This window comes from Chitinophaga sp. HK235 (assembly GCF_018255755.1).
Taxonomy (GTDB): Bacteria; Bacteroidota; Bacteroidia; order Chitinophagales; family Chitinophagaceae; genus Chitinophaga.
Genome location: NZ_CP073766.1, coordinates 4,635,515 through 4,693,185 on the forward strand (window position 1 = coordinate 4,635,515; position 57,671 = coordinate 4,693,185).

48 protein-coding genes (2 of these 48 running past the window's edge) are annotated in these 57,671 nt (G+C 48.1%); 23 read left to right on the top strand and 25 right to left on the bottom strand.

Going from position 1 to position 57,671, the window contains the following annotated elements; genetic code table 11:
* Positions 1–19, top strand: partial view of an RNA polymerase sigma factor gene (locus tag KD145_RS16970; protein WP_374223483.1) — the 3' portion only. 563 nt of this gene lie to the left of the window's left edge; only the last 19 of its 582 coding nucleotides appear in the window; its start codon lies beyond the left edge, outside the window; the stop codon is at positions 17–19.
* A 74-nt stretch (positions 20–93) separates the two neighbouring features.
* Here the strand turns inward: KD145_RS16970 and KD145_RS16975 are convergent, their stop codons facing one another.
* A complete protein-coding gene (locus KD145_RS16975) occupies positions 94–1,290 on the bottom strand; it encodes an acetyl-CoA C-acyltransferase (protein WP_212000125.1) in 1,197 nt (398 codons plus the stop codon).
* 300 nt (positions 1,291–1,590) lie between these two features.
* Between KD145_RS16975 and rlmN the strand changes: the two genes are divergently transcribed.
* From rlmN to KD145_RS16990, 3 genes are read left to right on the top strand one after another with little or no spacing between them, the layout of a single operon-like run.
* Positions 1,591–2,634, top strand: a complete 1,044-nt coding sequence (gene rlmN / locus KD145_RS16980) for a 23S rRNA (adenine(2503)-C(2))-methyltransferase RlmN (protein ID WP_212000129.1) — start codon at positions 1,591–1,593, stop codon at positions 2,632–2,634.
* A 60-nt stretch (positions 2,635–2,694) separates the two neighbouring features.
* The gene (locus tag KD145_RS16985; protein ID WP_212000131.1) at positions 2,695–4,212 is read left to right on the top strand and encodes a pseudouridine synthase; all 1,518 of its coding nucleotides are present in this window, start codon (positions 2,695–2,697) and stop codon (positions 4,210–4,212) included.
* A 6-nt stretch (positions 4,213–4,218) separates the two neighbouring features.
* Entirely contained in the window at positions 4,219–4,941 is a 723-nt protein-coding gene (locus KD145_RS16990; RefSeq protein ID WP_212000132.1) for an RluA family pseudouridine synthase, read from the top strand.
* Positions 4,942–5,121: 180 nt separating this feature from the next.
* Here KD145_RS16990 and KD145_RS16995 read toward each other — a convergent pair whose 3' ends face one another.
* Positions 5,122–5,757 carry a peroxiredoxin gene (locus tag KD145_RS16995; RefSeq protein WP_212000133.1) on the bottom strand — a complete coding sequence of 212 codons (636 nt, stop codon included), beginning with the start codon at positions 5,755–5,757 and terminating at the stop codon, positions 5,122–5,124.
* A 564-nt stretch (positions 5,758–6,321) separates the two neighbouring features.
* A complete protein-coding gene (locus KD145_RS17000; RefSeq protein ID WP_212000134.1) occupies positions 6,322–6,918 on the bottom strand; it encodes a hypothetical protein in 597 nt (198 codons plus the stop codon).
* Positions 6,919–7,063: 145 nt separating this feature from the next.
* Between KD145_RS17000 and KD145_RS17005 the strand changes: the two genes are divergently transcribed.
* Positions 7,064–8,068, top strand: coding sequence for a YafY family protein (locus tag KD145_RS17005; RefSeq protein ID WP_212000136.1), 1,005 nt, complete (start codon positions 7,064–7,066; stop codon positions 8,066–8,068).
* A gap of 37 nt (positions 8,069–8,105) precedes the next feature.
* On the opposite strand, the gene KD145_RS17010 is transcribed toward KD145_RS17005, so the two are convergent.
* Positions 8,106–8,834, bottom strand: coding sequence for a hypothetical protein (locus KD145_RS17010; protein ID WP_212000138.1), 729 nt, complete (start codon positions 8,832–8,834; stop codon positions 8,106–8,108).
* Between the two features lie 100 nt (positions 8,835–8,934).
* Here KD145_RS17010 and ade point away from each other — a divergent pair, with 100 nt between their 5' ends.
* Positions 8,935–10,578: an adenine deaminase gene (gene ade, locus KD145_RS17015; protein ID WP_212000139.1), complete on the top strand. Its 1,644-nt coding sequence runs from the start codon at positions 8,935–8,937 to the stop codon at positions 10,576–10,578.
* Between the two features lie 81 nt (positions 10,579–10,659).
* Here ade and KD145_RS17020 read toward each other — a convergent pair whose 3' ends face one another.
* The gene (locus KD145_RS17020) at positions 10,660–11,751 is read right to left on the bottom strand and encodes an anhydro-N-acetylmuramic acid kinase (RefSeq protein WP_212000140.1); all 1,092 of its coding nucleotides are present in this window, start codon (positions 11,749–11,751) and stop codon (positions 10,660–10,662) included.
* 108 nt (positions 11,752–11,859) lie between these two features.
* On the opposite strand from KD145_RS17020, the gene KD145_RS17025 reads away from it, so the two are divergent.
* The 5 genes from KD145_RS17025 to KD145_RS17045 all read left to right on the top strand — a co-directional run bounded on the left by KD145_RS17025 (position 11,860) and on the right by KD145_RS17045 (position 17,379).
* Positions 11,860–13,755 (top strand): von Willebrand factor type A domain-containing protein, encoded by a 1,896-nt coding sequence (locus KD145_RS17025; protein WP_212000142.1) that lies wholly within the window; start codon positions 11,860–11,862, stop codon positions 13,753–13,755.
* Positions 13,756–13,803: 48 nt separating this feature from the next.
* Positions 13,804–14,457 (top strand): uracil phosphoribosyltransferase, encoded by a 654-nt coding sequence (upp, locus tag KD145_RS17030; protein WP_212000144.1) that lies wholly within the window; start codon positions 13,804–13,806, stop codon positions 14,455–14,457.
* A 243-nt stretch (positions 14,458–14,700) separates the two neighbouring features.
* Positions 14,701–15,714, top strand: coding sequence for a PorP/SprF family type IX secretion system membrane protein (locus tag KD145_RS17035; RefSeq protein WP_212000146.1), 1,014 nt, complete (start codon positions 14,701–14,703; stop codon positions 15,712–15,714).
* 208 nt (positions 15,715–15,922) lie between these two features.
* A complete protein-coding gene (locus KD145_RS17040; RefSeq protein WP_256441317.1) occupies positions 15,923–16,666 on the top strand; it encodes an EI24 domain-containing protein in 744 nt (247 codons plus the stop codon).
* Positions 16,666–17,379: an SAM-dependent methyltransferase gene (locus KD145_RS17045; protein ID WP_212000148.1), complete on the top strand. Its 714-nt coding sequence runs from the start codon at positions 16,666–16,668 to the stop codon at positions 17,377–17,379. The genes KD145_RS17040 and KD145_RS17045 overlap by 1 nt, the downstream gene beginning before the upstream one ends.
* Before the next feature lie 73 nt (positions 17,380–17,452).
* On the opposite strand, the gene KD145_RS17050 is transcribed toward KD145_RS17045, so the two are convergent.
* Positions 17,453–17,842, bottom strand: a complete 390-nt coding sequence (locus KD145_RS17050; RefSeq protein ID WP_212000149.1) for a hypothetical protein — start codon at positions 17,840–17,842, stop codon at positions 17,453–17,455.
* A gap of 25 nt (positions 17,843–17,867) precedes the next feature.
* On the bottom strand, positions 17,868–19,241 hold the full coding sequence (locus KD145_RS17055) for a M20/M25/M40 family metallo-hydrolase (protein WP_212000150.1): 1,374 nt from the start codon (positions 19,239–19,241) through the stop codon (positions 17,868–17,870).
* A gap of 190 nt (positions 19,242–19,431) precedes the next feature.
* Between KD145_RS17055 and bshA the strand changes: the two genes are divergently transcribed.
* Positions 19,432–20,583 (top strand): N-acetyl-alpha-D-glucosaminyl L-malate synthase BshA, encoded by a 1,152-nt coding sequence (gene bshA, locus KD145_RS17060; RefSeq protein ID WP_212000152.1) that lies wholly within the window; start codon positions 19,432–19,434, stop codon positions 20,581–20,583.
* Here bshA and KD145_RS17065 read toward each other — a convergent pair.
* The 8 genes from KD145_RS17065 to porU all read right to left on the bottom strand — a co-directional run bounded on the left by KD145_RS17065 (position 20,580) and on the right by porU (position 31,970).
* The gene (locus tag KD145_RS17065; RefSeq protein WP_212000154.1) at positions 20,580–21,962 is read right to left on the bottom strand and encodes a murein hydrolase activator EnvC; all 1,383 of its coding nucleotides are present in this window, start codon (positions 21,960–21,962) and stop codon (positions 20,580–20,582) included. The genes bshA and KD145_RS17065 overlap by 4 nt on opposite strands.
* A gap of 32 nt (positions 21,963–21,994) precedes the next feature.
* A complete protein-coding gene (locus tag KD145_RS17070; protein ID WP_212000156.1) occupies positions 21,995–23,452 on the bottom strand; it encodes a murein hydrolase activator EnvC in 1,458 nt (485 codons plus the stop codon).
* 112 nt (positions 23,453–23,564) lie between these two features.
* Positions 23,565–24,395: a DUF4292 domain-containing protein gene (locus KD145_RS17075; protein ID WP_212000158.1), complete on the bottom strand. Its 831-nt coding sequence runs from the start codon at positions 24,393–24,395 to the stop codon at positions 23,565–23,567.
* A 72-nt stretch (positions 24,396–24,467) separates the two neighbouring features.
* Positions 24,468–26,201, bottom strand: coding sequence for a tetratricopeptide repeat protein (locus KD145_RS17080; RefSeq protein WP_212000160.1), 1,734 nt, complete (start codon positions 26,199–26,201; stop codon positions 24,468–24,470).
* Positions 26,202–26,204: 3 nt separating this feature from the next.
* On the bottom strand, positions 26,205–26,648 hold the full coding sequence (dut, locus tag KD145_RS17085) for a dUTP diphosphatase (protein ID WP_212000162.1): 444 nt from the start codon (positions 26,646–26,648) through the stop codon (positions 26,205–26,207).
* Between the two features lie 20 nt (positions 26,649–26,668).
* Positions 26,669–27,157 carry a 2-C-methyl-D-erythritol 2,4-cyclodiphosphate synthase gene (ispF, locus tag KD145_RS17090; RefSeq protein ID WP_113616479.1) on the bottom strand — a complete coding sequence of 163 codons (489 nt, stop codon included), beginning with the start codon at positions 27,155–27,157 and terminating at the stop codon, positions 26,669–26,671.
* Between the two features lie 120 nt (positions 27,158–27,277).
* Positions 27,278–28,453 carry a type IX secretion system outer membrane channel protein PorV gene (porV, locus tag KD145_RS17095; RefSeq protein ID WP_212000167.1) on the bottom strand — a complete coding sequence of 392 codons (1,176 nt, stop codon included), beginning with the start codon at positions 28,451–28,453 and terminating at the stop codon, positions 27,278–27,280.
* Positions 28,454–28,562: 109 nt separating this feature from the next.
* The gene (gene porU, locus KD145_RS17100; RefSeq protein ID WP_212000169.1) at positions 28,563–31,970 is read right to left on the bottom strand and encodes a type IX secretion system sortase PorU; all 3,408 of its coding nucleotides are present in this window, start codon (positions 31,968–31,970) and stop codon (positions 28,563–28,565) included.
* A 226-nt stretch (positions 31,971–32,196) separates the two neighbouring features.
* Here porU and KD145_RS17105 point away from each other — a divergent pair, with 226 nt between their 5' ends.
* Entirely contained in the window at positions 32,197–33,747 is a 1,551-nt protein-coding gene (locus tag KD145_RS17105) for an SUMF1/EgtB/PvdO family nonheme iron enzyme (protein ID WP_212000170.1), read from the top strand.
* Between the two features lie 82 nt (positions 33,748–33,829).
* Here KD145_RS17105 and bcp read toward each other — a convergent pair whose 3' ends face one another.
* Together bcp and KD145_RS17115 are read right to left on the bottom strand one after the other, a co-directional pair.
* A complete protein-coding gene (gene bcp, locus KD145_RS17110) occupies positions 33,830–34,291 on the bottom strand; it encodes a thioredoxin-dependent thiol peroxidase (RefSeq protein WP_212000171.1) in 462 nt (153 codons plus the stop codon).
* A gap of 41 nt (positions 34,292–34,332) precedes the next feature.
* The gene (locus KD145_RS17115) at positions 34,333–36,027 is read right to left on the bottom strand and encodes a peptidoglycan DD-metalloendopeptidase family protein (RefSeq protein WP_212000173.1); all 1,695 of its coding nucleotides are present in this window, start codon (positions 36,025–36,027) and stop codon (positions 34,333–34,335) included.
* A gap of 168 nt (positions 36,028–36,195) precedes the next feature.
* On the opposite strand from KD145_RS17115, the gene gldA reads away from it, so the two are divergent.
* From gldA to KD145_RS17155, 8 genes are all read left to right on the top strand, one after another.
* Positions 36,196–37,110, top strand: a complete 915-nt coding sequence (gldA, locus tag KD145_RS17120; protein WP_212000175.1) for a gliding motility-associated ABC transporter ATP-binding subunit GldA — start codon at positions 36,196–36,198, stop codon at positions 37,108–37,110.
* A 72-nt stretch (positions 37,111–37,182) separates the two neighbouring features.
* The gene (gene eno, locus KD145_RS17125; protein WP_212000177.1) at positions 37,183–38,472 is read left to right on the top strand and encodes a phosphopyruvate hydratase; all 1,290 of its coding nucleotides are present in this window, start codon (positions 37,183–37,185) and stop codon (positions 38,470–38,472) included.
* 133 nt (positions 38,473–38,605) lie between these two features.
* Positions 38,606–38,917 carry a septum formation initiator family protein gene (locus tag KD145_RS17130; protein ID WP_212000179.1) on the top strand — a complete coding sequence of 104 codons (312 nt, stop codon included), beginning with the start codon at positions 38,606–38,608 and terminating at the stop codon, positions 38,915–38,917.
* 110 nt (positions 38,918–39,027) lie between these two features.
* The gene (locus KD145_RS17135) at positions 39,028–39,240 is read left to right on the top strand and encodes a hypothetical protein (RefSeq protein WP_113616470.1); all 213 of its coding nucleotides are present in this window, start codon (positions 39,028–39,030) and stop codon (positions 39,238–39,240) included.
* Between the two features lie 92 nt (positions 39,241–39,332).
* A complete protein-coding gene (gene nth / locus KD145_RS17140; RefSeq protein WP_212000181.1) occupies positions 39,333–39,980 on the top strand; it encodes an endonuclease III in 648 nt (215 codons plus the stop codon).
* 54 nt (positions 39,981–40,034) lie between these two features.
* The gene (locus KD145_RS17145; protein WP_212000183.1) at positions 40,035–40,754 is read left to right on the top strand and encodes a YqjF family protein; all 720 of its coding nucleotides are present in this window, start codon (positions 40,035–40,037) and stop codon (positions 40,752–40,754) included.
* A 115-nt stretch (positions 40,755–40,869) separates the two neighbouring features.
* A complete protein-coding gene (locus KD145_RS17150; RefSeq protein ID WP_212000185.1) occupies positions 40,870–42,108 on the top strand; it encodes a nucleoside permease in 1,239 nt (412 codons plus the stop codon).
* A 100-nt stretch (positions 42,109–42,208) separates the two neighbouring features.
* Positions 42,209–43,402 (top strand): Gfo/Idh/MocA family protein, encoded by a 1,194-nt coding sequence (locus KD145_RS17155; RefSeq protein ID WP_212000187.1) that lies wholly within the window; start codon positions 42,209–42,211, stop codon positions 43,400–43,402.
* 70 nt (positions 43,403–43,472) lie between these two features.
* On the opposite strand, the gene KD145_RS17160 is transcribed toward KD145_RS17155, so the two are convergent.
* Both KD145_RS17160 and KD145_RS17165 read right to left on the bottom strand, forming a co-directional pair.
* The gene (locus KD145_RS17160; RefSeq protein ID WP_212000189.1) at positions 43,473–44,063 is read right to left on the bottom strand and encodes a DUF6134 family protein; all 591 of its coding nucleotides are present in this window, start codon (positions 44,061–44,063) and stop codon (positions 43,473–43,475) included.
* Between the two features lie 238 nt (positions 44,064–44,301).
* Entirely contained in the window at positions 44,302–46,149 is a 1,848-nt protein-coding gene (locus KD145_RS17165) for a 2-oxoacid:acceptor oxidoreductase subunit alpha (protein ID WP_212000191.1), read from the bottom strand.
* Between the two features lie 297 nt (positions 46,150–46,446).
* Between KD145_RS17165 and KD145_RS17170 the strand changes: the two genes are divergently transcribed.
* Both KD145_RS17170 and KD145_RS17175 read left to right on the top strand, forming a co-directional pair.
* Positions 46,447–47,187, top strand: coding sequence for a Bax inhibitor-1/YccA family protein (locus tag KD145_RS17170; RefSeq protein WP_212000193.1), 741 nt, complete (start codon positions 46,447–46,449; stop codon positions 47,185–47,187).
* Between the two features lie 381 nt (positions 47,188–47,568).
* Positions 47,569–48,318, top strand: coding sequence for a head GIN domain-containing protein (locus KD145_RS17175; RefSeq protein WP_212000194.1), 750 nt, complete (start codon positions 47,569–47,571; stop codon positions 48,316–48,318).
* 109 nt (positions 48,319–48,427) lie between these two features.
* On the opposite strand, the gene KD145_RS32310 is transcribed toward KD145_RS17175, so the two are convergent.
* The 6 genes from KD145_RS32310 to KD145_RS17205 all read right to left on the bottom strand — a co-directional run.
* Positions 48,428–49,822: a 2'-5' RNA ligase family protein gene (locus tag KD145_RS32310; RefSeq protein ID WP_249219411.1), complete on the bottom strand. Its 1,395-nt coding sequence runs from the start codon at positions 49,820–49,822 to the stop codon at positions 48,428–48,430.
* A 9-nt stretch (positions 49,823–49,831) separates the two neighbouring features.
* Positions 49,832–51,100 carry a kynureninase gene (gene kynU / locus KD145_RS17185; protein WP_212000196.1) on the bottom strand — a complete coding sequence of 423 codons (1,269 nt, stop codon included), beginning with the start codon at positions 51,098–51,100 and terminating at the stop codon, positions 49,832–49,834.
* Between the two features lie 380 nt (positions 51,101–51,480).
* Complete coding sequence (locus KD145_RS17190; RefSeq protein ID WP_212000198.1) at positions 51,481–55,041, bottom strand: efflux RND transporter permease subunit; 3,561 nt, start codon at positions 55,039–55,041, stop codon at positions 51,481–51,483.
* Between the two features lie 30 nt (positions 55,042–55,071).
* Entirely contained in the window at positions 55,072–56,181 is a 1,110-nt protein-coding gene (locus KD145_RS17195) for an efflux RND transporter periplasmic adaptor subunit (RefSeq protein ID WP_212000207.1), read from the bottom strand.
* A gap of 38 nt (positions 56,182–56,219) precedes the next feature.
* Positions 56,220–57,575, bottom strand: coding sequence for a TolC family protein (locus tag KD145_RS17200; RefSeq protein ID WP_212000210.1), 1,356 nt, complete (start codon positions 57,573–57,575; stop codon positions 56,220–56,222).
* A gap of 4 nt (positions 57,576–57,579) precedes the next feature.
* On the bottom strand, positions 57,580–57,671 hold the final stretch of the coding sequence (locus tag KD145_RS17205) for a TetR/AcrR family transcriptional regulator (RefSeq protein ID WP_212000212.1). It continues 520 nt past the right edge of the window; only the last 92 of its 612 coding nucleotides appear in the window; its start codon lies off the right edge, out of view; the stop codon is at positions 57,580–57,582.

Below are 57,671 nucleotides of genomic sequence, written 5' to 3' on the forward strand. Positions count from 1 at the left end.
GAAGCAAATTTGTCTATGAACGACCCTTTTTTGCTTGCCAGCAGCGGGCGGCCGGATGTAATGTCCGACCGCTCGTTATTTTTAGGCCAGTCCTCAGCATTTTTCAAAAACCATCGCAGCCCCCTGCCCTACGCCAATACACATGGTAGCAAGGCCATACCGCGCTTCCGGACGGCGTTTCATCTCATGCAGCAAGGTAGCGGTGATACGTGCGCCACTACAGCCCAGCGGGTGCCCTATCGCAATAGCACCACCGTTTACATTCACTATATCAGGATTAACAGACAGATCACGCATACACGCCAGCACCTGTACAGCAAAGGCTTCGTTGAATTCAGCCAGGTGTAACTGATCTATTGTGAGGCCAGCCCTTTGCAATGCCTTCCTGGTGGCAGGTATAGGACCTACTCCCATGATGGAAGGATCTACGCCCGCCACCCCGATAGCACGCACCATGGCCAGCGGCTTCAGATTAAACCGCTGCAGCGCCTTCTCAGAAACAATCATCACGGCAGCCGCGCCATCATTGATACCGGAGGAATTCCCCGCCGTCACCGAACCATCTTTAGCGAAAGCCGGGCGCAGCGACGCCAGCTTCTCCAGGGTTGTTTCCCGCGGATGCTCATCCCTGGAAATCACCTGCTCCTCTTTGTTGAGCGTAATGGTAACCGGTATTATTTCATCAGTCCAGCGGCCTGCCTGCTGCGCTGCTGCATAACGCTGCTGGCTGCGCAGGGCAAACAGGTCCTGTTCCTCCCTTCCTATCTTCCATTGCTGTGCTACATTTTCGGCCGTTTCTCCCATGGAGTAAGGATGATAGAGATCGGCCAGGGCTTTATTCGTAAAACGCCAGCCGAGGGTAGTATCGAACATCTCCGATTTACGGCTGAAAGGCCCGTCTGCCTTACCCATTACAAAAGGCGCACGGGTCATGCTTTCCACGCCACCAGCCAGATACACCTCACCTTCTCCGCACATCACAGCACGGGCAGCATCCATAATGGCCTGCATACCGGAAGCGCATAAACGGTTTACGGTATTGCCCGCCACCGTTACCGGCAGTCCTGCCAGCAAAGCGGACATACGGGCCACATTACGATTGTCTTCCCCCGCCTGGTTGGCAGCACCGGCAATTACGTCTTCAATGGCGGCCGGATCTACAGAAGGATTACGGCTCATCAGTGCTTTCAGCACATGGGCCAGCATATCATCCGGGCGAACAGTGCTCAGCACACCGCCATACCGGCCTATAGGTGTACGTACCGCATCTACAATGTAGGCAACTTGCATGTTGATCAATTGGTTTACTTGCAATATAAACTCTTTTTCCCTTCAGGCAGGGTCTGCAGAAAAGGTGGCACCGGAAGGCTTCATTTACCTGGCACAGCCGGCAATCCTGCACAAATCTAAGCTGTCTCAACCAGCTATCAGCGGTCTGTATTATCCACCAAATCTTATCTAATTTATTCATTTTGAACAATTTAGCAATCAATTATGGTAAACCCAACGGGGCTAACAGCTATTTTATATATCTTTGCAGATGCTTTCCGACTGCCGTAAGGCAGCCATTTGCTCATATAACAGTCAATAATGAAGTCTGACAAAAAAAATATCCGGCATTTAAGCCTACCAGCATTACAGGAATATTTCGGGTCTATTGGTGAAAAGGCCTTTCGTGCCAAACAGGTGTACGAATGGATCTGGCTCCGTCATGCAGGCAGCTTTGAGGCTATGACCAACCTGTCGAAAGACCTGCGTCATAAGCTGGAGGAGAACTTTACCCTCCCGGCCGTAAAAGTGGATGCTACTCAGCATAGCAACGATGGTACTATTAAAAGCCGTTTCCGTTTGCACGATAATCACCTGGTAGAAGGGGTACTGATCCCTACCGACACCCGGCAGACCGCTTGTGTGTCTTCGCAGGTAGGCTGCAGCCTCAGCTGTAAGTTCTGTGCTACCGGTTATATGGATCGCAAACGTAACCTGGATTACGATGAAATATATGATGAAGTGGCCCTGATCAACCAGCAGGCCATGGAGCATAACGGAAAGAAACTTACCAACATCGTATTTATGGGCATGGGAGAACCCCTGCTCAACTATAAAAACGTATTGCATGCCATCGAAAGGATCACTGCTCCTGATGGTTTAGGCATGTCCCCAAAACGAATCACCGTTTCCACGGCAGGTGTCGCTAAAATGATCCGCCAGCTGGGCGATGACAAAGTTCGTTTTAACCTGGCCCTGTCTTTACACGCCGCCAACGATAAAAAGCGCAGCGAAATCATGCCCATCAACGATTCCAACAGCCTGAAGGAACTGGTTGATGCCCTGAATTATTTTTATAAAGCCACAGAAAACGAGATATCATTTGAATATATCCTTTTCAAGGACTTCAATGACTCCAAACAGGACGCCGACGAGCTGATTAAAATCTATCGTCAGGTACCTGCCGACCTGGTAAACATTATCGAATACAATCCGATTGATAATGCCCGTTTCCAGAAACCAGACTCACAGACCGCTGAGGAGTTTATGGAATATCTCGGCAAACATCGTGTGAATGCAAGATTACGCCGGAGCCGTGGTAAAGATATCGATGCCGCCTGCGGACAACTGGCCAACAAAGGTTAAATCAGAACAATAAAAATTTCTATGGGTCATGCCAGCATGACCATCAATTAATAATAATTTATGAAGAAGAAACAACCTGCTAAGAAGGGTCCCGCTCCTTTTAAAGGAAGAAAAACGGACAGCACCGGTAAACCGGCAGCAGGCAATCGCAACCGCTCCTCCTTTGATGGTGAAAGACCTGGAAGAGCATCTGCAAAAGATAACACTGGTGAGGGAAAGCCCGCTTTCCGTAAACGTACCTACGGCAGCGACAAAGAAGGTAACACCGGCGACTTCCGCAAACGTTCCTTCGATGGTGAAGACAAACCACAACGCAAACGCAGCTTCAGCAAAGACAGCGACGAAGCTAAACCTGCGTTCCGCAAACGTACTTCCGGCTTCGAGGCGGAAGACAAACCACAACGTAAACGCAGTTTCAGCAAAGACAGCGACGAAGCTAAACCTGCGTTCCGCAAACGCACTTCCGGCTTCGAAGCGGAAGACAAACCCACTTCCCACAAGCGTTCTTTCGGCGATGGTAAAAAACCTGTTCGCAAAAGCTTCAGAGAAGACAATACCGCAGATGAGTCTGCCACTCCGCGTAAACGGACTTACGGCGACAAAAAGACTTTTGGTAAAAAACCTGCTGACAACTACTCCCGTAAAGAAGAAAGCTCTTTCCACGGAGATGCCAGCGAAGGTACCGGCGCACGTCATAAAGAAACACCCAGCGGCTTTAACCGTAAAAAATTCTTTGACCGTGTCAACGACCGCTTTACCGACAAAAAAGAAAGACGCGTAGCCACCAAAAGTACTGGTAAAAGCAACCGCGACTTCTCCAAAACCAGTAGGGAATCCAAAGAAAGCACTTTCGCTCCTGGCGAAATGCCGTTGAATAAATACATCGCGCACTGTGGGCTTTGTTCCCGCAGAAAAGCAGTAGACTTCATCAAGGAAGGTAAGGTGACCGTCAACGGACAAACCATCACAGAACCCGCTACCAAAGTAACCGGCGCTGATGTGGTGACGCTCTCCGAGAAAAAGATCAACCTGACCAAGAACCTGGTGTACATCCTTTTAAACAAACCCAAAGGCTTTATCACCACCACCGACGATCCGGAAGGACGTAAAACCGTGATGGACCTGGTTAAGGATGCTGCCGGCGACGAAAGGGTATATCCTGTTGGCCGCCTGGACCGCAACACCTCCGGACTGCTGTTGCTCACCAATGACGGCGAACTGGCGCAAACACTGGCTCATCCCAAACATAATATCAAAAAGATCTACCAGGTAGAACTGGACAAACCGCTTACCAAAGCCGATTTCGAAAAGATCGTGGAGGGCCTCACCCTGGAAGATGGCGTTGCCTACGTGGATGCACTGGGATATGTAGATCCGAAAGATAAAAAGCAAATCGGTATCGAGATCCACAGCGGTAAAAACCGTATCGTACGCCGTATTTTCGAGCACCTTTCCTATTCAGTAGAAAAGCTGGACCGTGTGATGTACGCCGGGCTGACCAAAAAAACACTGAATCGTGGCCAGTGGCGCTATCTCAACGAAAAAGAAGTGATCCTGCTGAAACATTTTAAAAAATAACTGCTGGTGCGATTAGAAGAGCATATTTTACTGGAAACACCTGATTTTGTAGTCGTTAACAAGCCATCCGGCATGCTGACACTGCCCGACAGGCACGACAACGAACTCACTTCCCTGATTGCCATCATGAAAAAGGCGTACGGGGAAATATTCACCGTACACCGTCTGGACCGCGACACCAGCGGTATTATCCTGTTTGCCCGGAATGAGGCCGCCCACAAATATTTCTCCCAGCTGTTTGAAAGCAGGGATGTACAGAAATATTACCTGGGACTGGTACATGGAGAGCCTACACCAGCAAAAGGCTCTATCAGCGAAGGCATCATGGAGCATCCGGTACAGAAAGGCAAAATGGTTACCAACCGTAAAGGGAAGGCTTCTTTGACTGATTATGAGGTGTTGGAGACATTTGGTCTCTACAGTCTGGTGAAATGGCAGATCCACACGGGCCGTACCCACCAGATCAGGGTACATATGAAATATCTGGGGCATCCTATTGCCGTAGATGAATTGTATGGCAGTCCGCAGCCGGTGTTATTGTCTGCCATCAAGAAAAAATTTAAGCTTGGCAAACATACAGAAGAGGAACGTCCACTACTGAGCAGACTGGCTTTACATGCCGCCATGCTGGTGTTTAAAGATCCATCCGGTAAGGAATATACGATAGAAGCTCCACTCCCGAAAGATATCAGTGCGGTGCTGAACCAACTGAGAAAACACCGGAATTAAGATATAGTGTCTGGTTTAATACTGGCCCGTTGGCATCATTGCCGGCGGGCTTTTTTTATGGGCAAAAAAAAACGGGGAAAAATCCCCGCTTCGTAAAAATCAAAAACCAACCATTAAAAACTCTTATAATAATAAGCCGCTACCTGGTTGATAGTAAATCGGCTTTGTTGAATTCGCTTTTTATTTGTTAGGCTGTGGTGTTGTTCTCAGATAAGGCTTAATGATTTTATGGCCTTTCGGAAAACGCTCCGGAATTTCTGCGGTGGGCACTGCCGCCGTAACAATCACATCTTCTCCGTCTTTCCAGTCTGCCGGTGTTGCTACGCTGTAGTTAGCAGTCAGCTGCAGGGAGTCGATAACGCGTAAAACCTCGTTAAAGTTCCTTCCGGTAGAGGCCGGATAGGTAATTGTCAGTTTTACTTTTTTGTCAGGACCGATAACAAAAAGGGACCTTACAGTAAAGGTTTCTGAAGCGTTCGGGTGGATCATACCGTAGAGGTTGGCCACTGTCTTGTCTTCATCTGCAATAATAGGAAAAGTTACGTCACAATGTTGCGTTTCGTTAATATCTCCTATCCAGCTAATATGTTTATCCAGAGGATCTACGCTGAGTGCCAGCACTTTAACGTTCCTTTTGGCAAACTCGCCATTTAAAAGCGCTGTTTTACCCAGTTCTGTCGTACAAACCGGTGTAAAGTCTGCAGGGTGGGAAAATAATACGCCCCAGCTGTCTCCGAGGTAGTCGTAAAAATCAATTTCCCCTATTGTGGTCTTAGCTTTGAAATTGGGAGCAGTATCGCCCAGTCTTAAACTCATAATTTCACAATTTACTTGTCCAAAAATAGCATTTTCCTACAAAAATTATAGACTTTAAAGGAACTTTTTCTCATTTTGGACGCTTTTTTTTAAGAAAGCTCTCCTGTAAGGTTTTTCAGGGTCAACAATCAGATGAACAGGTTTGATGCTTTTTCTTTTGCCTCCTCCGGCTCTTCGGGAAAATATTCCCGAAGAGCACGTCAGATACATGTTTGAAAGACCAGGTAAACTTTCCGGACTGGAGGCCGTGATATCAGACAATCACTGAGGGGGATGAATGTCTTTATGCCGGAGGCACTCCTTTGGAATGCGTTTTACCTGACTTCTCCCGGCAATGGCTTTTTCAATAAAGATGCTGGTCATCTTGAATAGGTCACTTTCATTTTTGCATCTATGGGGTTAAATGGTAACAAATAGGGTTATTGGGGTTAACAAACGGGCAAACAAACAGGATTCAATCGGGATTTTAAAAAAGTGGTTAACAAACGATTATGGATTTCAAGGGTTAAGGGACAATGGACAAGAGGTTTTACAAACGTTTGGATGATATGGGGTTTCAAATCATCATGGATGAGAAGATTGTAACTGCCAGGCATAATAAGCCATGCTGAAGCTGAGATCATCGGCCAGGCCGGCTTTTATTCGGGCTGCTTCATCTTCCAGTTCTATTTCAATAAATCCAAGGTACAAGTCATAATTGTTGCGCAGTGTTTGCAGGCACTGCTCCATTTTTTCAGTCAGGTCAGCACGAGCCGGAGGAGGTGGAGGTACCACCGGCATAGCCACTACCTTCTGGATGAAATAACAGGCATCTTCCGCACAGATCTCCCATTCATGGTGTTCAGGCCTGCTCAAATAAAAAAGCATGTTATCAAACACCACAGCATTGCCCAGTTCTGCTTCCAGATCAATGATTTCCGGGATGTGACGCATATCTTCCAGCTTCTTTACAATGGTCATTTGTACGGCATCATTTTTTTCATGGCTGTACCTTAACATTGTATTCATTACTTCATAAGTAGTTACAAGATCACAAGGATACCACACGCCATCCTGCTGCACATGACCCCATAATGTCAGATAGTTGGAATCGTCCATAATGATCTGGCCTATTGAAACGGCCTGCATTTGCATAGTTGCTGTTGTATGTGTTTGACTCATAACTGTCAGCTTTTTGATAACGATACAAAACTACCGGCTCTGCACGCAAGGGATTTGCGTAGTGACAATATCCTGTGAAATTTTTTCCCTGCTACCCCCCTAAAGCCCGGAATTGCTTATTTTTAAGCACAAAAAATTAATTCTTGTGCCAAAAAACAAGGACGCAGTTTCGCGCTATCGCTGGATAGATGAGCGTTTACGCAATAAAAGGCTGCCAAAACCCACTCTCGATAACCTGATTGAGTACGTATCTGAAAAAATGGATGCTGCCATCTCCACCCGCACCATTCAGAAAGATATACAGGATATGCGCCAGGACCCTGAACTCAACTACATGGCGCCCATCGTATACGACCGTAGCAGCCGCACTTATCGTTATGACGATGAATCCTTCTCTATCAGTAACATTCCCATTGAAGAAGCAGACCTCCAGGGCCTGGAAATCGCTATCGGCATACTCGAACAATTTCGCAGCCTGCCCGTAGTACAGCAGTTTGAAGACGCTATCCTCAAAATAGCCGCCAGCCTGAAAATGAACCGGGAAGCCCTTCAACATAAAGGCCTGATCAAATTTGCACGTGCCTCCCAGTACAAAGGCGCCGAACATATCCCCGAAATAGTAGACGCCATCAAAAACCTGGAGGTGATCCGCATCGCCTACCAGAGCTTTGACCGCAACGAGCCCAAGGAACATTGGGTAGAACCCTACCACCTCCGGGAATACCAACACCGCTTTTACCTGATCGGCAAAAGCCAGCAGACCCGCGGCGGCGCTGTCATCACCTTCGCACTCGACAGAGTGGTGGCGCTATGGCCTACCATGAACCATTTTGATGAAAAAAACTTCGATGACGCCAGCTATTTCAAACATGCCATCGGCATCACCGTACATGATGGAGAACCGGAAAATGTAGTGCTGTCCTTCTCCCCCAAACAGGGAAAATATATCAAATCACAACCCATACATGCCTCCCAGCAAGTGCTGGCAGACAACAGCAAGGAATGCCGCATCTCCCTCAATGTGGTTATTAATCCCGAACTCACCATGACACTGCTCAGCTATGGTGCCCAGGTAAAAGTGCTGCAGCCGCAACACCTGGCCGATAAAGTGGCTGAAGAAGCCAAAGAAATGATGAAGCTGTACAAATAAAAAATACTGCCGGGGCATCTCTACCCCGGCTGCCGCGTTATTTCACCGCCGGCTTCTCAAACAGTGAATCAGCTGCCGGCCGATTCACTTCCAGATGATTGATCCGTATCTTTGCCCCCACCGGTGACTGTTCGGTCATACCCGGATAAACATATCCATCCACGGTTTTGCGGTAATCCGACAAACGCGTTACCAGCTCTGCCTTCCGACCATTGATATCAATTTCATTGGTGGCCTTCACCAGGTAAAAACTTGTGGCATCCAGGTAGGCAAACCCTATAAAACCTTCTGCAGTCGTCACTTTCAGCTTGTACACCGACATACCATCCAGCGTGTCTTTGCCCAGCAGTTCCACCTTCTTGCCCTTTGCTGCAATATCAAACAACTCACCGGTTACATCCAGCTGCGGCAGCATCAGTCTGCGCACTACCGGCTCAATTTCCTCCACTTCCAGCTTGCCGGTCACCGGCATATACTGCCAACCAGCATCTTTTCTCAGCACCTGTATATTTTTAGTATCCTTCACATCAAACTCTACCCGCATGGCTTCTCCCTGCTTCACCCATTTTCTGATCGGCACCTTCAGGCCCTGCGCCTCCAGCACCATCTCCCCTTCCATATACTGTGTTTTGAGGGCCTTCAATCTGGAAGCCCCACCCATGGCCTCGGTGTAATGATCCAGCACCTCTGTCAGTGTTTGTGCCTGCATCACCATACTACTCATCAACATCCCTGCAGCCAGCGAAAAAACCTTTACATATTTCATAACTATCGTTTGTATTTTTTTGAATGATCAATGGTTACCAAAAAACGTACCCTCCTTTTCATACATGCCGAAAATGCCGGCTATTCCTTAGCTTTACGGCATGAATACATACCAGATCTCCGGCAACCTTGTAGATATTCTGCAACAGGAAATTTATCCGGCCACGCTGCACATTGCAGATGGACGTATACAACAAATCATTCGTAACAGCAACGAATACCCGAATTACATACTGCCCGGCTTTACCGATGCGCATGTACACGTAGAAAGCTCTATGCTTATTCCTTCTGAATTTGCACGGCTGGCAGTTGTACATGGCACCGTGGCCACCGTTAGCGATCCTCACGAGATCGCCAATGTAATGGGCGTGGAAGGCGTACAGTTTATGCTGGACAATGGAAAACAGGTACCTTTTAAATTTAATTTCGGGGCGCCCTCCTGCGTGCCTGCTACTACCTTCGAAACAGCCGGCGCCATAGTAGGCGTACACGATATAGATCAGCTGCTGCAACGCGACGATATCAAATACCTCGCGGAAATGATGAACTTCCCGGGTGTACTCCACAAAGACCCGGAAGTAACGGCTAAAATAGCAGCGGCCCACAAATATGGTAAACCGGTAGACGGCCATGCACCAGGGCTCACCGGCGAAGCAGCTAAAGCCTATATCAATGCGGGCATCAGCACTGATCACGAATGTTTCACCCTGGAAGAAGGACGCGAAAAACTGCAATATGGCATGCATGTGCTGATCCGCGAAGGCAGCGCCGCTAAAAACTTCGAGGCTCTTATTCCGCTCCTGCACGACTACCCGGAAAAAATCATGTTCTGCAGCGACGATAAACACCCCGACAACCTGGTGGAAGGCCATATCAACCAGCTCGTCAAACGGGCTCTCTCACACGGCATCGACCTCTTCAAAGTACTGCGGGCAGCCTGTATAAACCCGGTACTGCACTATAAACTCGACAACGGGCTACTACGGGAAAATGATCCTGCCGATTTTATTATTACAGACAACCTCCGGGATTTTAATATCCTCGCTACCTATATCAACGGTCAGAAAGTTGCTGAAAATGGTAAAACACTGATCAGCCCGGTGCCTTGCACTCCTGTCAATAACTTTGTCTGCAACAGCAAAACACCTGCTGACTTCAGAACACCTGCTAACGGAAACGGCCATACGGCAAAAGTAAAAGTCATGGAAGCTCTGGACGGACAACTGATCACCAATGCCCTCCAGGCAGAACTGCCGGTGGCTAACGGACTAATTATGACCGATACCCCACAGGATGTGATCAAGCTGGTAGTGGTAAACCGCTACCGCGAAGCACCCATTGCCACCGCCTTTATCCGGGGTTTTGGCCTGAAACAGGGCGCTATTGCCTCTTCCGTAGCACACGACAGTCACAATATCATTGCTGCAGGCATCGACGACGACAGCATCTGCGCTGCCGTTAATGAAGTCATCCGCCACCGCGGAGGCATCAGCATTGCCGGCTCCGAAGGCGCTAAAGCACTGCCCTTACCGGTTGCCGGACTTATGAGTAACCTTGATGGCTACACGATTGCTGAACAATACAGCTGGTTTGACCAGGCAGCCAAACAACAGGGAGCGACCTTAGCCTCTCCTTATATGACTTTGTCATTTATGGCCCTGCTGGTAATCCCTCATCTGAAACTCAGTGACCTTGGCCTGTTTGACGGAGATCAGTTTGCATTTACACCGGTAGATGCTGCATAATATATCCGTATCTACATAAAAAAGCCCCCGAAAGTGCTGTACTTCCGGGGGCTTTATATTTCAGAGAAATTCCTACCTGTTTTAATGACTGATCCACAGCGCACCATTGATGGTATCGCGTTCTGCACCTGTCACGGAAGACAGCACATTCACTTCCTGCCTCCATCTTAATGTCCCGATCAGCGCCATGATCAGCGCTTCCTTAAATGCCACTGTCTGCTCGTCCGGTACCGCTACTTCAACACCCAGCGGGGCCAGCTGTTGACGGATATTCTCCACCAGAAAAGTATTAAAGGCTCCACCACCGGTAACCAGCAGTTGGGCTGGGCCTTCCGGCATTTTGGCCTTCAGCGTTTCTACCGCTTTCGCGATCTGTACAGCGATATGTTCTGTATACGTACGCAGTTTACCCTGTACGGATATACGCAGTGCGTTGATCATCGGCAACACAGTATCAGTGCCAAACTCATTCGCCAGTGATTTAGGCGATGGCTGCTGATAATAAGCCAATGCATTCAGCTGTTCCATCAGCGCCGCGTCTGTTACACCGCCGGCTGCCAGGGCACCGCCTTCGTCGTAAGGTTTGTTGAGCATGGCTGCCAGCTCATTGAGCACCCGGTTGGCCGGGCAAACATCGAATGCCACAAAACCTTCCGGCAGCTGAGCAGAAATATTGGCAATACCGCCCAGGTTGAGCCAGAACTGATAACCACCCAGCAAATATTTTTCGCCTATTGGTACAATCGGAGCACCCTGACCCCCCATTGCCACATCAACCGCACGCAGGTCGGTGATTACCGGCAGGCCGGTCACCGCCGTAATAGCTGCGCCGTCGCCTAATTGAGCCGTCATTTTACTACCTGGTATATGAAAAGTGGTATGGCCATGAGAGGCGATAAAATGTATTTTATGATCCAGTTCATTCTTCTCGATAAAAGACAGAATACGCTTTCCGGTATAATGCCCGTAGGCAGTATGCAACAGCAGGTATTCCCTGGCAGGAAGTGTAGTGGCAGAAGCCAGTTTCTCTACCCATTCCGGTTCGTAAGGCAGGCTTTCAGATGCCTTGATAACATAAGACCATTGCCCCCTGATCTCCGTCAGCTCGGCGAAAACAATATCCAGTCCATCCAGCGAACTACCGGACATGGTACCTATCACGTTATATACCATCAACTAAAATTTTGGCAAAGGTAGGATTTCCCTGCCGGTAATTTTTTTTATTGGGTTTATGGAAAACAGATCTGACCCGGCATCATGTGCACAGAAAATTCCAACAATATGCAGAAATATCTTTCCTTACTCCTGCTGAACTGCCTGCTGGTCTTACAGGCTGCCGGCCAGCTGCGCGTGATTACCGGCAGCGTGTTACGCAACGATAACAATACCGCTATCCCTAATGCGGTAGTACGGGTACAGGGCACCGATTATATGGCAGCCACCGACACCAAAGGTCATTTTAGCCTGAAAGCCCCTGCTGGTGCGCTTATCCTGGAGGCGATTGCCACCAATTACAAAAATGCCGTGATGAATATTACGGCCACACAAAACACTGTGACATTTAAAATGCAGCCCCTTCAGGTTGCCCCAAAACCGGAGCTGTCGGAAGTGATGGTAAGCCACGACGATAAGGCTATTATGATGGAACCCGCCAGACCCACACCACTCGCAGGCCGCGTGGCCGGAGTTGCCGTCAAACGGCACATGACCAATTCCGTTAAAATGGCCTATCCCGCTCCCCAGGATAATTTTAATACAGAAGACTACAGCCCTATCAATGAAAATATCTTTCATGCTGTGACCGATCAGCCGCTGAGTACTTTCAGCATTGATGTGGACAGGGCTTCCTATAGTAATGTCCGTCGCTTTCTCAACCAGGGACAGATGCCTCCGGCAGATGCTGTACGGGTAGAAGAGATGATCAACTATTTTGATTACCACTACAAGGCTCCTGTCAACAATGATCCGGTATCTATCTATACTGATATGTCCATCTGTCCCTGGAATACCAGTCATCAGCTGGTGCGCATAGCCCTGAAAGGCAAGCAGGTAGACGCCAGGGAGCTGCCTCCATCCAACCTCGTATTCCTGCTGGACGTATCCGGATCGATGAATGAAGATAATAAACTGCCTTTGGTGAAACGTGCCTTTGCAGCGCTGGTACAGCAGTTACGGCCGCAGGACAAAGTGGCTATCGTTGTATATGCCGGTGCTGCCGGTGTGGTACTACCTTCTACCAGTGGCCAGGATAAAAAGAAAATACTGGAAGCATTGGAATCCTTACAGGCTGGCGGCTCTACAGCCGGCGGAGAAGGTATTCAGCTGGCCTATAAAATCGCTGCTGAAAACCGCCATACCAACAGCAACAATCGGGTAATACTGGCCACAGACGGTGATTTCAACGTAGGTCCTTCCAGCGATGGAGAGCTGATGCGCATCATAGAAAAAGAAAGACAAAAGGGCATCTTCCTTTCTGTGCTGGGCTTTGGCATGGGCAATTATAAAGACAACAAACTGGAACTGCTGGCCGACAAGGGCAATGGCAACTATGCCTACATCGATAATTTCGAAGAAGCACGCCGCACCTTTGTGACCGAGTTTGGCGGCACCTTGTTTACCATCGCAAAAGATGTGAAGCTGCAGATAGAATTTAATCCCACTTTCGTGCAGTCGTACCGGTTAGTAGGTTATGAAAACCGTATGCTGCAGAATGAGGATTTCAACAATGATAAAAAAGATGCCGGTGATATGGGCGTAGGCCACACGGTCACCGCTCTTTACGAGATCATCCCCGTAGCGGGCAAGGATCAGGAAGGTAAAGTAAACTGGGTGGATCCGCTTAAATACCAGCATACCACAATAGTGGGCAATAAACCAGAAGTGCTGACCGTGAAACTTCGTTACAAAAGACCGCAGGAAGATAAAAGCCGGCTCATGCAGCAGATACTTCCTTATAGCCGTCAACGTGTGGAAGAAGCGCCGGAAGATTTCCGGATGGCCGCTGCTGCAGCATCTTTCGGGCAACTGCTGCGTAACTCCGCCTTTAAAGGAACAGCTACTTATAACGAGGTGATGAAACTGGCTGCCAGCGCCAAAGGCAGTGATACAGAGGGTTACCGGGCAGAGTTTGTTCAGCTGGTGAAAAAAGCCAGTTTGCTTAGCAAGGAGCAGGAGTAGGTTTCCACGATTTTTCGGTAATTTGCCGGCTCAAAGGGAAGCAGAAATATGATAATCAATTTAAGTGAAACAAATTCGCTGGTTGGAGAATGGCTAAGCGAGATCAGAAATGCGGATGTTCAGCAGGACCGTATGCGTTTCCGTCGCAATATGGAAAGGTTGGGTGAAGTAGCCGCCTACGAAATCAGTAAGACGCTGGAATATGTGGAGAAAGAAGTAACCACGCCCATGGGTATTGCTAACTGCCGGGTATTAAAAGAACAACCGGTACTGGCTACCATCCTGCGGGCAGGACTGGCGCTCCATCAGGGTTTGCTGCATTATTTTGACAAGGCAGACCATGCCTTCATTTCAGCTTACCGTAAACATAATCGCGACGGCTCTTTTGATATCAGCCTGGAATATGTCAGCAGCCCTTCCATTGAAGGCCAGGTGCTGATCCTGTCTGATCCGATGCTGGCTACCGGCGCATCGCTGGTAAAAACCATCGAACATCTGGAAGCCATCGGTAAACCCAGACACATTCACCTCGTAGTGGCTATCGCCTGCACAGTAGGTATCGAGTATGTGATCCGCAACTGCAAAGCCAATATCACTATCTGGGCCGGTGACATCGATGATGAACTGACCGCCAAAGGCTATATTGTACCAGGCCTCGGCGATGCCGGTGATCTGGCCTTCGGAAATAAATTGCAACAATAATCGGGAACGGACGTTAAATAAAAGGAATTTCCAATTACAGCTTACGGATTTGAATGTTTAAAAGATAGTGCAGATGTAACACGAATTTCCACTACCTTCTAAATATCCAAATCCGTAATTTTATTTAACAGATCAGGCTTTATTCCATTATTAACATTTTTACACATGGATTTAATTTGAAATATGATTTAATTACTGTACCTTCACCCGACTGCATAAACCCTATGCTTTTAAGCTTATCATATGAAAAGAGCTTTACTATTCTTGACCATATTCTTATGTATTAATTCTTTGCGGGCCCAGGATCCGCACTTTTCTCAGTTTTTTGCCTCTCCGCTTACGCTCAATCCGGCCTTTACAGGTTTATTTTCAGGTGATTATCGTTTATCCGGCAACTACCGTTCCCAATGGCGCAGCATCTCTACGCCGTTTGTGACCGGTACCGCTGCAATCGACTTCGGTATCCTGAAAAACGTGATTTCCTATACAGACATCTGGGGCGTAGGGCTGATGGCAGTATATGACAGAAGTGGCGGCGGAGCACTGACTTCGACCTATCTTTCCGCCAGCACGGCTTATCATAAAGGTCTCGATCCGGAAGGCAACCATACCATTGCCATCGGCTTACAAGGCACGCTGGTACAAAAACGGATAGACAACACCAAGCTCCAGTTCGAAAACCAGATGGACAACAATGGCTACAATCCATTGATTCCCAGCAACGAAACACTGGTAAATCCTAAAATATCCTACTTCGATCCCAACATCGGGATTTTATATAATGGTTTGATCGGAGAATCGTCCAACATCTACCTGGGTGCTTCCTATTACCATATCACCCAGCCGGTGGAATCTTTCATGGCCGAAACCCAGAATCGCCTCAGCTACCGCTGGACCCTCCATGGTGGTGGTTCTGTACCGGTTAACGGGAAAGATCGTTTTCATACCAGCATTCTTTACATGAAACAAAGCACCGCTTCAGAATTCACTTTTGGCGGCGCCTATGGCTTCACTCTCGATGATGTGGATGACAACCCCACTACGCTTTTCCTGGGTAGCTGGTATCGTCTGAAAGATGCGATCATCCCTTATGTAGGCATGCAGTTCAAAGGCTTCCAGGTAGGGCTTACCTATGATACCAACGTATCTTCCCTGCGCCCTGCATCCAACGCCCGCGGCGGTCTGGAGATATCCCTGATTTACATCCATACCAGAAACGAGAACAACAAATACAAAACGCTTTGTCCGCGTTTCTAATCAGCTACTGTCACTTATCAATATATCGGAACCGTGTGGCACTGCTGCACGGTTTTTTTTATCATGAATGCAGCAAAATCAATTAATTCCATAAATACAGGCCGGAGTAAAATATTTTTGCCTTAGTTTCGTTCATCCTTCAATCATTCGGGATAAATATTTTCTGTCACTAAAAAATATTCAGGCGTTGTTTTCATTCAGAGAGGTATTGTCGGCTATTCAAGCATATGGAAAGGCCCACCAGTTCATTATGCAGCATAAATTGTGGAAGTGGATTCTGATACCCGGCATTATATACTGTTTATTGTTCTTTACGGGATTCTATTTTGTTTGGGGATATTCCGGTGATTTTGTGGAATACCTGACCCGACTGCTGCACATCACAGAATGGGTACAGGACCTGGAAAGCAGCTGGGTAAGTTTTCTCTTTATCCTCGTAGCTTTTTCTGTGCGGATCATATTTGTATTCTGGTATTTCTCCTATTTCAAATACCTGTTCCTGATAGTAGCCTCCCCTGTTTTTTCGTACCTCTCTGAAAAAACAGAAGCGATCCTGGAATACCGCGAATTCCCTTTCAGCTGGAAACAACTGGGGCAGGATATCTGGCGGGGCATCCGGATGTCATTCCGTAATATCGTATACCAAACAGCTGCTATTCTCATTTTGCTGGTGGTTTCGTTTATACCCATTGTTGGCTGGATCACGCCCATGATAGGCTTTTTCATAGAAGCTTATTTTTATGGTTTTTCCATGATGGACTATAGCTGTGAACGCCACCGGCTGAGCATGGCACAGAGCATTCAGTTTATCCGCCAGCACCGGGGTATGGCCCTGGGCAACGGGATGGTGTTCTACATATTTATGCTGGTGCCGGTATTAGGCTGGATGCTGGCCCCCTCTTATGCTGTCATTGCAGCTACCATCGATTTACAACATAAAAAACTGATATAATGAGTGCTACAGGCAAAGTGTACCTGATTCCGACTGTGTTGAGCGCTGACGCCCTGTTCAGCATTCCGTCCTATATCACTACCATTGCGCAGGAACTGCGTGTATTTTATGTAGAAAACGAGCGGACTGCCCGCCGTTATCTCAAAGCCCTGGATAGAAATATCAATATTGATGAACTGCAGCTGTTGCCCATGCACGAGAACCAGCCACCGGATGTGGCCCTGGCCAAAAAGCTGTTACTGGCCGGTACAGATATCGGCATCCTCAGTGAAGCCGGATGCCCCGCCATCGCAGATCCTGGTCATCTCGTAGTACAAGCCGCCCACAGCGTTGATGCCCGGGTAATACCCATGGTAGGCCCCAACTCCATTCTGCTGGCCCTGATGGCCTCCGGCATGAATGGCCAGAACTTCCAGTTTACCGGCTATCTGCCTATCAAAGCTCCCGAAAGAGGAAAAGCATTACGACAACTGGAAGAAGAATCTGAAAGAAAAAAACAAACCCAGTTGTTTATAGAAACACCTTACCGCAACAATCAGCTGCTGAAAGACATTCTGGACAACTGTAAAGACCATACCCGGCTGTGTATTGCCGCTGATATCACCGGCCCGGCAGAATATATCAAAACAAAAACCATCCGGGAATGGCGCAACGCCCTGCCGGACCTCCATAAACGGCCAGCGATATTTTTACTCTACGCTGTCCCCGCATAACTCAGCTAATTACATAAAAGACGAAGACCTAAGCATCCTGCTTAGGTCTTCGTCTTTTATGATTATTCATTATTTACGGCAGGTCTCTGCTGATCGGCTCTCTGACGCTGATTACACTGTCTACAATAAACGGACTGTAACCACGCCAGGGCAATGCGCCCAGGTATTCCTTGTAATGCAGTTCCACCGTTTTACCGCTGGCCATCATCAGCTGCTGGGCAATCCGCTCATCTGCCACGGAAAACTGAAATTCGTTGGATTGAATTGTTCCGGCTGTACGGCCTTTATAGCCTGACTGGATCAATTTCCCTTCATAGGTTTTGAAGACATAGCCTTTCTCTACAAAATAGTTGAGCTCTCCCGCCTTTACTCCTTTACCAAATACAAAGTAGAATTTGTAAAAGACAGTGCCGCCCAGTACCAGGATAATGATAGAGACAATAATAAAAATAAACCGGCCCATGTGAATAGTTTAGTAGTGATTATGATCAAAAATAAAGATCTACCAGGTAAATCAGGCCGGCCATACCCATGGCACCCAGCTCCAGTTCACGTTTATTGACCGCTTCAAACACATCATTGGCAGCATGATGAACATCAAAATAACGTTGTGTGTCCGGATAAAGTTCGGCCATCGGTGTGCCGAGAGCCTGATGCAGATGACCAATATCAGCACCACCACCTTCGCCATCCAGGTCATAGAAACCATAGGGCTCCAGCAGCGGCCTCCAGCTCAGCAGCTTTGCTTTTTTATCGGCCGGCATGGTAGAGGTAAAACCACGGGGCGCGAAACCACCGGCATCACTCTCCAGTGCAAAAACATGCTGTTCATTTCTTTGTTTGGCCAGCTCTGCATATTTTCTACCACCGCGGGTACCGTTTTCTTCGTTGGCAAACAGTACCACACGCACGGTACGTGCAGGTTTGAGGCCCATCGCTTTGAAAGTGCGCAGCACTTCAATAGACTGTACACAACCGGCGCCGTCATCATGTGCGCCTTCGGCAGCATCCCAGGAATCGAGGTGGCCGCCAACAGTGATAAACTGGTTCGGATATTTACTGCCGCGGATTTCCCCGATCACATTGTGACCGATGGTATCCTTCAGCATCTGACAGTTGGTGCGCAGGTATACCTGGGCAGAATTATCCTTTTTAAGCCGGCTGCTCAGGCGGTCTGCATCCTCCAATCCAATGGCTACTGCCGGGATTTTAGGGTAGGCACTGTCATAAGACATGGCACCGGTATGAGGGAAGTTGTTGGCCCCATGTGTCATGGAACGCAGGATTATCGCCACAGCACCGTATTTCGCTGCCTGGCTGGCACCCTGGCCTCTGTATTTCACCGCATCTCTATAGGAGAAAAAGGTTTTAATAAATTCCGGTTTAAAGTGGTAGTTATAAAAAACGATCTTTCCTTTCACCTGGTCTTTTTTGGCTTCCAGGTCTTCAAAGGAAGCTACTTCCAGCACCGGAGCGGTAAGGCCGGCCTTACCCGTACCTACTGAATTACCGAGGGCCAGTATATTCAGCGGTGACACAAAATCGCGGAGCTTGGATACGATACGTGCTTCTTCCTTTTCACCTCTTACCCAGTGGGGCACCATACATTCCTGCAGATACACGGTGTCTGCTCCGGCAGCTTTCAGGGCTTTCACACCCCATTGCTCTGCCTTGACCATCTGAGGGGAACCCGCCAGCCTGCCACCAACGGTTTTAGTCAGTGTGCGGAGGTTTTCATAAGCGATACTGTTTCTCAGTACTTCATCGGCCATCTGTCTTAAAACAAGGGAATCCTGTTGTTGCGCCATGCTGACTACCGGCAGGAGGCAGGTAAGTACAATTGGCAAAAGGTGTTTTCTCATATAAGCGGCTATATTTTGCAATAAAACTAATTAATTGGCAGTGTTCTTACAAATAACAAATAAATGGTTTTTGGGTCTCCGCCAATTGAAAATTCAGCGTTACCTTCGTATACGAAGTAATCTGGCCGCTGGCACACATTTACAACAGGGCCTTTTTACTAATCGCTTTCCGTTCGTTAAAAAAAAGATCATGCGTATAGGAATTGTATGTTATCCTACATACGGTGGTAGTGGAGTATTGGCAACCGAGCTGGGCAAGGCCCTGGCAGATAAAGGCCATATGGTACATTTTATTACGTACCAGCAACCGGTAAGGCTCAATGCATTTCACGCCAACATATATTACCACGAGGTACAGGTCCCTACCTATCCTCTCTTCGATTTCCCACCCTATGAATCTGCCCTCAGCAGCACCATGGTGGATGTAATCCTTAATCAGAAACTGGACCTGCTCCACGTGCACTATGCGATCCCACATGCCTCCACGGCATATTTGGCCAAACAGATCGTAAGTAAACAAGGCAGGGTGGTGCCATTTATCACCACACTTCACGGTACCGACATTACACTGGTAGGTAAAGACAAGACTTACGCACCGGTGGTAACTTTCTCCATCAACGAGTCTGATGCCATCACAGCCGTATCCGAAAACCTCCGGGACGAGACCTACAAGTATTTCCAGATAGAAAAAGACATCTCCGTGATCTACAACTTTGTGGACACACAGCGCTTCCGTCGCCGGGAGATGCCTCATTTCCGTAATGCCATCGCTCCCAATGGCGAAAAGATATTACTGCATGTGTCCAACTTCCGTAAGGTAAAAAGGGTGCCTGATGTAGTAAAGGTTTTTGCTAAAGTGAGAGAACAGATACCTGCCAAATTACTGCTGGTGGGAGATGGACCAGACAGACCCTCCATCGAATGCCTTTGCCGCGACCTGGGTATTTGTGAAGATGTAAGGTTTGTAGGTAAACAAGAACAGCTGGAAGATGTAATGTCGATCAGCGATCTCTTCCTGTTGCCATCTGATTACGAAAGTTTTGGTCTGGCGGCCCTCGAAGCGATGGCTGCTCAGGTACCGGTTATCTCCTCCAATGCCGGCGGTCTTCCGGAAATCAATATTCCAGGCCAGACCGGTTATATGAGCGATGTAGGAGATGTGGACGATATGGCAGCCAATGCATTGAAGTTGCTGCAGGATGATGAACTGCTGGCTAAAGTCCGCAAGGGAGCATTGGCACAGGCACTGCGTTTTCATATCGACAACATTATCCCGCAGTACGAGGCATTGTACGAGCAGGTGTTACAGCAGCAGGTACAACAGCAGGCACAGTTGCATTAACGATGGCGTATCCACCGTTCGGGGTTCTGCAGCACCATATTACGGTAAATCTGTAATTCTATTTCACCATTGCTGGCAACAGCACTGCCGGCAGCAGCTCCCAACACGTGGCCACGTTTTACCGCCATGCCTTTTTTAACACGTACATCCACCAGCCTTACATAGTTGGTAAAATACTTTCCGTGGCGCAGGGTAACCATATATCCTGCGCCCGGAACACTGAATACCATTATCACTTCTCCATCAAAGATTGCTTTTACGGCTGCCCCTCTGGACGTAGTGATCACGATACCATTGTGTTCTACCTGCACTTTTCCTACCGAGCTGGTACCAAACCGGCCAGAGATCCTGCCGGCATCTACCGGCCAGGGAAGCCTTCCGCGGTTAGCTTCGAAATCACGTGACAACGACAATGCTTCCGGCGTAGCAGCCAGTACATCTTCCTTAGGCGTTTCTTTTACCGGAGGATCGTCGTCTTCGTCTTTTTCAGGCACGGTTACTTTAGGAGGTTTGCGACCTGCTTTTTTAGCAGCTGCCAGTGCTTTTTTACGGGCAGCTTCCCGGGCAGCCAACTGCGCTTTCCGTTTGGCTTCTGCCTTCCGTTTACGCGCTGCAGCAGCAGCCAGCTCTCTTTTACGGGCTTCTTCTATCTCCCGGCGGATGGCATTTTGGATGGCCTTGTCTACCTGACGGGCTTCTGCCCTGCTTTGCTCCAGGTTTTGCTGTATTTCTTTCTCCTGCTCCTGCAGTTGAACGATCGTCTGGTCGGTCTCTTTTTTGTCGGCAATCAGTGTGCCTCTTACCTTTTGTTCGGAGTATAATGCACCTGCTTTCTGGGCCCGCTGTTGCTCCAGGCTTTGCAGTTTCTGGCCCAGCAGTTCTTTGGTGGCCAGCAGGTTTTCTGCCTGACGGCGTCTGTTTTCGCGGTATTGCCGCAGGTAGTGGTAACGGCGGAGTGCATCGTTAAAACTGGTAGCCGAAAACAGGAAGTTAAGTACATCGTATTCACTTTTGGCTTTATAGGCGTATACGATCAGTTGCGCATAACGGGCGCGCAGTGAATCCACTTCTTTCTCCAGCGTTTGTACGTTATCGTTAGTACTACTGATATCGCCATCTATCTGGTTTATTTCCTGGTTAATGCTTCTGATCTGAGCATTGCGGTTTTCTATTTTCTGCTGTAGTTCCTTTTGCAGTCCCAGGTTTTGTTTGGTGGACTTGCGCGTTGATTGCAGGGCGCGGGTAGCTTCCTGAATTTCCTTCAACAGCTCTTGTTTACGGTTTTCAAGTACCGCGCGCGATTGTTTGTTACCGCGCTGTGCATATAGCAATGCCGGTAACAGCCAAAAAGCCATTAAAAACGGGATCAACTTTCTCAAAAAAGGTATGTTTTAGTAAGCAGGATTTTATACTATCTGCGTCTTATCCACTGCTCCGGGTTCTGTTTGGTAACACCTTTCCAGATCTGGAGTTCCACCTCACCTGTATTCTCAATATCATTCACACTGGCGGTACCGATTACCTGACCTGTTCTAACGTTGTCACCTTTTTTCACCCTGGTAGTCTGCAAACGGACATAGGTAGTAAAGTATTGTCCATGACGGATAATAATTACATATCCGGAGCCCGGCATTACTACTACGGATTTTACCTCACCTTCGAAGATGGCTTTCACTGCACCGCCTTTGTTGGTAGCGATGACGATACCATCTGATGGTACGGTGATATGTTCCATAACAGCATGCTGGTGTATACCGAAATGTTCGATGATATTACCCGCATCTACCGGCCATGGCAGTTTACCCCTGTTGGCTTCAAAGCTTTCTGACAGTGCCAGTGCTTCAGGAGTGGCTTCCAGCACGTTTTCAGTACGGGCCGGAGCAGGTTTTTCAGGTACCGGTGCAGGTTTCGCTGGCTCTGGTGTCGTCGTTGGCGCAGGTGTTGGTTTTACCGGAGCGGGTGTATTGGCAGCATTATTATTGTTGTGGGCAGCAGCGGCGGCGGCATCAGCTTTTGCTTTTTCTGCAGCGGCCAACGCGGCTTTACGCGCTTCCTCTTCTCTTCTGCGTTTCTCTTCTGCAGCTTTACGGCGGGCAGCTTCTTCCTCCATAGCCTTACGGCGCGCTTCTTCGATCTCACGACGGATTACCGCACGGATAGCTGCCTGTACTTTCTGCGCATCTTTGTTACGCTGATTAATATCGGTTACCAGTTCTTTCTCACGTCCTTTCAGTTTGGTGAGCACTTCGTCCTTCTCTTTCTTGTCCAGTTCCAGCGTAGACCTTTGCTCCTGCTCAGACTTGAGCACGTCAGCGCGTTTTACACGCTGGCTTTCCAGGCTCTGGATCTTTTTGCTCAGCTGGTCCTGGGTAGAAACGATATTGTCTGCCTGACGGCGGCGGTATTCACGGTATTGTTTCAGGTATTGAAAACGTTTTACGGCATCATTGAAGCTCTGGGCAGAAAACACAAAGTTCATCATGTCGTAGGAAGAGCGGTTCTTATAGGCATACACGATCAGTTGTGCGTATTGTGCCTTCAAAGTGTCCAGGTCTTTTTGCAGTGTTTTGACATCACGCGCGGCAGCGTTGATATCGCCGTTGATGAAGTTGATTTCCTCGTTGATATTATTGATCAGGCGGGTACGGAGTGTGATCTTATCTCTCAGCGCACGAAGCTGACCCAGGCTTTCCCGGGTAGAACGTTTGGTAACTTTCAGCTGCTCGTTTGCTTCTTCGATCTCCTTTTGCAGCTCTCTTTTCCTGCGCTCAAGTTCCTCCCGCGACTGTTGCTGCTGGCCGGTATTCTGGGCCACCAGCATAGCTGGCAACAACCATATGATCAATACAAACGGGATAATCTTCTTCAAATACAACATGACTATTTTAAGTAACTGCAATTAAATACCAGGTTCAAGTATATAAACGATAAATATACAACGTTTATTAGTTTAATGAAGATCACAGTGCCGGGAAATCTTGTTACATGCGTTTATAACTCGCCGGCGTATTGAACGGGAAACTTAATGGTACGTCAAAATCATAACGGGTAAAGTCCAGCGCTATTTTGGTCACGCTTTTCTCTTCCACGAAGATACGGCGCACTGTCGGGAACTTCCGGCCGGCCACATTCGCATAATCGCCATAGGTTAGTTCGCAGGAACGTCTGTTGGGATTAAGGCTGTCTTTGTCCATCACCTTGCTTTGCTGCAACCCGTAGTCATCTGCAAATACATTGAACAGGCTGGTGAACTTCGGATTTTCGCAGCTGAAGGAGATAACGGCAGGTGTTTTTACCAGACCAAATACTGAATCCGTCAGGTATACAGGATTACCGATCAGCAGGTCCTGTAAGGTTTTGAAGTCGAATGGAATGTTGAGCAGGTCTTCTGCGTCAGACATCTTCCTGAGAAATACCTGTTTGTCCATACGGTTGTACAACTTCAGGCTGTCGGGAGTTATTACCGCTCTCATGACCTCATCTATGATAGGTGCGGCGACAGACACCCAGATGATACTATCCTTTTTCATACGGATAGTGGCGGTCAGGTTGTTATGGCTTTTACTTTCGTTTTCAAAAGCCAGTTTCATCCTGCCGGAGAAAGTATTGAAGTTGATATTATTGTTGCGGATACCTTTCAGCATGTTCTCGATAAAGGCATTCCGTTCTTCTGCCGATGTAGTATCCCGGTGAGCGGCCAGTTTGCTGGTGTCTGTTGCCGGGAAAGTGTTGCGGGCCAGTTGTTTCGGGTGACGGCAGGCAGTGAAAGCCATACCGGCTATTCCAATTATTAACAGTAATGTTTTTTTCATGCAGCTATAAGCTTTTAGCGGCATCAGCACTCGCCATGGGTAATCAAGATACCGGGCATTCTCAGCTGAAGGCTATTGAATATATTTTTTTTCTGCGATCTTACGGACCAGGCCCACGGAGGTAGCTCCTTTGTCTTTCGCCTTCTGCCAGTATTCTACCGCTTTTGTGACATCTTTCAGATTAAACAGGATATCACCATAGTGTTCCAGCACATTTGGATTCTGTTGTGATTCCGGAAACTCCAGGGCTTTTTCTATCCAGTGTTTTGCTTCTTCGAACTTCTCCTGCCGGAATAATATCCAGGCGTAGGTATCCATGTAGGTTGGACTGTCCGGTTCTATTTCCAGGGACCTTTTGGACATTTCCTCGGCGCGGTCCAGGTTTTCGCCTCGGAGTGACAGGTAATAACTGTAGTTATTGAGTACCAGGGCATCCTGCGGCCGAAGCTGCAGCGCCCTTTCGTAACTGCTGTCGGACAGCTGGTGCTGGCCGGTAGCGTGGTAAGCGTCTCCCAGCAGGGACTGTACATCGGCCTGGAAACGTTTTTCTCCGGTGCCGATTTCCAGTGATTTGTTCAGCGCAGTAATGGCAGCCGGATATTGTTGTAACAGGAAGCTGGCCACCCCTTTAAAGTAGTAGCCCATAAACTCCTTGGGGAATTTTTCTGTTACCGTATTACTGAGTGTCAGCAGCGCGTTGGGTTCTTCCTTGCGGGAATAAATCCACATCAGCTGATACCATACCGAAAACCGGGTAGAGTCCAGGCTCAGTGCTTTGGTATAACATTCCTGGGCACTGTCCAGCATATCCACCTGGGAAAACATATCACCTCTCAGGGCATATGCTTTGGGTTCTTTCGGATGGGCTTTCACTACCAGTGCGGTGAGCTCCAGTCCTTCTTCCACCTTGGTAGAATCCAGCTGCATCATCTGCAGGTAAGGATACACATAGGCCACCTTTTCGTCGATGCTATAGGAGGAATTGGCAAAAGCGCGGGTGAGGTAGGCCCAGTAGCCGGCTTTATCATTTTTCTTTTTAGCATAAGACGCGAGGCCCAGCAAAGCCCTGGCATTGTCCGGGTCTTTAGTCAGCAGGTTTTTGTAGATGGCGATGGCATCCGCTGTACGGTCGTTGGCATCATATACCTCAGCGAGCAGGTAATGATAACGCAGTTCCTGCGGGTTGACATCCATGAGTTTACGGATCTCCGCAGCAGCCGAATCTACCTGGCTCATTTTGAGCAACAGCTTTTGTTTTTGGTAGATGATTTCTTCCACTACCCCTGTTTTCTGCTCCAGCTGGTTGAATGTAGCCAGGGCCGCAGCCGGTTTATTGGCTTTGGCGAGGAACATCGCCTTGTTGAACAGATAGTCTTCGCTGTTGGGGAAGCGGGTTGTCAGCCTGTCAAATACTGTAGCCGCACTGTCGTATTGCTCATTTACCGCAAATGCATCGGCCAGGGTGATCTGAAACCAGTGATTATCCGGGTCCATAGTGGCTGCACGGCGGGCGAAGCCCAGTGCATAACCCGGGTTCTGGACCTCCAGAAACAAACGGGCCAGTTCGTAATAAACGGTGGGATTGTTTTTGTTTAACCGCAGGTAGTCGGAATATTGGGTGATAGCTGTGCGGTAATCTCCCAGCATCTTGGAACGCTGGGCCGCAAAAAAAAGACTGTCAGCCCTCTGCTCCAACACAGCAGGGTCTTTGATAGCAGCACCATGACGCAAGGCTTTTTTAGGTCCGCTGCAAGCGCCTGTTATCAAAAGGCCGGCAACACCAATAACGGTTAAGAGTACACGCATTTATCAGGATTTACCGGTATGACCGAAGCCTCCTTCACCGCGAACGGTTTCTGTCAGCAACTCCACAGGCTGTATCACCGCCTGTACAAAAGGAGCGATGATCATCTGGGCTATACGGTCTCCGGGTTGTATCGTTTGTAGTTCGTTGGATAGGTTGATCATAATAACCTTGATCTCCCCTCTGTAATCCGCATCTATCGTGCCAGGCGTGTTGAGCAGGGTCAGTCCCTGCTTGATCGCCAGCCCGCTGCGCGGACGTAACTGAGCTTCATATCCGGTGGGTAGTTCCATGAACAACCCCGTTGGCACCAACATTCTTTCCAGTGGCTGGAGGGTTATCGCCGTCTCCAGGTGCGCACGCAGGTCCATACCTGCCGCTTCAGCAGTCGCATAAGCCGGCAGTTCATTACCAGACTTATTGATGATTTTCACAATTATATCAGCCATTGGGCAAAGATAATTTATTATTATTTAGCTATTTTCTCCAATAATACAACCGCATGGGCTGTCACCCCTTCTTCCCGGCCCACAAAGCCCAGTTTCTCTGTAGTAGTGGCTTTTACAGACACATCTTCCAGACCGATACGCAGTATTTCTGCAATCACCGCCTGCATCTCCGGCACATAGGCCTTAATCTTAGGCGCCTGCAGACACAGGGTACTGTCTACATTCACTACACCATAGCCCTTTTCTCCTATCAGCTGTGCACAACGGGCCAGCAGAATTTTACTGTCAATGTTTTTATAAGTATTGTCTGTATCCGGAAAATGTACGCCGATATCTCCAAGCGATAACGCTCCCAGCATAGCATCACAGATCGCGTGTAACAGCACATCTGCATCACTGTGTCCCAGCGCGCCCTTATGGTGAGGCACTTTTACGCCACCCAACCAGAAATCGCGGCCTTCCACCAGCTGATGAAAATCTACTCCCAGACCAATACGTATACTACTCATAGCTTATATTTTATAACATTTATGCCAATGCGCAAGGTAGGCATTAAAAATAAAAATCCCCCCGTTAAAAAAACGAGGGGACCTAATATATTTCTGAATTTTATTATTTATTTTTTTCAATTACCAGCCGGTCCTGCTTTCTTCATTCCTGGCCCCAAGGTCAAAGGTAAGTGTAAACCGCAAGGTGTTGGAAAGCGGGTTACGCTGTGTACCAGAGCCAGAAGGCACCAGGTAAGAGAAGTTAAGTCCGAAGATATCATATTTGATACCGACCCCCGCCGTAAAATACTTGCGGTTTCCTTTATTCTTGTTTTCATTAAAATAACCGGCCCTTACTGCAAACTGCTGGTTATACCAGTATTCCATACCCACGGAATACATCAGCTCCTGCAGTTCTTCCTTCAAACCTCCCGGTGCATCACCAAAGGAGCTGAACATACCCTGCAACACACCTTTTTCCTTGTAGTTACCCAGGGAGTCTGGTGTAGGTACCATCAACTTGTTGATGTCGAGGGCAAAAGTCAGCTGATTGGTTTCGTCCAGACTGAGTGTATAGGCAGTACCGATAGCCAGGTTGGTAGGCAGAAAGTCTTTGTTTTGTGCAGAACTGGTATAGGAGATCTTAGTACCGATATTAGAGATGGCCAGGCCCACATTCAATCTGTTGGCCAGCCCGTCTGCCTTTTCAAATTCTTTGGTATAGAAAGCGGAAATATCTGCCGCAAAAGCTTTACCAGGTCTGATCATAGTGCTGCCGTTAGTCTGCCCGCCAGCCAGATTGGAATAAATATAACGACCGGTCAATCCCATGGAGAAGTTATCAGACAATTTACGCGCATAACCTGCGTCAAATGCAAATTCCCGCGGACGGAAATCACCCAGGTCCTGGTTGGAGAAATCCCTGAAGTTGATAGTCCCCAGTGAAAAATAACGTAGTGAGGCAGAAACAGCCTGGTATTCGTCCAGTTTCGTATATCCACTAACGGTTGCCAGAAACACATCGTTCACCAACTCCTTTAACCAGGGTGTGTAAGTAACAGCGACACCACCATTAGCCTTTGCAAACGGCAGTTTGGACAAGTTCCAGTATATAGAAGAGGCATCCGGTGACAGTGCTACACCCACATCCCCCATTGCTCCGCTTCTGGCATCAGGTGTAATCCGGAGAAAAGGTACTGCGGTATTGATCGTTTTAGTACGGCCATCTAACTCACCTGTGTTTATCTGGGCTGAGGTTTTTAAACTTGTGAAAGTACTGTATATGAACACAAGGCTCAAAGTTACCTTTCGGATCATGCAACGTTCGTATTTAGATAGGGTGTAAAAATAAGCTTATTTATTAATATTAAAACGTAAGGGGTTTGATGTAGGGATAATGGCGAACTTGCTCTCCCAAATGCATGGGTCATAATAGTACCATTTTTCCACCCAAAGTCCTGGTTTTACCATTACTGCTAATAATCAGCCTGTAAATATAAATGCCGGCGGGTAACTTAGCTCCCGAATCACCTCTACCGTCCCAGGGGCTTCCATCAAAACGACTGGTACCAGAAAATATTGTGCTCCGCATTTTCTTAACCAATCGCCCATCTGTGCTAAATACCTGTAAATCTACCTGTAGTTGTTGTCCTTGCTGATTGTGCAGAAAAGAAAACCTGGTTACATCGTAAAAGGGATTGGGATAATTGACAACTTCCTCCACCGTCAGTGACCCCGGCTCTGCTACTTTGAAGAAGATCGTTGTTACAGTGCTGTTGTTATAGGTGTCCCAAGCCTTTATGGTAATACGATGCGCCCCGGTTGGTAATGCTGTCAGCGGAAAACGTACCTGTCCCTTCCGATAACTGTCCAAAGATGCTTCAAAATAATCATTTAAAACAAAATATTCTGAACTATCCAGGATCGCTATCAGATGATGCTCAGGGTTATTACCCGATACATTGATACCACTACTGTCTGCAAGATCTATCATCAGCAAAGGAGATGGTCCGGTCATATCACCGTTGACAAAACGTTTGCTATCCAACCACACTTTCACTTCCGGCCCAGTGACATCTGCCGGTGCATTATTCATCAGGCCCCCGGTTGTGAATCCTTGAAAATAACCACCACCGTCTGACATCTCACCGCAGGCATAATAACTTATCTTGCCATTTGCTTTTCCGGACTGTAAATCAGCAGGAACCGTAAATGCTACTGTAAAACGACCATCCTTCACCGTTTGTGTTCCTTTGAAGAGAACACGTTGCTGTAATTTGTATTCCGCCACCTGGCTACGGGGATCATTTCCCCGGGTACGGTAAGTGGCCGGCTGGTCATAAACCACCGTCGTTACCGTTCCCTGGTAATCCTCCAGTATATTGCCCCTGTTATCTGCTATATGTCCTTTGACAATGCAAGGCTGCAGCCCTTTCAGGGTATCCGTTTCCGTGCCAGCCTTCTGACCGTTGATACTGTCTGTTATAACGCGCCATTGCGGAAATGCAAGCGTCATCGACGGATCACCCAATAACTGGAACTTGCGGTTATTGATCACATCTCCCGAAGTGCTGTAGGTAGTATTTTTACCTTGTTGTATCGCTTCACCCAAACTACGCATGCTGCCATCAGCCAATGGGGTGAACGCCGCCTGCAGGTAATTGGTGTTCATCAACCGGTTGGAATTGGCGAAAACAGCCCGTGTGGTGGTCATCAGCGCAATCGCACCGGTATTTTGCTGTAAGAGCAACTGTGCCCCCAGGGAGTTAATGCCCGGATCATCGAAAGGCGCAAAATCGCAGGTAGCTGTAATCAGCAGCGGCAGCCTGTTTTCGTTCTTCCATTCCCGTACGCTGGCTGCATCCATAATAGTTTCTTCTGCCAGCCGGTTGTTGCTGCCATGCCCCGTATAATTCATTACCAGGGTACCACTGTTGATCGCATTGGCAATTGCTTTGTTCACCTCTGGTGAGCGGGGGCCGGAAGGGGTACTTTCCTGCGGATAGGCGTCCAGGTATATTTTACCGATGTTGGGCTGTGCATTGTTTTTGGCGATCATAGCCCCCATGGCTTCGGCATCATTAAAATGGAGGTTGTCATCTTCATCATCTGCCAGCAGTGTTACCTGATTACGCCAGGGACCAAAAGAAGCCGGCTGCTGGTAACGGATGATTTTATCCACAGCCATCCTGGCTTCTGTTGTATTACGAACAGGCAACCGGCCGATACCGATATCCAGCAGGTTGGTGATATCTGTACGGGTAATATCTTCTGTATCATCCAGCATGCCGAAGAAATCGTCCGACACATAGGAATGAATAGCATCCAGCGAGGCCTCACTTTGCCAGGACGGCACCAGGTTGGTATTATTCTTCACCCGCTGACGGTAATCGTAGGAGGCAGCGCCAAAGAGCAGCAGGTAACGAGGATGATCGCCCCGGTCGTAGTGCATCTTCACATAATTCCGGATGGCCGTAGGGTCCGGCGATCCGGATGCAAACTCATTGTATATCTGGCTGGTAGTCACCACCTGTACACTCAGCTGGTCGTGTTGCCGGCGCCAGGCTGCCAGCCTCTCCGCCTCAGCGCGGAAAGCCTCATGGGTGACGATCAACAAATCTGTCCCAGGAGCACCATGCAGGTCCTGATTGAGCACAGGCCCGCCCGGGACGGGCCTCCCGGTACTCCCCGGGTTAAAGGCAATAAACTCCCGCAACGAATCCGCAGAACGGATGAATGACAGGGAATCTGCCCGCAATGCAGTGCCCATGGCCAGCGGACGAAGCGGGTCGGTCACTTCCCATACCTGCGTTTGTGCAGTAGCGTTAGACAATACATATTGCAACTGCCGGGCAGTGCCTAAGCCATTGGTGCTGCGGAAATCCAACATGCCCGAAGCCGGTATCCGTAACGGACAACTGGCTGTCAGTTCCAGGTAATCCAGCCACCCTCTTGAGTTGATATCACCGGGCTGAAACTCCACCCCTGCCGAGACTGCGGCCTGCGAGACTGCAGCCGTGCCGGAAGCCATGGCAGCGGTAGCGATAGATTCAAATACGCTCCCACCTACAGGCAACAGATAAGTACTGGCTGCAGCGGTCCCGTTAAGGCTCACCTTAAAATTGCACCCGGAGGCACTGCGGGCTGCCGCCCTGAATTTAACAGTGACAGGGCCTTCCGGAGCTCCTGGCAACACAAAGTCATAGGTACGGCTATTGCCCACCACTTTACTGAATTCCTGTCCCCACCATTGTTTGCCGCTGCTGAGGAAATTGAGGCTGTCCCGTTCGTAAAAGGTATGGTAATCAAAAAAGAGCACTGTCCTGTCGGGGAGCTGAGTATTGTTGTCCTGCCAGATACGGGCACCATCCCCGCCGGTGGTGATAAAGTACCAGGAGACGTCGCTGTAAAGATTGTACTGGTGGGAGAAGCCGGGCTCCCAGGGATTCCATTGCCAGCGGTGGGGACCGGGCGCATAAAAGAGGATATAGTCGTTGCCGTTGAGATAACCGTCGCCTCCGTCATTTACCTGCAGGGCTACTTCGGGCAGATCGTCCGGATGCGGCTGACCATTGGCTTCGGGCAACATCTGGCCTCCACTGCCATAGAGGCGCACAGTGCCTGAGGGCAGCTGCCGGGTGTCTATCCCCATTTGCTGCAGCATCGGTACGTCAATCTTATATACGCCCGGGCCTGCTACGGATAATTTATACCAATTGCCCGATGTCAGTACGCTATGATTATTATAGGATCTAAGTCCTGTTTGTCCGGAGGCTGTCCTGCTATGGTATAGAAAAATTAACAGGAGCACAGGGAAAATATACGAAGGTTTCATTATCTTGATGGCCCTTTTCCATGCTTTCCAAAAGGTTGATGTAATGTAGAGAAAATATAAGATAAAAATTTCAAATATATCTCTTAATTTTCGCTGCTGTATTGTTCTTGGCGATAGTTCTATCAAGTCATGGCCGGGGCATATTACAAATTAATTTTTTTCGCCATAAAATAAAAAAGATTACATTTGCGTTTACTGTAAATATAATCGACTAAAGCTGTATCGCATGCGTAGATTAACCTCTTTATCATTGCTCGTTGGTACCGGCGTAATGCTATCCATGACTGCCTGTCACAAGGACGGTGGAGGACTTTTCGGCAAAAAGAAGGAAGCATCCTCTGCTACGGGCTGGAACTATAATGACCAGAAAATGGGTGGTTTCAGCGTAGCCAAAAATAAAAACCAGATCACAGGTCCGGGCCTTGTATTTGTACAGGGTGGTACTTTTGCCATGGGCGCCACTGAGCAGGATGTAATGGGCGACTGGAACAACATTCCTCGTCGTATTACAGTATCCTCCTTCTATATCGATGAATCCGAAGTGGCCAACGTGCACTATCGGGAGTATCTGTTCTGGCTGTCCCGTGTGTATAACGAATCCTTCCCGCAGGTTTACCGCAACGCGCTGCCGGATACCCTGGTATGGCGTAGTGAGCTGGCTTATAATGAGCCGCTGGTAGAATACTACTTCCGTCACCCGGCCTATAACGACTATCCGGTAGTAGGTGTAACCTGGAAACAGGCAACAGACTACTGTAAATGGCGTTCCAACCGTGTAAACGAAAAGCTGCTGATGGACAAAGGCCTGCTTTCCAAAGCAGACATTACCAACCAGTCTGACGATAATACCTTCGACACCAAAGCCTATAGTGCCGGCCTTTATGAAGGTACTCCGGGTAAAATGTCCAGCTCTGTTAAAAACCAGTTCAAAAACGCGGACGGTACTCCAAGGGCCGCCCAGTTTGAAGACGGTATCATGCTGCCCGCCTACCGCCTGCCCACAGAAGCAGAATGGGAATACGCAGCACTGGGTTACATCGGTCAGAACCCTGGCCCTTCCAAAAAAGAAGGCAAACACGGGGAAGAGCTGATCATGAACAAACAGGTATACTCCTGGGGCACTAACACCAGCGGTCTGCGTGATATCCGCCGCGGTACCATGCAAGGACAGTTCCTGGCCAACTTTAAGCGCGGCTCCGGTGATAACATGGGTGTGGCCGGTGGTCTGAACGACCGTGCCTCCATCCCTGGCCCTACCCGCTCTTTCTACCCTAACACTTTCGGTATCTACAATATGTCCGGTAACGTAGCAGAATGGGTACTGGATGTTTACAGGCCTCTCAGCCCTATCGATGGTGAAGACTTCAACTACTTCCGTGGTAACAAGTTCCAGACCGTTTACCAGAACGAAAACAAAGAGTTCGAAAAAGACAGCCTGGGTCACCTGAAAATGCGTGATGTTACTGATGAAGAAAGTGCTAACCGTCTTAACTACCAGAAAGGTGACGTAATCAACTACCTCGATGGTGACACCCTCTCTCAGGTGGAATATGGTTATGGCGTTACTACCCTGATCAACGACAAATCACACGTTGTAAAAGGTGGTAGCTGGAACGACCGCGCCTACTGGCTCTCTCCAGGTACCCGCCGTTACATGCAGGAAGATATGGCCACCAACACCGTAGGTTTCCGTTGTGCAATGGACCGCGTAGGTAGCCCAGAAGGTAACAAGTTCAAAACTGGTAACCTGTTCAAAAAACAAAGACAGAAAAGATAATCATCTCCCTAAAGGAGCATAAAAAAAACGCAAAGATGAAAGTCTTTGCGTTTTTTTATGTCTTTGAGAAACGAAGAAGGAACTACTTCCAGATCTCCAGGATCTCTTCAGTATGGTTCTTGGTATCCGGCTTTTTGATGATATGATCAATCACGCCTTTTTCATTGATGAGGAAAGTAGTACGGTGAATCCCGTCATACTTGCGGCCCATCATCTGTTTTTCACCCCAGACACCATATTGGTTTACGATCTTATGGTCATCATCTGCCAGTAAGGTAAAAGGCAGATCATATTTTTCTATAAACTTCAGATGGCTTTGTTCGCTGTCCGTGCTTACTCCTACCACTGCATATCCTTTTTTGGTCAGGTCCTGGTAGTTATCGCGCAGATTGCAGGCCTGTGCAGTACAACCGGGAGTCATGTCTTTCGGATAAAAATAAAGTACCACGCGTTTACCTTCAAGGTCTTTCAGTGATACGGTTTTGCCGTGCTGGTCCTTGCCTTTGAATACCGGCGCTTTTTCTCCTTCTTTTAAGTTTACCATATCGCGTTTTTTAGGTTTTAGGAAGATGATTATGTTTTGCACTAACGTTTGAAGGACAGATGATAGGTGCCTTCATTACCCGCTACGTCTGTCACTTTCATGACGAGTGTATGATTGCCCGGAGGACAATGTTCATCAAACGTATAGGTAAGCACGTTACCTTTCCGGGAAAACATCAGCCATTTACCATCCAGCTCTCCCCGGAAATCCTTGATGCCGCTGTCATCACTCATGGTAAAAGACAGCTTGGTGGCTTTAGACAGGTTAGCACCAGGTTTCACACCAATTGGCATTACTTTAGGCGCTATCGTATCTACTTCCAGGTGGAAATTGCCGAAATCGCGGAAAGTACCTTTGTACCAGCCATCTTCCAGTACGGTACCGGACACACTGGTGCTGCCAAGGCCTTCCCGTACCATCACTATTTTAGGCTGCAGGTATTCGGGCACTGTTCTGGTAGCCTTCAACCGCACGTCAAAGAAGTCGTGTACCGGCACCAGCGGAGTATGGAGGTGATAGATGTTGGAATAATATTTTGCAGATGCAGCCGGGATCTCCTGGTAATTAAAGCAGATCCGGTCGTACAGCGCACGTTCATCCAGATAAAACTCTACCTGGTTGTTTTCGAAGATATTGCGGGAATCAGGATACATGGTGTTGGCACAAGGCTTGTCCGGTGTTTCCTCTCCGCCCTGCTGCAGGTTTACCTTCACGGTGGAAGTATTGCCATAGGCGTCTTTCACCAGCAGTTTCACTTCGTGCACCTGTCCGTCAGCCAGGTTGATGGTGCCATCACCTTTCAGATCGTGGTAGATGTCCAGTTCATTGCCTGGCAGGGAAAACAGCAGCTGCAGATAAGGGCCTCCGCCTTTTTTCACCTTATAGTCGATATGGGCATTCAGATATCTGGTTTCTTCATACCCGATATTATCCAGCTGGAAGTCGATGTCCGGCACATCATTATTCAGCATAAAGACTTCGTAAATGCCGTAGGTGTTGGGTGCATTGTTCATGCGGTCTATGGCGTTGATACCAAGACCTACCTTATCGGCTTTCACTTTTACAACGGGCTGAGTGGTCACGTAGTGGTCGCCGGCTTTTTTAACAGCGAGCATCATAGGCTGTTGCTCATAGATGCTTTTCTCCATATCGTAAATGGCTATACGATAAACGTCCGGAGGACGGGTATCAGCTATGTTAAAGCCAAACAACAGCGGGTTGAGTGGTTTTTCCGTCTGGGTGTTCCGGATTTCGAAGTGCAGGTGCGGGCCGGCAGAGCCGCCGGTATTACCGCTCCAGGCTACAAAATCACCTTTCTTCACAGGAAACATATTCGCCGGAATAGACAGATCGCTGGCCCAGCTTTCACTGGCATACTGTTGTTTTTTCACGTAAGCCTGAAGGGCCGGGAAGAAGCTGTTCAGGTGGGCATATACGGTCGTATAGCCATTGGGGTGGGTAATATACAATACATTCCCGAAGCCGGTATGCGACACTCCTATACGGCTCACATATCCATCTGCAGCAGCATGTACCGGCAGATTTTCCTTCTGCTGGGTTTTCATGTCCATACCGGAATGGAAGTGATTAGGCCTTAACTCTCCAAAGTTACCAGCCAGCTCTATGGGAACATTCAGCGGGTTCCTGAAATAGCCCTGGGGGTAATTTTTTTCGGGAACGGATTGCGCCTGTAATAAATGTGGTAGTAAGCAAAATAAGCCAATGACTCTCTTCATAATATTGCAATGGTAGAAAAAAATCGCGAATTCCATTTCGCAAAGCGACAAAGTTTGCGAAGCGGCAAAGTTCGCCAATGAACAGCATCTTTACAAACTTTGTCGCTTTACGGAACATAATTCATGATTTCTTATGTACATTAGTTGCCGCAAAACGAGCTATCATACATGTCTATCCTGGTATCACAACTTAGTAAGGTCTATGGCGAACAAAGGGCGGTAGATGCTATTTCCTTTGAGCTGAAGAAAGGGGAAATAACAGGATTTCTGGGCCCCAACGGGGCAGGGAAGTCTACCACCATGAAAATGATTACAGGCTTTCTGCCTCCTACCAGCGGCAGCGCCAGTGTTTGTGGTTATGATATCGTCAGCCAGTCTCTGGAGGTACGTAAAAGAGTAGGATACCTGCCGGAGTCGAACCCGTTGTATTACGACATGTATGTACGGGAATTCCTGGAGTTTGTTGCCGGCGTGCATCAGCTGGGACAGACTGCACCGGATCGTATCAGGAAGGTGATCGATATTACCGGGCTGCAGCCGGAAAGCCGTAAAAAGATAGGTGCGCTGTCTAACGGCTACAAGCAGCGTGTCGGGCTGGCCCAGGCGTTGCTGCATGATCCCGAAGTGCTGATTCTGGATGAGCCCACTACAGGGCTGGACCCTAATCAGCTGGCTGATATCCGTCAGCTTATCAAAGACCTTGGAGCCGATAAAACGGTGATCCTCTCCACGCATATCATGCAGGAAGTGGAAGCACTCTGCGGACGTGTGATCATTATCAACAAGGGGAAAATAGTAGCTGACGACCAGCTGTCGGAGCTGCAGCAGCAAAATACCGCCAACGGCTATCTGCAGGTGACTTTCGGAGAACCCGCCACTGCTGAAGAGTTGGCACAGATCGCCGGTGTTTCCCGCGTCAAAGCCGCAGAAGGCAACAGCTGGCAACTGTATACCAACGAGATAGACCTTGTACGAAAAAACCTGTTACAATTTGCTTTGATTAATAACAGGAACATCCTTTCTTTGCAAAGCAATTCACAAAGCCTGGAAACCATTTTCCGGGAAATAACGAAGAGCGTTTAGCTATAAGCAGCTAGCTCCTAGACTAAACGCCCATGCTAACCGCTAATAGCTAACAATTATAACTTTCGAATTATGAGTACTATTTCAGAAATCCATGCCAGGCAAATTCTCGATAGCCGCGGTAATCCTACAATTGAAGTAGATGTAACTACTGAAGATGGTCATTTCGGCCGTGCTGCCGTTCCATCCGGCGCCTCTACCGGTAAGCATGAAGCAGTAGAACTGCGTGATAACGACAAGAGCGTTTATGGTGGTAAAGGTGTACTGGAAGCCATCAAAAACGTAAACGAAATTATTTCGGAAGAACTGGTTGGCTGGGAAGTTACTGACCAGGCAGGTATCGATAAATTACTGATTTCCCTGGATGGTACCCCCAACAAAGCCAAACTGGGCGCCAACGCTACCCTGGCTGTGAGCATGGCCGTAGCCAAAGCTGCTGCAGAACAATGCAATCAACCGCTGTACCGCTACCTGGGCGGCGTCAACGCATTCACCCTGCCTATTCCCCTGATGAACATCATCAACGGTGGTGCGCACGCGGACAACAAAATTGATTTCCAGGAATTTATGATCGTTCCGATCGGTGCATCTACCTTCTCTGAAGGTCTGCGCTGGGGCGTGGAAGTATTCCACAAACTGAAATCTGTACTGAAAGGTAAAGGCTATAGCACCAACGTAGGTGATGAAGGTGGTTTCGCTCCTGAAATCCAGAGCAACGAAGAAGCTATCGAAACTGTACTGGAAGCTATCAAAGCTGCCGGTTACACTCCTGGTGAACAAATCGCTATCGCCCTGGATGCCGCCAGCAGCGAAATGTACAGCGACGAAACCAAAAAATATAAATTCTACAAAAGCTCTCAGAAAGAAATCACCAGCGATGAAATGGTGGCTTACTGGACTGAGTGGTGCAACAAATACCCTATCGTTTCCATCGAAGACGGTATGGCCGAAGACGACTGGGAAGGTTGGAAAAAACTGACCGAAGCTGTAGGCAGCCGCGTTCAGCTGGTAGGTGACGACCTGTTCGTAACCAACGTTAAACGCCTGAAACAAGGTATCGATCAGAACATCGCTAACAGCATCCTGATCAAAGTAAACCAGATCGGTACTGTGACCGAAACCATTGATGCTGTAAACATGGCCCACAAAGCCGGTTATACTTCCATCATGAGCCACCGCTCCGGTGAAACCGAAGATACTACTATCGCCGACCTCGCTGTAGCACTGAACTGCGGCCAGATCAAAACCGGTTCTGCTTCCCGCACCGACCGTATGGCTAAATACAACCAGCTGCTCCGTATTGAAGAAGAGCTGGGCGAAGTAGCTATCTATCCAACTAAAGCTATCAGCGTTAAAAAATAATCCACCATTTATGGATTTATGAATTTATGGATTTATGGATTTAGAGATTTAGAATGCGGCGGAGATACATCTATTCTTCGTTGTATTCTAAATCTCTAAAATCCCTAAATCAAAAAATCCCTAAATTGCATATATGTCTTTCTTCAAATCCATAAAACTGCCCAGGTATGTAAAGAACAAGTTCTTTATCACGGGCATCGCATTTGTTATATGGATTGCCTTTCTGGACAAGACCAACCTGATGTACCAATATCAGTTCCAGTCTGAAGTCAACAAACTGGAAAACCAGAAAGACTTTTTTATCAAAGAAATCAAACAGACTAAGGAAGAACAACAGGAACTCCTGTCCAGCCCGGAAAAACTGGAGAAATTTGCCCGCGAAAAATATTATATGAAAAAGGATAATGAAGACCTCTTTATTATCACGCCTGCCCCCCAAGAGTAGCCCCTCTCCCCCTTGCGAGTCTTAAAAATTTATCCTAAATTAACAATACAATTTATTATTCCGTCGTTATAAAGTTGGGATACACTATTCTTTCATCAAATTGATTATGCATGAGTAATTTTACACTATCTACCCTGTCAACCTTGTATCTTGTTACTGATAGCGATCTCAAACGTCAACAGCAGGAAGCATCATTAACGCGGGAAGAACAGGCTTGTTTTGAGGACACCAAAGCAGTCCTCAACACCATTCGTTATACTCCCCGGGCAGCCACCCTGCAGATGATATTTGATTATGCCGCCAGTAAGCCCGAACAGAAATAGTTCAGGACACGGCTATTGATCCTTAACAAGTTACCTATATACTGCTGTACGATCCGTGCAGTTATCGCTTTCATTTTTCCTATCTTTACGGCATGACCAAAAAAGAGCGGTACGCCTTTGTGCTCAACTATTTTGAGACACATGTGCCTAATGCCGAAACAGAGCTTATTTACGATAATCCCTACCAGCTGCTGGTAGCCGTTATTCTCTCCGCACAATGCACCGATAAACGGGTGAATATGACCACTCCCGCCATATTTGAGCGTTACCCGGACACTGCGGCACTTAGTCAGGCTACCTTCGATGATCTGTTTCCTCTCATCAGAAGTATTAGTTATCCTAACAATAAAACCAAACACCTCATCGGCATGGCCCAGATGGTGATGGATGACTTCAACGGAGAAATACCAGACACCGTGGCCGAACTGGTGAAACTGCCCGGCGTAGGCCGTAAAACCGCTAACGTGATCACCTCCGTGGTACACCAGCAGCCCAATATGGCCGTGGATACCCACGTATTCAGGGTTTCCGCCCGCATTGGTCTTACCACCAACGCTAAAACACCGCTGCAAACAGAACTGCAACTACTGAAGAATATACCTAAAGAAAAGGTACATATCGCCCACCACTGGCTGATCCTGCATGGCCGTTATATCTGCCTGGCAAGAAATCCCAAATGTGAAGAATGTGGTTTAAGGCCCGCCTGCAAGTATTATCAGCAGCTTATCAAAGCACAATAAGGGTTTGCTGTTGCCAAAACAGGGGCGTATATTGGTATCCTAATATTTACCTGCATGCGCCCATTCCTGACTGCCAACTGGCGAAATCTGCTGATGCTGAATTTTGCCGCAGATGCCGCCACCTTACAGCCCTACCTTCCCGCACATACAGAACCGGATACCTGGAACAATATTCATTATGTAAGCCTGGTAGGTTTCCTGTTTGAAGATACCCGCGTAAAAGGTATCTCCTTCCCCGGCCACCGTACTTTCGAAGAAGTGAACCTCCGCTTTTATGTGCGTTATAAAGACCAGGGACAATGGAAACGCGGCGTAGTATTTATCAAAGAACTGGTACCTAAACACCTGATCACCTTTGTAGCCAATACCCTGTACCGGGAAAACTATGCGACTCACCGCATGCGCCACCAGTGGGAATATCCCGGTAACAACACCCTGCGGGTCACCTATGAATGGGAAATAAACGGCCAGCCTAATTACCTCAGCGCTACAGCTGCCGAAACAGCCCTGCCTCTCACCCCTGGCAGTGAAGCCGCCTTTATCACCGAACATTACTGGGGCTATACACGGCTCAATGACCGCACCACCGGCGAGTATCAGGTAACCCACCCGCAATGGGACATCCATCCGGTACAACATTATGACTACCAGTGCAACGCTGCGGAACTATATGGCGCCGCCTTCGGTCCTATCCTGCAACAGCCCCCGCTTTCCGCGCTGCTGGCCCAGGGATCGGCTATCGCTGTAATGCCCGGAAGGAAGCTGCTGGCCTAAACTACAGACACCCGTTTCGTTTTTTTCTTCTATCATAAATTTCGAAACGATTTACAATAATTTGCTATCTTAAGCAGTTCATTAAGACTCAATTCTATAAAGCTAAAAATCCGTTATGAAATCAGCCGTAAGAGTACAATTGTCCTTCATGATGTTCCTGGAGTTCTTTATCTGGGGCGCATGGTTTGTGACACTTGGGACATTCGTATTAAAAAATCTGCAGGACACCAACGCCAACCAGGTGAGCGTTGCCTTCCTCACACAATCCATCGGTGCCGTGATCGCACCATTTATTGTGGGAATTATTGCGGACCGTTTTATTTCCGCCCAGGTAATACTGGGTGCTATCCACCTGGCCGGAGCCGCCTTATTATGGACCTGCTCCGGTATGACAAGCTTCGACAGCTTCTATCCTATCCTGCTGTTGTACATGGTGCTTTACATGCCTACGCTCGCACTGGTAAACTCTATCTCCTTCCGGCAGATGAGCGACCCCAGCAAAGACTTCTCCTCTATCCGTGTATTTGGTACTGCCGGCTGGATCGTGGCCGGTTTGCTGATCGGATGGCTCAACTGGGAGAAAAACAGCACGCTGGATCTCACTTTCAAAATGGCTGCAGGCGCTTCTCTGCTGCTGGGCCTTTTCAGCTTTACGCTGCCTAAAACACCGCCGTTAAAGAAAGGTACCCAGATCTCTGTAAAGGAAATTCTGGGCCTGGATGCTATCCGGATGCTGAAAAACCGCTCCTATCTGCTGTTTTTCATTGCTTCCATTGCTATCTGCATCCCGCTGGCTTTCTATTACAATTTCACCAATCCATACCTGAACGAAATCGGTATGACGGCTGCTGCCGGTAAACAGTCCCTCGGCCAGGTGTCTGAAGTTTTCTTCATGCTGGTAATGCCACTCTTCTTTGTAAGACTGGGCGTTAAAAAAATGCTGGCACTGGGCATGCTCGCCTGGGTGCTGCGTTATGTGCTGTTTGCCTACGGTAATGTAGACTCCAACTACTGGATGCTGATCGCTGGTATCGTGTTGCACGGCATCTGCTACGACTTCTTCTTTGTTACCGGGCAGATCTATACCGATAAACTGGCAGGTGAAGAGTTCAAAAGCTCCGCACAGGGCTTTGTAACATTGGCCACCTATGGTGTGGGCATGCTAATCGGGTTCCTGATCTCCGGTCCTATTGTAGAATCGTATAAAACTGCCGAAGGCCACAACTGGCATAGCATCTGGCTGATACCTGCCGGTATTGCCGCTGTTGTGCTAGTGATGTTTATCCTCTTATTTAAAAACAAGCAGGAAACAGTTCCCGACCTGGAGCTGAAGTTTGATTTAGAGAAGAAATAATAATGAACGATAAAGTGCAGCGGAGGACACTATACCTCCTCTGCATTTTAATAATCGGTCTCTCTGCATCTAAAAACATCAAAATATCAGTGTATTCTGTATGGCAAAGATCGCAATGCTTGGCTCGGGCTTTATCGGGCGTTTTTATGCAGATTCCCTGCAGGGACAAAGAAGCAGGGATAAAATCGTGAGTATCTATTCCCGCCGGGAAGAGAGCGCGAAAAAGTTTGCTGCCGACTACGACGTGGCACACTGGACAGTAGATATGGAAGAAGCTATTGCCCGTCCGGAGGTAGAAGTAGTTTGTATATCGCTTCCCAACAACCTGCACGAAGCAGCTGTGTTGCTCTGTTGCAAGCATAAAAAGGCGGTGATCTGTACCAAACCGCTGGGTCGTAATGCCCAGGAAGCCAAAAGGATGCTGGAAGCGGTGGAAAAAGCCGGTATCTTCCACGGTTACCTCGAAGACCTGGTATATACGCCCAAGTTCCTCAAAGCGCTGCAGAGCGTGAAAGCCGGTGCTTTAGGCCGTATACTCTGGGCCAAGTCGAGGGAAACTCATCCCGGCCCGCACAGCGAATGGTTTTGGGACAAGGAACAGGCCGGCGGTGGCTGTATCCTCGATCTGGGCTGTCATTGCGTGGAGATAGGCCGTAGCTTTATCGGAAAAGATATCAAACCGGTAGAAGTAATGTGCTGGGCAGATACACAGGTAAAACCGATCGATGCGGAAGATCATGCCATCGGGCTGGTAAAATACGAAAACGGCGCTATCGGCCAGTTTGAAGTAAGCTGGACATTCCGCGGCGGCCTGGACCTGCGTGATGAAGTGATGGGCACGGAAGGCACTATCTGGCTCAACAACTTCCTGCGTACCGGCTTCGATATGTTCACTACCGGCAAGGGCGCCGACTATGTGGCAGAGAAAGCCGAAAGCAACTCAGGCTGGCTGTTTCCGGTAGGTGATGAGCTGAATGAACTGGGATACAATCACATGTTCACGGATATGTTTAACGCGATGGAAAGTGGCACTGCTCCGCATGAAACCTTCTATGATGGTTATGTAGTGAATGCCATCCTCGATGCTGCCTATAAAAGCGCCGCATCCAAAAAATGGGAACCGGTACAACTGGAAATATGGCGTGGCCAGGAAGGTGTTACCAAAGCCCAGACACTCAACGACTATAACGACCAATACTATCTTGTAAAGGAAGAGATGACCCATTTCGGAGCTAAAAAACTGATCCTGAAAGACAAGGAAACAGGACAGATCATCGAAAAAACAGTCTCCTGATTTAGAGATTTAGTTATTTAGATATTTAGTGATTCTCCTAAATATCTAAATAACTAAATCAAGAAATTCCTCAGCTGTTTCTTACAAGCACTGCTTTCCCAAAGGTGTGGTTTACCTCTACTTCCACCAGCACCCCATTCATGTATTTGTAGATATTTTTCTTCCCTTCCGGCAACACCAGCTCATATTGACCTCCTCCCAGTGAACGGATGGTGAGAAAGCGTCCCAGGGCTTCTGAGAAGATACGGGACAGCTGTTTAGGTTCTGTAAAATAAAGATCTGCCACACAGTGATCAATCTCTGTATTATCTATCACAGATTTTTCACCGTTTAACACAATCGTATAATCGTTACCGTTACGACGTGTGGTAGTTTCCTTATCTTCTCCGTTTTTACCCGCTACCCGGGAGGATTTGGCGAGCGTGAGCACATTGTTGTTGTACTCGTTGAAGATGTCAGTGTTAACCCTGGCCAGAAATGTCTGGACACGTGTTTTAATAGTGATGCTCTTAGCACTGCCACTTACCTTACGATGTGCTTCCAGTGTCCCTACAGCATGATTGGCAACCCGGACTTCAAAAGTGGTTGTCTGGGCCTGTGTCTGAAGGTACAATACAGCCACAATAGCAATGCTTAACAATACGCGAAAAAGGCATTTCATAATAAGAAACTTAAACCCAAAAAATAAATACATCAGGAGGAGTTAGCTGTAATAGTCCTCTTAATGAAAATACAAAAAATCCGGAGGATTTGAACAGGCAATAGGTTGGGGGTATCGGCAGGATTTGGGGGACTGGGATGGGCCTGGTTACCTAATTATTTGAAATGCAATTAAAGACAGTGTTTGTTAACCTCTTTATTGCATTTCAAATAACCAAATATTAAAATCAGAAAATTAATTATAACATTTCCTTAATACGAGTGATGAGCTCACTTTTAGTGATGGGCACACCCATGATTTTGTGGTATCCCTGCGCATCGATCAGGTATTGGTCGCGGATGATCTTTATCAGTTGACCGTTGTTGATTTCCGGGATCAGTACTTTATCGTAGCTGTGGAGGATTTCGCCCAGGTTTTTAGGGAAGGGGCGCATATGGCGGATATGAGCATGTGCCACCTGGTGACCTTCAGCCAGCAGATCGAGCACTGCGCTTTTAATGGCGCCAAAGGTAGATCCCCAGCCGAGTACCAGCACTTTACCTTTTTCCGGGCCTACTTCGATTTTCTGTAAAGGAATATGATCAGCGATTTTATCTACTTTTTCCTGACGGATTTTCACCATAAGCTGGTGGTTTTCAGGGTCGTAGCTAACGTTACCGGTGATATTCTGCTTTTCCAGGCCACCGATGCGGTGTTCCAGTCCCGGTGTACCAGGCACAGCCCAGGGGCGTACCAGGTTTTCATCGCGGTGGTAAGGCAGGAAATGCTCTTCCCCTTCTTCCAGCTGCTTTTTGAATTTCACTTCAATGGCAGGGAGGTCGGCACTTTTCGGGAAACGCCAGGGTTCAGCACCGTTGGCGATGTAACCGTCGCTCAGGAAGATTACGGGGGTCATATGCTGCACGGAGATGCGGAAAGCTTCGAAGATAGCATCGAAACAGTCTGCCGGCGTGGACGCAGATATGATAGGCATCGGACATTCTCCGTTGCGGCCATAATAAGCCTGCAGGAGGTCTGATTGTTCTGTTTTGGTAGGCAAGCCAGTAGAAGGACCGCCGCGCTGAATATCAATGATCAGCAGAGGGATTTCCAGCATAACGGCCAGACCCATGGCTTCACCTTTCAGTGCCATACCGGGACCGGAGGTAGTGGTTATACCCATATGGCCGCCGTAGGAGGCACCGATAGCGGAGGTAATACCTGCGATTTCGTCTTCTGCCTGGAAGGTGCGGATACCGAAGTTCTTCAGGCGGCTCAGTTCGTGGAGGATATCAGAAGCCGGTGTGATGGGATAAGTACCCAGGAATATAGGCAGATTAGCCTTCTGAGAGGCGGCTACCAGGCCATAAGCCAGGGCAGTGTTACCCGTGATGCTGCGGTAGGTACCTGGCTCCATACGGGCCTTTTCCACACGGTAACGGGTGGTGAAAGCTTCTACAGTATCGGCAAAGTTGTAGCCGGCACGCAGTACCCGCAGGTTGCTCTCCAGGATCTCCGGTTTTTTACCGAATTTATCCTGGAGGAAGGCTTCGGTATTGTCCATGTTACGGTCATACAACCAGTAGAGGAAGCCCAGCACAAACATGTTTTTGGCGCGGTCTTTCTCTTTCATGCCCAGGCTTGTATCTTTCAGTGCTTCCCTGGTCATTTTGGTCACGTCCATGGTATGCACCTGATAATTGACAAGAGAGCCGTCTTCCAGTGGGTTCACCCCTTCCGGGTAGTTGGCCAGCCGGAGGTTTTTATTATCGAAGCCGTCTGTATTGGCAATGATGATACCGCCTTTTTTGAGACCTTTCAGGTTGGCCTTCAGGGCAGCGGCGTTCATGGCTACCAGCACGTCGCAGGCATCGCCGGGGGTAAATATCCTGTTGGAAGAAAAATGAAGCTGGAATCCGCTCACCCCTGCCAGGGTACCCTGCGGGGCCCGTATTTCGGCCGGGAAGTCCGGGAAAGTGCTCAGGTCATTCCCAATCAAAGCGGTATTATTGGAAAACTGGCTACCGGTCAACTGCATCCCATCTCCACTGTCGCCTGCAAATTTTATCACTACGTCATCCAGTTGTTGAATCGAAGTATTAGGCATTAATTATTCTTTTAAAGTATTCTTTGATATAAGGTATTCTCTTCTAAGGTGTAAATTTAGGCAATCGGCAGGTGTTATCACCAAATATGCGCAAAATCATATCCATCTCTCTACAAAAGTACACAACTTCAGTAGACTATTACCAGTAAAAAAGGGGATCCGCATTACTTCTTGTTATGGCTGATAACCCTAGGTTATTGAATAATAAATGCTAATTTTAATACAAATTCATCCATAGCGGGAACTGGATGTCAAATCAAATTGTATTTTTATCCCGTTAAATTTAAACTATTTTTTATGGCACTGTTTCAATCGAACAACCCTGTATTAAAAGAAAGCATTTTCGACAAGGCTGCTCATGCGGAAGGCGCTACCATGACTATTCGTGGTACAGTTAACAAAATGTCCTTTCTGTTGATCATGCTGATGGCAGCAGCGGTATTTTCCTATGGCGAATTTTTAAGAGGCAGCTCCAATGTATTACCGATGGTATTCGGTGGTGCAATTGGTGGCTTTATCATAGCGCTTGTTATCATATTCAAGAAAGAATGGTCCGGTTATCTGGCCCCTGCCTATGCACTGGCAGAAGGCCTTTTCCTTGGTGCTATTTCCGCCATGTTTAATGCAAGTTACCAAGGCATCGTTATTCAGGCTGTAGGGCTTACCATCGGCACTTTCATTGCCATGCTGGTATTGTACCGCACGGGTATTATCAGAGCCACAGAGCGTTTTAAATCCATTGTGATGACCGCTACGCTGGGCATCGGTATCTTTTACCTGATTGCAATGGTGCTGCGTTTATTCCATATCGATATGCCACTGATCCACAGTAGTGGATTGTTTGGTATTGGCTTCTCCCTGATAGTGGTAAGCATTGCTGCATTAAACCTGATCCTCGATTTTGATATGATTGAGCAAGGTGCAGCACAAGGTGCTCCCAAATATTTTGAGTGGTACGCTTCTTTTGGCCTGCTGGTGACCCTGGTATGGCTGTACCTCGAAATACTGCGCCTGTTAAGCAAATTAAACAGAAAGTAGTTTTACCCTGTCAATACTTCTTTTTTTAAAAAGTCTTCCGGTGATTCCGGAAGACTTTTTTGTTTTGTTAATGTCTTCCCAAAGATTTGTTAAAGACCTGTATGTGAAAGCATTATGGCACCGTAATTGCAAAACTCTTATCAGAACACCCGATCAGCTGACACTTAAACCTGCAACTGATACAAATGTGAGAAAACAGCAAGCGTTTACTGATTGGGATATTCAAAGATATTATTTAGAGCAATAGTTGGTTTTCATAGGGGTTAATCAAAAGCCGGTTCCGTACGTCTGTACGGCCGGCTTATTTTTTTGGGGTTACCTGTAGGGGTATTTGTTTCTTCAGCCGTCATTTTTGTGAATGCCCCTTAAACATATTTTTTTATGAAGAAACAAGCTATCATAACCTACACCAGTCTCAGTGTAAGCTGGCTACTGCTGATGCTGGTAATATTCACCCTTATTCTAAGCAGTTGTACGAGAGATCACATTGCCGGTTCCGGCCATGTGGTAGCCGAAACCCGCAACATCTCTCCTTTTACGGAGGTGGAGATATCCGGTCCGTTTGAAGTGCACCTGATACAGGACAGCACAGCAGCTGTAGAGATCAAGGCGGAAGATAATATCATCGGTGCTATTGAAACAGGCACCCACAGCAATACTTTATTTATCCGGCTGAAAAACCATGTCTTCCTGCAGCGGCATCTGCCGATACAGGTGTATGTACACAGCCGGCAATACCAAAGCATTAATTTCGCTGGCTCAGGACACCTTGATAATAAGGACACCTTACAAGCCAGTATTTTTTCCTACCAGATAGATGGCAGTGCTGATGCAGCGCTGACGCTGGCTGTTCAGAAGCTGAACGCTGAAATCAATGGCTCCGGCAACCTGGAAGTGAAAGGTAACGCGGCCGCATTAAAAAGCGATATCAACGGCAGTGGTCATATTGGAGCCATGGACCTGGATACTCAACAGGCTGATATCACTATCAGAGGGTCCGGCGATCATGCGGTTAAAGTGAAAAATGAACTTTATGTTGGTATTTATGGGAGTGGTAATGTGACTTATTCCGGCAATCCCGGGCGGGTAGAAACAGATATCAAGGGATCCGGGAAAGTAAGGAAGATTTAACTTCGTATAGCCTGCACTGTTAGACTGTGGTAATTCGCAGTATACATCAAAAAATAAAGGCCCCTGCAGCTGTAGCAGGGGCCTTTTGTTATTTAAAGACGGGCATTTATCAGGCGCCGCCCAGTTTGCATTTTTGCAGTACTTCCCAGGATTTGCCGTTATGACGGAGGAAGTAGAGGTTGTTTACTTTGAAAGTAGCCTCGTATTCCTTGTTTTCATATTCTGGCCATGACTTGTTGAACTGTTCGTCGGTGAGGTCTTTGAAGGCCACGGTAACGTGAGGCGTAAAGCCTGTACGCGCCAGCATAGTACTGAATCCGAATTCCTTACGCAGGAAGTTGATCAGTTGGCGGTGCATAGCGGACATAGTCTCGCTTTTTTCCACGTTGATAAACAGTACACGATTTTGTTTGTTCGGGAAGGTGCCGAATCCTTTCAGGGACACTTCGAAAGGAGCCTGTGTTTTGGCGAACTCAGTGAGTTCATCGCAGAAGGCTTTTTCCAGTGCGGGATCAGCTGTGAAAGGTACCTGCAGAGTGATATGCGGCAGCACTTTCAGTGCATACATCGGACCATATTGTTCTGCAAATTCCTGTTTGATTTTGATGATTTCCTTACCCACTTCTGCGGTAGGCAGCAGTGCTATAAAGTATATTTTATTGTCAGGTCTGGGTTCGGTACGAGGCCTTCCGCGTTGTTGTCTGTAGCCACCGCTGCCGCCACGGTCATAACCGCCGCCGCCGCCACCACGGTTGTAGCCACCGCCACCACCGCCACGGTTGTAGCCTCCGCCACCGCCGCCACGGTCATAGCCGCCGCCACCGCCACCACGGTTGTAGCCACCGCCACCACCGCCACGGTCGTAGCCGCCGCCACCGCCACCACGGTTGTAGCCACCGCCACCGCCGCCGCGATCGTATCCACCACCACCGCCACCGCGATCATAGCCACCACCGCCACCGCGGTTGTAACCACCACCACCGCCGCCGCGATCGTATCCACCACCGCTACCGCGATCGTATCCACCACCGCCACTGCGGTCGTATCCACCACCGCCGCTACGGTCGTAACCACCACCACCACCGCTACGGTCGTATCCACCACCGCCGCCACTGCGATCGTATCCACCGCCGCTGCTGCTGTTATCACCACGGTCGCCGCGATCGTAACCGCCGCCACCACGGTTGTAGCCACCGCCACCACCGCCACGGTCATAACCACCGCCGCGATCGTAACCACCACCACCGCTACCGCGGTCATAGCCACCTTCACGATTATAACCGCCATCGCGGTTGTACTCTGTACGAGGGCGATACCCACCTTCGCGATTGTACTCTGTGCGTGGACGACGTTCTGTGTCTCCACTGTTGTAGTCGGGTTTTCCACCCTCCCGCTCATTGTTTAAGTTGGGTTTGAAGTCACCTCTCTCCTTGTTGGGATCATTCTCTTTGTTGGTATCAGAAGAGTAGGGCCTGCGGGGGCGTTCGTTTCTCTCAAAATTCATCTTACTTAATTAAGCGTTTGAAGCAATATTTGCTATGATTTCATAAAAATGAAACACATCCTGATAAGAGTTATACATCGGCGCCGGTGAAACCCTGATGACTCCGGGTTCTCTCCAGTCAACGATTATACCGGCATCTGTCATTTGCTGATGTATCTCTTTTCCTTTTTCTAGGAACAGCAAAGATAGTTGTGCGCCACGTTCATTACAATTTTTAGGTGTAATAATTTCAAAATTAATGCCTTTCAACTGCTGCAGCAAAAACTCCAGATAACTGGTCATTTTCTGGCTTTTGTCTCGTAAAGCGCCGATACCGGCTGCTTCAAATAGTTCGAGGGAGGCTTTCAGGCTAACCATGTTAAATACCTGTGCGGTGCTTTGTTGCCACCCTTCGGCTTCTTTTTTAGGCACAAACCCTTTTTCCATTTTAAAACGTGCACTCTCTTCGTTGCCCCACCAGCCACCCAGGCGGAGAAATCCGCGGTCGCTGGCATATTTTTCATGCACAAAAGCGCCTCCTACTGCGCCGGGACCACCATTCAGGTATTTATATGAACACCAAACGGCAAAATCTACATCCCAATTGTGCAACTGTACCGGAATATTTCCTGCTACATGTGCCAGATCGAAACCGGCATAAGCGCCTGCATCATGTGCTGCTGCTGTAATAGCGGGTATATCAAAATATTGTCCGGTATAATAATTAATCCCTCCTAATAAAACTAATGCTAAGCTATCACTTTCTCTATTAATTATCTCTAAAATATCTTCTAATCTTATCAAACGTTCACCACTTCTGGGTGAAACCTCGATGATGGCTGTTTCCGGGTCAAAACCATGATATCTGACCTGCGTTTCCACTGCGTATTGGTCGCTTGGGAAAGCCCCTGCTTCCATTAACACTTTAAACCGCTGTTTGGTTGGCCTGTAAAAACTTAACATCATCAAATGAAGATTAACAGTAAGTGTATTCATCACTGTTAACTCCTGCTGGCTGGCCCCTAAAATACTTGTCAAAGGCCTGCTGCAATATTGCTGATAATACAACCATGGATTTTTGGCACCCCAGTACCCTTCTACGGCACACTGTTGCCAATCGGCCAATTCCTGTTCTATGGCTGCTTTTACATTTTTAGGCTGTAACCCGAGTGAATTGCCACATAAATAAATTGCGTCCTTTCCTTTGCGTTGGGGAAAATAAAACTGCTCCCTGAATTTATTTAATGGATCCTGCCGGTCCTGCTCTTTAGCAAATGCTAAGGTTGCTACGTACTCCATGGTCTTCCAATCTTTTGCCAGTCTTCATATTTTAATGGCTGAATGTATCTCTCTGTGATACCTGTGTCTTTCTCTATACCGATAATCTTAATAAAACAGGCAAACCTATATAACTGTTTAAAACAGACCGTTTATGTCAAAGTTTAATTCCAATGATAATGGTATATAAGGTATATAGCTAGTAACGTGAACGCTCTGAAGGGTCAAAAGTAACAATAGCTATCGAATTGCCCACCATTCCGATTGTTAAAATTTGTTAATAACCTAAAAATATGGTTTCATCCACAATATACAAAAAAAAATCCGTCCTGAAGAATCAGGACGGAGACTGTTAACCTACAACTGTTACACTGTATTACTAAAAAATGTACTTATCGAGTCTAATTCACTGATACTCCGTCTACTTTCTTGGAATTTTTCCGGAGCATCTCTTCCTCCTGCTCTGCTTCAGGAGACGGAAAGAAGTTGTAAGGCTTGGGCGACAGATACTTAGGATCATGCAGCTTCTTCACCTCTTCCTTCTTCATAAATAATTTTAATACCAGCACCAGGAACGGCACATACTTCAGTGACCGCGGCATGCCATATCTGTCGAGTACGTCAATGGAACGCTTGTTCATGGCGTACATCACCGGCACCAGGATCAGGGTGAGGAAGGTGGCAAAAATCAATCCGTACACCATCGTCCATGCCAGCGGGCCCCAGAATGCTACGTTATCACCTCCGAAGAAAATATGAGGGTTGAAATTACTGAACAGGGTGGCAAAGTCGATGTTAAGCCCCACTGCCAGCGGAATCAGCCCCAGGATCGCCGCAATAGCTGTCAGCAGTACTGGTGTCATACGGGTTTTGCCCGCTTCCACCACTGCTTCATATATCGGCATATTCTGCATTACCAGCAGATCCGTAAACTCCACCAATACTATACCATTACGCACCACGATACCTGCCAGTGCCATAATACCTACACCGGTCATTACAATGGAGATATCCATCTTAAAGATGCTGAAGCCAAGGAATACCCCTATGATACTGAAAAGAATTTCCATAAAAATTACCAGCGGGCGACCAATGGAGTTAAACTGCGTCACCATGATCATCAGGATCAGCCCGAAAGCGCCCAGCATGGCCATCATGAGGAAGTTCATGGTCTCCATCTGATCTTCCTGCTCACCGGTCATCTTGATTGTCACGGAGTTAGGATGACTGAAGCCTGTCAGCGCTGTCTGTATATGCTGCACCACCTCATTGGCATTAAAGCCAGTCAATACGTTGGAGTACAACGTGATCACCCTTTTCTGGTCTTTACGTTTGATACCCGCATAGGTATTGGAATAGTGAACGTCTGCCACAGCCGACAGCGGCACCTGACGAACAGCTCCGCCCATATTCATATCCCTGTATACCAGGTTGAGGTTCATCAGGTTGTTGATATTATTACGCTGATCTTCGCGTAATCTTACCATGATCTTATACTCATCTTTGGCGTCTCTGATCTTGGAAGCTTCGAACCCGAAAAGAGCAGTACGCAGGGCCCCACCGATCTGACGGGTAGAGATACCTTCATTGTTAGCTCTTTCACGATCGATGCTGACAACTATTTCAGGTTTGTTGGCCTCAAAGTCGCTCTTCAGCTCTTCCACCCCGTCGATATGCAGGGAGTCGAGATAACGTTTAAGTCTGAACGAAGAATTGGTCAGCTCATCGAAGTTATCGCCGGTGATTTCGATATTGATCGGTTTACCGGTAGGAGGACCTCCCTGTTCCTGTTCCACGGTAATATTGGTACCGGGTATACCTTTTACGGCACTACGAATCTTCTCCAGATATTGTACGGTCGATTGTCCGTTTCTGGCGCCGAATTCCACGAAGGCTACGGTCACCTTGCCTTTCTGCGGCTGGGTGCTCATGTCCATCTGGGAAGGATCTCCGGCACCTTTGGCCACGTTGGAGATGATAGACTCCACGATCGGATTGTTAGGACCCACCACTTTTGTAATACGCTTTTCTACAATGCTGGTGATGGAATCTGTGTATTTCTGGCCGGTACCGTTAGGCAGCTCTATGTAAGCATAGATAAAGTTGGGATCTGCCTGCGGGAAGAATACCACTTTGGGATTGCGGATGCCGGTAAGGATAATGCTGAATATCAGCAGGGCGAAAGTAGCTACCAGGATCCATATCGGACGCCAGCCCACCAGACACCATTTCAATACCTGTTTGTAACGTTCCTGTACTTTGGGCCAGAATTCATTCTGGAAGCGGCGTGCCACATTACCCAGCCAGAAACGTTCCGCCAGGATCATGAGGTAGGCGAAAATCACGAAGTTACCCACTCCCCTGCTGTTAGCATAGCCAATCAGCGCCAGTGCCGCGAATACGCCGGTCAGTATTTTGAACTTACGGTCAAACTTAGGTTTAGGATGACCTTCCCCTTCATGCCGATCCATGAAGTCGACCGCAAACACAGGGTTAATGATATAGGCTACTACCAGGGAAGCGCCCAGCGTAGTGATGAGGGTTACCGGCAGGAAGAACATGAACTTACCGATTACACCTGGCCAGAATAACAGCGGTACGAATGGCGCCAGCACCGTCAGGGTTCCTGACAATACCGGCAGAAACACTTCTCCCGCCGCTATCTTGGCTGCTCTTACTATACCCAGGTCTTTTCGTTCATTAAAAATACGGTGTACGTTCTCTATCACCACAATCGCATCATCCACCACAATACCCAATGCCAGCAGGAAGGAGAACAACACCATCATATTGAGGGTGAAGCCATACATCGGCATCAGCAGGAAGGCGATGAACATGGAGATGGGCACAGAGAGCGCCACGAAAATAGCATTTACCGCACCCATGAAGAACATGAGGATGAGGGTTACCAGGATGAAGCCGATGATAATGGTATTGATCAGGTCATGCAGGGTAACGCGGGTGGATTTAGACTGGTCGGCCGTGATGGTCACATTCAGTCCTTTCGGAAAGTAGTGGGCTTCCATGTCGGCTTTGATCGCCTGTATCTTATCAGATGCGTCGATCAGGTTTTTACCACTTTGTTTGATCACGTTGAGGGTGATCACGTTTTTACCGGCGAGGCGGGCATAGCTTTCCTGTTCCAGGAAGCCGTCTACTACATCGGCCACGTCTTTGAGGTATACGGTGGCACCGGACTGTCCGCGGACAATGATGTTGCCGATGCGGGCAGGATCCTTGTATTCACCTTTTACGCTGAGGGTACGTTTCTGGCCGTCCATAGACACCAGACCGCCGGAAATGGTGATGTTTTCACCCTGGATGGCACCAACGATATCTTCAAAGCCGATTCTGGCGGCATCCATTTTATATTTATCGACATTGATCTGTATCTCTCTTTCCAGCTCCCCTACCAGGTCTACACGGGTGATTTCATTAAGCGCCTCGATGCGGTCTTTCATATCGTCTGCATAACGTTTGAGTGTTTGCAGGTCGAAATCACCGGAGAGGTTTACGTTCATGATCGGTATCTGGGATACATCCATTTTAATGATCTGCGGTTCCTGGGTCAGGTCTTTGGGCAGGTCTTTTTTGGCGTCATCCACTTTTTCCCTCACCTGCTGGCGGGCAGCTTCGATATCTTCGTTGGCATTGAATTCGATGATGATGGCGGAGAAGTCCTGCATGGAAGTGCTTTTGATCTTCTTTACGCCGGAGATACCGTTGAGCTCTTTCTCAATGACCTTGGTCACCAGTGTTTCCATGTCTTCCGGAGAAGTACCGGCATACACAGTATTGATAAAGAACTGCGGGAACACTACTTCAGGAAACTGTTCCTTGGGCAGGCTGTTATATGAAAGAATACCCGCCAGCGCGATGATAATGGTGGCCACATAGATGCTCACCTTATTATCGATGGCCCAGCTGGTGGGTTTAAATTCTTTATGGAGATTGTCTTGCATAAACTTGGTTTTGGCTGTTAGTGGTCAGCATTACAATTTGATCAGGTCATTATCGTTCAGCCCCTGGTATCCAGTGGTGATGATCCTGTCTCCTGCTTTGAGTCCGTCTTTGATTTCAGCCTTATCGTTGTAGGTGCGCCCCATTTCGATGGCCCTGCGTTGGGAAGACAGCTTGCCATTTTTGGATTCGGCCACCATTACATAAGGTTTACCGGAAGAATACTGGATAACGTTTACCGGTACCACTACAGCCTTTGAAGCAGTATAGTCTACTATTTTGATATGTGCGATCATGTTGGGACGCAGGGCATTGTCTGGTTTGAGCGGCACTTCAATTTTGATGGTGCGGCTGAGCGGATCGATAGTCCTGGAAGCGAAGCTGATGTTGGTTCTTATTTCGCGCTGGATATCGGGGAAAGAGAGGACTACAGGGTCTCCTGATTTGAGGAGGCCGGCGTAGGCTTCCGCTACGTTAGCCATCACTTTCAGATTATTGGCATTTACCACGCGGAAGGCTGGAGCGCCGGGTGCAGCATTGTCGCCTACTTTGGCGATTACAGCGTCCACAGTACCGCTGATAGGTGCAATGATACGCATTTGTGCCAGCTGGTCCTGGAGGGTAGCCATTTTTCTATCGAGTGCTTCTTTCTGGCTTTTGGCGTTGAGGTATTGTACTTCAGAGCCTATTTTCTGTGACCAGAGATTTTTCTGTTTTTCGAAGAGGGTATTGGCGAGGTCCATCTGGGTGCGGAGTTCGGCCATATTGGCTTTCAGCACCTGATCATCAACCTGTGCCAGTGTCTGGCCCTGAGCCACGTGTTGTCCTTCTTTTGCATGGATAGCGGTGATCACACCGGGCACGCGGGCGGAAACGTTTACGTTTTCGCGGGCGTCTACACTGCCCTGTACGTCGATATAGTGTTCAAACAAGGTATCTCTTAATTCGGCAATGGTCACATCTTTCATTCTTTCTACGGTGTCTTTCTTACCGGCTTCCTTTTCCAGGGCAGCAATTTTGGTATCGAGTGCAGCCCTTTCCTGTTTCAGTTTTTCCAGTTGCTGGGCTTTATTGCCTCCGCCACCGCAGGCAGCGATGATGACAGCGAGCGCAGGGACCATGAAAGCATATCTTTTGTTCATATTATTAGTAGTGAAAGGTGATTAAAAATGGGTTTACACTATAATTTGCCATAAGCTTTCAGCAGGTCGATCCTGGCCACGATGGCGTTGTACAGTGCGGAGAAATAATTGTTCTGTGCGGTCAGCAGGTCATTTTCGGCGGTAGTCATTTCCAGGCTGGATCCCACACCTTCCCGGTATTTGATCTGGGTGGTGTTATGCACATCTTCTGCGAGTTTCATGTTTTTTTCCTGCGCCTCGAGGGTGAGCACGTTGTTGCGGAAAGTGGAGGCAGACTGTTCTCTTTCGAGGTCTATACCCAGTTTGGCGTTTTCGATGGCCACTTCACTTTTTTTCACGGCGAGGAGAGCCTGATCTACCTGTCTTCTGCGTTGCATACCGCTGAAGATGGGAACGGAGAGGTTAAGGCCGGTGTTGATATAACCGTACCACATCTGGCTTTTCAGGTAGTCGAATCTGTCGCTGCCGCGCAGGGCGCCGGTGGCAGCGAAGAGTTGCAGGGAAGGCAGCGCTTTCATACGATATCTTTTCAGATCGTATTCATTGGCTTTTTTCTGTGACTGAAGCAACTGGTATTCGATCCGTTGTGAGTAGTCGAATTTATCTATATCGCTGATGTTTTCAGCTATCCTTTCGGTAGAGAGTGTATCCGTCAGCGTTATAGGCTGTTGCAATGGCATGCCCATCTGATATTTGAGGGCGGCTATACCGAGTTCGATAAGATTACGGAGTTTGGTCTGTTCTGTCTGGAGGTTGGTGAATTGTACTACCAGCCTGTCTACATCGAGTTTTTCCACGAGACCATTTTTATAGATCTCTCTGGTATCGCTGAGCAGTTTTTCCAGTGTATTGATATTGTTGGAGAGGATGGAAAGCGCTTTGTTGGCAGACAGTACGTTGTAATAGGCTTTATACACGCTGGCTTTCACATCGATCTGTGATTTGGTAACATTCTGGGCCACGAGTTCTTCCAGTGTTTTACGGGCCTGGAGGGCAACGAGTACGCTGGGATCGAAGAGGGTTTGTGTGAGTCTTACTTCACCCATGAGGTTTTGGGGGAGCTGGAAAGACACCACGGTGAAGGAATCTTTGGGTGCGCCAAAGTTCTTCATGTTAAACATTTGTTTCTGAATGATCGGGTTGTACTGGTATTGCCCGGTACCAGCTACATTAGGCAGTGCCAGACCGCTGACTTCCTTGTTTTTGGCCAGCTGAATCAGCTGGTCCAGTTTGGCCGTTTTAACGGCCGACTGGTTAGCCAGGGCGTAGTCTACAGCTTCTTTGGCAGACAGCCGTATGGGTTCCTGTGAAACTGTCTGGGCGCCGGCGGAGAGGGCCAGGGTCAACAGTCCCACCATGGAAACCATGCCGGTGAGCCTTTTGAATAGTTGCATAGTATTATATGTTTAGCGATAGTTGTTTGTACTTTTCTATAAGCTTAAAACCTTTGGCGGATGCTACTCCGTACAGGTAATTCTCCAGCAATACTT

What these genes read in the sequence shown, in the direction of transcription:
- KD145_RS17025 (WP_212000142.1), top strand. Translation starts at nt 11,860, where the DNA reads ATGCAGAAATATCTTTCCTTACTCCTGCTGAACTGCCTGCTGGTCTTA.
- nth (WP_212000181.1), top strand. Translation starts at nt 39,333, where the DNA reads ATGACCAAAAAAGAGCGGTACGCCTTTGTGCTCAACTATTTTGAGACA.
- KD145_RS17190 (WP_212000198.1), bottom strand. Translation starts at nt 55,041, where the DNA reads ATGCAAGACAATCTCCATAAAGAATTTAAACCCACCAGCTGGGCCATC.
- KD145_RS17175 (WP_212000194.1), top strand. Translation starts at nt 47,569, where the DNA reads ATGAAGAAACAAGCTATCATAACCTACACCAGTCTCAGTGTAAGCTGG.
- KD145_RS17050 (WP_212000149.1), bottom strand. Translation starts at nt 17,842, where the DNA reads ATGGGCCGGTTTATTTTTATTATTGTCTCTATCATTATCCTGGTACTG.
- gldA (WP_212000175.1), top strand. Translation starts at nt 36,196, where the DNA reads ATGTCTATCCTGGTATCACAACTTAGTAAGGTCTATGGCGAACAAAGG.
- KD145_RS17170 (WP_212000193.1), top strand. Translation starts at nt 46,447, where the DNA reads ATGGCACTGTTTCAATCGAACAACCCTGTATTAAAAGAAAGCATTTTC.
- KD145_RS17020 (WP_212000140.1), bottom strand. Translation starts at nt 11,751, where the DNA reads ATGGTATATAACGTGATAGGTACCATGTCCGGTAGTTCGCTGGATGGA.
- KD145_RS17075 (WP_212000158.1), bottom strand. Translation starts at nt 24,395, where the DNA reads ATGAAAAAAACATTACTGTTAATAATTGGAATAGCCGGTATGGCTTTC.
- KD145_RS17010 (WP_212000138.1), bottom strand. Translation starts at nt 8,834, where the DNA reads ATGAAATATGTAAAGGTTTTTTCGCTGGCTGCAGGGATGTTGATGAGT.
- bshA (WP_212000152.1), top strand. Translation starts at nt 19,432, where the DNA reads ATGCGTATAGGAATTGTATGTTATCCTACATACGGTGGTAGTGGAGTA.
- KD145_RS17105 (WP_212000170.1), top strand. Translation starts at nt 32,197, where the DNA reads ATGCGTAGATTAACCTCTTTATCATTGCTCGTTGGTACCGGCGTAATG.
- KD145_RS16995 (WP_212000133.1), bottom strand. Translation starts at nt 5,757, where the DNA reads ATGAGTTTAAGACTGGGCGATACTGCTCCCAATTTCAAAGCTAAGACC.
- KD145_RS17150 (WP_212000185.1), top strand. Translation starts at nt 40,870, where the DNA reads ATGAAATCAGCCGTAAGAGTACAATTGTCCTTCATGATGTTCCTGGAG.
- KD145_RS17145 (WP_212000183.1), top strand. Translation starts at nt 40,035, where the DNA reads ATGCGCCCATTCCTGACTGCCAACTGGCGAAATCTGCTGATGCTGAAT.
- KD145_RS17160 (WP_212000189.1), bottom strand. Translation starts at nt 44,063, where the DNA reads ATGAAATGCCTTTTTCGCGTATTGTTAAGCATTGCTATTGTGGCTGTA.
- rlmN (WP_212000129.1), top strand. Translation starts at nt 1,591, where the DNA reads ATGAAGTCTGACAAAAAAAATATCCGGCATTTAAGCCTACCAGCATTA.
- KD145_RS16975 (WP_212000125.1), bottom strand. Translation starts at nt 1,290, where the DNA reads ATGCAAGTTGCCTACATTGTAGATGCGGTACGTACACCTATAGGCCGG.
- porV (WP_212000167.1), bottom strand. Translation starts at nt 28,453, where the DNA reads ATGATCCGAAAGGTAACTTTGAGCCTTGTGTTCATATACAGTACTTTC.
- KD145_RS17195 (WP_212000207.1), bottom strand. Translation starts at nt 56,181, where the DNA reads ATGAACAAAAGATATGCTTTCATGGTCCCTGCGCTCGCTGTCATCATC.
- porU (WP_212000169.1), bottom strand. Translation starts at nt 31,970, where the DNA reads ATGAAACCTTCGTATATTTTCCCTGTGCTCCTGTTAATTTTTCTATAC.
- ade (WP_212000139.1), top strand. Translation starts at nt 8,935, where the DNA reads ATGAATACATACCAGATCTCCGGCAACCTTGTAGATATTCTGCAACAG.
- upp (WP_212000144.1), top strand. Translation starts at nt 13,804, where the DNA reads ATGATAATCAATTTAAGTGAAACAAATTCGCTGGTTGGAGAATGGCTA.
- ispF (WP_113616479.1), bottom strand. Translation starts at nt 27,157, where the DNA reads ATGAGTAGTATACGTATTGGTCTGGGAGTAGATTTTCATCAGCTGGTG.
- KD145_RS17080 (WP_212000160.1), bottom strand. Translation starts at nt 26,201, where the DNA reads ATGCGTGTACTCTTAACCGTTATTGGTGTTGCCGGCCTTTTGATAACA.
- KD145_RS17035 (WP_212000146.1), top strand. Translation starts at nt 14,701, where the DNA reads ATGAAAAGAGCTTTACTATTCTTGACCATATTCTTATGTATTAATTCT.
- KD145_RS17155 (WP_212000187.1), top strand. Translation starts at nt 42,209, where the DNA reads ATGGCAAAGATCGCAATGCTTGGCTCGGGCTTTATCGGGCGTTTTTAT.
- KD145_RS17045 (WP_212000148.1), top strand. Translation starts at nt 16,666, where the DNA reads ATGAGTGCTACAGGCAAAGTGTACCTGATTCCGACTGTGTTGAGCGCT.
- eno (WP_212000177.1), top strand. Translation starts at nt 37,183, where the DNA reads ATGAGTACTATTTCAGAAATCCATGCCAGGCAAATTCTCGATAGCCGC.
- KD145_RS17135 (WP_113616470.1), top strand. Translation starts at nt 39,028, where the DNA reads ATGAGTAATTTTACACTATCTACCCTGTCAACCTTGTATCTTGTTACT.
- dut (WP_212000162.1), bottom strand. Translation starts at nt 26,648, where the DNA reads ATGGCTGATATAATTGTGAAAATCATCAATAAGTCTGGTAATGAACTG.
- kynU (WP_212000196.1), bottom strand. Translation starts at nt 51,100, where the DNA reads ATGGAGTACGTAGCAACCTTAGCATTTGCTAAAGAGCAGGACCGGCAG.
- KD145_RS17115 (WP_212000173.1), bottom strand. Translation starts at nt 36,027, where the DNA reads ATGAAGAGAGTCATTGGCTTATTTTGCTTACTACCACATTTATTACAG.
- KD145_RS32310 (WP_249219411.1), bottom strand. Translation starts at nt 49,822, where the DNA reads ATGAATTTTGAGAGAAACGAACGCCCCCGCAGGCCCTACTCTTCTGAT.
- bcp (WP_212000171.1), bottom strand. Translation starts at nt 34,291, where the DNA reads ATGGTAAACTTAAAAGAAGGAGAAAAAGCGCCGGTATTCAAAGGCAAG.
- KD145_RS17055 (WP_212000150.1), bottom strand. Translation starts at nt 19,241, where the DNA reads ATGAGAAAACACCTTTTGCCAATTGTACTTACCTGCCTCCTGCCGGTA.
- KD145_RS17200 (WP_212000210.1), bottom strand. Translation starts at nt 57,575, where the DNA reads ATGCAACTATTCAAAAGGCTCACCGGCATGGTTTCCATGGTGGGACTG.
- KD145_RS17165 (WP_212000191.1), bottom strand. Translation starts at nt 46,149, where the DNA reads ATGCCTAATACTTCGATTCAACAACTGGATGACGTAGTGATAAAATTT.
- KD145_RS17000 (WP_212000134.1), bottom strand. Translation starts at nt 6,918, where the DNA reads ATGAGTCAAACACATACAACAGCAACTATGCAAATGCAGGCCGTTTCA.
- KD145_RS16985 (WP_212000131.1), top strand. Translation starts at nt 2,695, where the DNA reads ATGAAGAAGAAACAACCTGCTAAGAAGGGTCCCGCTCCTTTTAAAGGA.
- KD145_RS17130 (WP_212000179.1), top strand. Translation starts at nt 38,606, where the DNA reads ATGTCTTTCTTCAAATCCATAAAACTGCCCAGGTATGTAAAGAACAAG.